The organism is Actinoplanes xinjiangensis (genome assembly GCF_003148685.1).
Taxonomy (GTDB): domain Bacteria; phylum Actinomycetota; class Actinomycetes; order Mycobacteriales; family Micromonosporaceae; genus Actinoplanes; species Actinoplanes xinjiangensis.
Genome location: NZ_QGGR01000005.1, coordinates 401,000 through 458,670 on the forward strand (window position 1 = coordinate 401,000; position 57,671 = coordinate 458,670).

Annotated in this window: 47 protein-coding genes and 1 pseudogene (2 of these 48 running past the window's edge); 28 read left to right on the forward strand and 20 right to left on the reverse strand. The window is 70.8% G+C overall.

Going from position 1 to position 57,671, the window contains the following annotated elements:
- Nucleotides 1-217 carry the 5' end (the start) of an O-antigen ligase family protein gene (locus BC793_RS14110; protein ID WP_203896187.1) on the reverse strand. The gene continues 848 nt to the left of window position 1, outside the view, so only the first 217 of its 1,065 coding nucleotides appear in the window; the start codon lies at nt 215-217; the stop codon falls past the left edge of the window.
- Nucleotides 218-518: 301 nt separating this feature from the next.
- Nucleotides 519-1,418: a hypothetical protein gene (locus BC793_RS14115; protein ID WP_146246270.1), complete on the reverse strand. Its 900-nt coding sequence runs from the start codon at nt 1,416-1,418 to the stop codon at nt 519-521.
- A 241-nt stretch (nt 1,419-1,659) separates the two neighbouring features.
- On the opposite strand from BC793_RS14115, the gene BC793_RS14120 reads away from it, so the two are divergent.
- From BC793_RS14120 to BC793_RS14135, 4 genes are all read left to right on the forward strand, one after another.
- On the forward strand, nt 1,660-2,343 hold the full coding sequence (locus tag BC793_RS14120) for a hypothetical protein (protein ID WP_109592940.1): 684 nt from the start codon (nt 1,660-1,662) through the stop codon (nt 2,341-2,343).
- Between the two features lie 83 nt (nt 2,344-2,426).
- On the forward strand, nt 2,427-3,707 hold the full coding sequence (locus BC793_RS14125) for a glycosyltransferase family 4 protein (RefSeq protein ID WP_109592941.1): 1,281 nt from the start codon (nt 2,427-2,429) through the stop codon (nt 3,705-3,707).
- Nucleotides 3,704-4,549, forward strand: a complete 846-nt coding sequence (locus tag BC793_RS14130) for a glycosyltransferase family 2 protein (protein ID WP_109592942.1) — start codon at nt 3,704-3,706, stop codon at nt 4,547-4,549. Before BC793_RS14125 ends, BC793_RS14130 begins: the two co-directional genes overlap by 4 nt.
- Nucleotides 4,542-5,204 carry a polysaccharide deacetylase family protein gene (locus tag BC793_RS14135; protein WP_109592943.1) on the forward strand — a complete coding sequence of 221 codons (663 nt, stop codon included), beginning with the start codon at nt 4,542-4,544 and terminating at the stop codon, nt 5,202-5,204. Before BC793_RS14130 ends, BC793_RS14135 begins: the two co-directional genes overlap by 8 nt.
- Nucleotides 5,205-5,216: 12 nt before the next feature.
- Here BC793_RS14135 and BC793_RS14140 read toward each other — a convergent pair whose 3' ends face one another.
- The 5 genes from BC793_RS14140 to rfbA all read right to left on the reverse strand — a co-directional run bounded on the left by BC793_RS14140 (nt 5,217) and on the right by rfbA (nt 10,556).
- Nucleotides 5,217-6,128: a glycosyltransferase gene (locus tag BC793_RS14140; protein WP_109592944.1), complete on the reverse strand. Its 912-nt coding sequence runs from the start codon at nt 6,126-6,128 to the stop codon at nt 5,217-5,219.
- Entirely contained in the window at nt 6,125-7,201 is a 1,077-nt protein-coding gene (locus BC793_RS14145) for a GNAT family N-acetyltransferase (protein WP_146246271.1), read from the reverse strand. The genes BC793_RS14140 and BC793_RS14145 overlap by 4 nt, the downstream gene beginning before the upstream one ends.
- Before the next feature lie 146 nt (nt 7,202-7,347).
- Nucleotides 7,348-8,826, reverse strand: a complete 1,479-nt coding sequence (locus BC793_RS14150) for a sugar transferase (RefSeq protein ID WP_239170000.1) — start codon at nt 8,824-8,826, stop codon at nt 7,348-7,350.
- A gap of 249 nt (nt 8,827-9,075) precedes the next feature.
- A complete protein-coding gene (locus tag BC793_RS14155; RefSeq protein WP_109592947.1) occupies nt 9,076-9,687 on the reverse strand; it encodes a dTDP-4-dehydrorhamnose 3,5-epimerase family protein in 612 nt (203 codons plus the stop codon).
- Complete coding sequence (rfbA, locus tag BC793_RS14160) at nt 9,684-10,556, reverse strand: glucose-1-phosphate thymidylyltransferase RfbA (RefSeq protein WP_109592948.1); 873 nt, start codon at nt 10,554-10,556, stop codon at nt 9,684-9,686. Before rfbA ends, BC793_RS14155 begins: the two co-directional genes overlap by 4 nt.
- A 45-nt stretch (nt 10,557-10,601) precedes the next feature.
- On the opposite strand from rfbA, the gene rfbB reads away from it, so the two are divergent.
- Both rfbB and rfbD read left to right on the forward strand, forming a co-directional pair.
- Nucleotides 10,602-11,579 carry a dTDP-glucose 4,6-dehydratase gene (gene rfbB, locus BC793_RS14165; protein ID WP_109592949.1) on the forward strand — a complete coding sequence of 326 codons (978 nt, stop codon included), beginning with the start codon at nt 10,602-10,604 and terminating at the stop codon, nt 11,577-11,579.
- Between the two features lie 86 nt (nt 11,580-11,665).
- Nucleotides 11,666-12,511, forward strand: coding sequence for a dTDP-4-dehydrorhamnose reductase (gene rfbD / locus BC793_RS14170; protein ID WP_275416178.1), 846 nt, complete (start codon nt 11,666-11,668; stop codon nt 12,509-12,511).
- A 427-nt stretch (nt 12,512-12,938) separates the two neighbouring features.
- Here the strand turns inward: rfbD and BC793_RS14175 are convergent, their stop codons facing one another.
- From BC793_RS14175 to BC793_RS14190, 4 genes are read right to left on the reverse strand one after another with little or no spacing between them, the layout of a single operon-like run.
- A complete protein-coding gene (locus tag BC793_RS14175) occupies nt 12,939-13,337 on the reverse strand; it encodes a universal stress protein (protein ID WP_109592951.1) in 399 nt (132 codons plus the stop codon).
- Nucleotides 13,334-15,280 carry a tripartite tricarboxylate transporter permease gene (locus BC793_RS14180; RefSeq protein WP_239170001.1) on the reverse strand — a complete coding sequence of 649 codons (1,947 nt, stop codon included), beginning with the start codon at nt 15,278-15,280 and terminating at the stop codon, nt 13,334-13,336. The genes BC793_RS14175 and BC793_RS14180 overlap by 4 nt, the downstream gene beginning before the upstream one ends.
- A 15-nt stretch (nt 15,281-15,295) precedes the next feature.
- Nucleotides 15,296-15,748, reverse strand: coding sequence for a tripartite tricarboxylate transporter TctB family protein (locus BC793_RS14185; RefSeq protein ID WP_203896188.1), 453 nt, complete (start codon nt 15,746-15,748; stop codon nt 15,296-15,298).
- A complete protein-coding gene (locus BC793_RS14190) occupies nt 15,745-16,734 on the reverse strand; it encodes a tripartite tricarboxylate transporter substrate binding protein (protein ID WP_109592953.1) in 990 nt (329 codons plus the stop codon). The genes BC793_RS14185 and BC793_RS14190 overlap by 4 nt, the downstream gene beginning before the upstream one ends.
- A 104-nt stretch (nt 16,735-16,838) precedes the next feature.
- Here BC793_RS14190 and BC793_RS14195 point away from each other — a divergent pair, with 104 nt between their 5' ends.
- From BC793_RS14195 to BC793_RS14235, 9 genes are all read left to right on the forward strand, one after another.
- A complete protein-coding gene (locus tag BC793_RS14195) occupies nt 16,839-17,726 on the forward strand; it encodes a LysR family transcriptional regulator (RefSeq protein WP_109592954.1) in 888 nt (295 codons plus the stop codon).
- 63 nt (nt 17,727-17,789) lie between these two features.
- The gene (gene kdgD / locus BC793_RS14200) at nt 17,790-18,707 is read left to right on the forward strand and encodes a 5-dehydro-4-deoxyglucarate dehydratase (protein ID WP_203896189.1); all 918 of its coding nucleotides are present in this window, start codon (nt 17,790-17,792) and stop codon (nt 18,705-18,707) included.
- A complete protein-coding gene (locus tag BC793_RS14205) occupies nt 18,704-20,026 on the forward strand; it encodes an enolase C-terminal domain-like protein (RefSeq protein WP_239170002.1) in 1,323 nt (440 codons plus the stop codon). Before kdgD ends, BC793_RS14205 begins: the two co-directional genes overlap by 4 nt.
- 4 nt (nt 20,027-20,030) lie before the next feature.
- Nucleotides 20,031-21,158, forward strand: a complete 1,128-nt coding sequence (locus BC793_RS14210) for an L-talarate/galactarate dehydratase (protein WP_275416177.1) — start codon at nt 20,031-20,033, stop codon at nt 21,156-21,158.
- 316 nt (nt 21,159-21,474) lie between these two features.
- Entirely contained in the window at nt 21,475-23,106 is a 1,632-nt protein-coding gene (locus BC793_RS14215) for an aldehyde dehydrogenase (NADP(+)) (protein WP_109592956.1), read from the forward strand.
- 2 nt (nt 23,107-23,108) lie between these two features.
- Nucleotides 23,109-23,864 (forward strand): sulfite exporter TauE/SafE family protein, encoded by a 756-nt coding sequence (locus tag BC793_RS14220; protein WP_109592957.1) that lies wholly within the window; start codon nt 23,109-23,111, stop codon nt 23,862-23,864.
- Between the two features lie 179 nt (nt 23,865-24,043).
- On the forward strand, nt 24,044-24,748 hold the full coding sequence (locus BC793_RS14225) for a sulfotransferase-like domain-containing protein (protein WP_109592958.1): 705 nt from the start codon (nt 24,044-24,046) through the stop codon (nt 24,746-24,748).
- Nucleotides 24,749-25,056: 308 nt separating this feature from the next.
- Nucleotides 25,057-25,512 carry a hypothetical protein gene (locus BC793_RS14230; RefSeq protein ID WP_109592959.1) on the forward strand — a complete coding sequence of 152 codons (456 nt, stop codon included), beginning with the start codon at nt 25,057-25,059 and terminating at the stop codon, nt 25,510-25,512.
- A gap of 227 nt (nt 25,513-25,739) precedes the next feature.
- Nucleotides 25,740-26,045: a hypothetical protein gene (locus tag BC793_RS14235; protein ID WP_146246272.1), complete on the forward strand. Its 306-nt coding sequence runs from the start codon at nt 25,740-25,742 to the stop codon at nt 26,043-26,045.
- A gap of 4 nt (nt 26,046-26,049) precedes the next feature.
- On the opposite strand, the gene BC793_RS14240 is transcribed toward BC793_RS14235, so the two are convergent.
- Nucleotides 26,050-26,955 carry an aminotransferase class IV gene (locus BC793_RS14240; RefSeq protein ID WP_109592961.1) on the reverse strand — a complete coding sequence of 302 codons (906 nt, stop codon included), beginning with the start codon at nt 26,953-26,955 and terminating at the stop codon, nt 26,050-26,052.
- A 51-nt stretch (nt 26,956-27,006) separates the two neighbouring features.
- The gene (gene deoC / locus BC793_RS14245; RefSeq protein ID WP_109592962.1) at nt 27,007-27,702 is read right to left on the reverse strand and encodes a deoxyribose-phosphate aldolase; all 696 of its coding nucleotides are present in this window, start codon (nt 27,700-27,702) and stop codon (nt 27,007-27,009) included.
- 70 nt (nt 27,703-27,772) lie between these two features.
- Here deoC and BC793_RS51280 point away from each other — a divergent pair, with 70 nt between their 5' ends.
- Nucleotides 27,773-28,495 (forward strand): GntR family transcriptional regulator, encoded by a 723-nt coding sequence (locus tag BC793_RS51280; protein ID WP_109592963.1) that lies wholly within the window; start codon nt 27,773-27,775, stop codon nt 28,493-28,495.
- 1,866 nt (nt 28,496-30,361) lie between these two features.
- Here BC793_RS51280 and BC793_RS50560 read toward each other — a convergent pair.
- Nucleotides 30,362-41,131 (reverse strand): annotated as a pseudogene (locus tag BC793_RS50560) (amino acid adenylation domain-containing protein); the annotation flags it as partial.
- Here BC793_RS50560 and BC793_RS14285 point away from each other — a divergent pair.
- Genes BC793_RS14285 through BC793_RS14305 form a run of 5 tightly spaced genes read left to right on the forward strand, consistent with a single transcriptional unit; the run spans nt 41,076 to nt 46,616 of the window.
- The gene (locus tag BC793_RS14285) at nt 41,076-43,043 is read left to right on the forward strand and encodes an ATP-binding protein (RefSeq protein WP_109592964.1); all 1,968 of its coding nucleotides are present in this window, start codon (nt 41,076-41,078) and stop codon (nt 43,041-43,043) included. The pseudogene BC793_RS50560 and the gene BC793_RS14285 overlap by 56 nt on opposite strands.
- A 55-nt stretch (nt 43,044-43,098) precedes the next feature.
- The gene (locus tag BC793_RS14290) at nt 43,099-44,031 is read left to right on the forward strand and encodes an ABC transporter ATP-binding protein (protein ID WP_109592965.1); all 933 of its coding nucleotides are present in this window, start codon (nt 43,099-43,101) and stop codon (nt 44,029-44,031) included.
- Nucleotides 44,028-44,765, forward strand: coding sequence for an ABC transporter permease (locus tag BC793_RS14295; RefSeq protein WP_158319250.1), 738 nt, complete (start codon nt 44,028-44,030; stop codon nt 44,763-44,765). Before BC793_RS14290 ends, BC793_RS14295 begins: the two co-directional genes overlap by 4 nt.
- 16 nt (nt 44,766-44,781) lie before the next feature.
- Nucleotides 44,782-46,026, forward strand: a complete 1,245-nt coding sequence (locus BC793_RS14300; protein WP_109592966.1) for a sensor histidine kinase — start codon at nt 44,782-44,784, stop codon at nt 46,024-46,026.
- Nucleotides 46,023-46,616: a response regulator transcription factor gene (locus BC793_RS14305; RefSeq protein ID WP_109592967.1), complete on the forward strand. Its 594-nt coding sequence runs from the start codon at nt 46,023-46,025 to the stop codon at nt 46,614-46,616. The genes BC793_RS14300 and BC793_RS14305 overlap by 4 nt, the downstream gene beginning before the upstream one ends.
- Nucleotides 46,617-46,621: 5 nt before the next feature.
- Here the strand turns inward: BC793_RS14305 and BC793_RS14310 are convergent, their stop codons facing one another.
- Nucleotides 46,622-47,281: an HAD family hydrolase gene (locus BC793_RS14310; protein ID WP_109592968.1), complete on the reverse strand. Its 660-nt coding sequence runs from the start codon at nt 47,279-47,281 to the stop codon at nt 46,622-46,624.
- Between the two features lie 50 nt (nt 47,282-47,331).
- Nucleotides 47,332-49,497, reverse strand: a complete 2,166-nt coding sequence (locus tag BC793_RS14315; RefSeq protein WP_239170004.1) for a molybdopterin oxidoreductase family protein — start codon at nt 49,495-49,497, stop codon at nt 47,332-47,334.
- Between the two features lie 92 nt (nt 49,498-49,589).
- Between BC793_RS14315 and BC793_RS14320 the strand changes: the two genes are divergently transcribed.
- Entirely contained in the window at nt 49,590-50,111 is a 522-nt protein-coding gene (locus BC793_RS14320) for an RNA polymerase sigma factor (protein WP_109593058.1), read from the forward strand.
- A complete protein-coding gene (locus BC793_RS14325) occupies nt 50,108-50,692 on the forward strand; it encodes a hypothetical protein (protein WP_109592970.1) in 585 nt (194 codons plus the stop codon). Before BC793_RS14320 ends, BC793_RS14325 begins: the two co-directional genes overlap by 4 nt.
- On the opposite strand, the gene BC793_RS14330 is transcribed toward BC793_RS14325, so the two are convergent.
- Nucleotides 50,674-51,327 (reverse strand): DUF3159 domain-containing protein, encoded by a 654-nt coding sequence (locus BC793_RS14330; RefSeq protein ID WP_109593059.1) that lies wholly within the window; start codon nt 51,325-51,327, stop codon nt 50,674-50,676. The genes BC793_RS14325 and BC793_RS14330 overlap by 19 nt on opposite strands.
- An 84-nt stretch (nt 51,328-51,411) precedes the next feature.
- On the reverse strand, nt 51,412-52,017 hold the full coding sequence (locus tag BC793_RS14335; protein WP_109592971.1) for an MBL fold metallo-hydrolase: 606 nt from the start codon (nt 52,015-52,017) through the stop codon (nt 51,412-51,414).
- 97 nt (nt 52,018-52,114) lie between these two features.
- On the opposite strand from BC793_RS14335, the gene BC793_RS14340 reads away from it, so the two are divergent.
- Both BC793_RS14340 and BC793_RS14345 read left to right on the forward strand, forming a co-directional pair.
- Complete coding sequence (locus BC793_RS14340) at nt 52,115-52,636, forward strand: sigma-70 family RNA polymerase sigma factor (RefSeq protein ID WP_239170005.1); 522 nt, start codon at nt 52,115-52,117, stop codon at nt 52,634-52,636.
- A complete protein-coding gene (locus BC793_RS14345; RefSeq protein ID WP_109592973.1) occupies nt 52,633-53,664 on the forward strand; it encodes a hypothetical protein in 1,032 nt (343 codons plus the stop codon). The genes BC793_RS14340 and BC793_RS14345 overlap by 4 nt, the downstream gene beginning before the upstream one ends.
- Here BC793_RS14345 and BC793_RS14350 read toward each other — a convergent pair whose 3' ends face one another.
- On the reverse strand, nt 53,665-54,135 hold the full coding sequence (locus BC793_RS14350; protein WP_109592974.1) for a hypothetical protein: 471 nt from the start codon (nt 54,133-54,135) through the stop codon (nt 53,665-53,667). It abuts the gene before it with no gap.
- Nucleotides 54,136-54,236: 101 nt separating this feature from the next.
- On the opposite strand from BC793_RS14350, the gene BC793_RS14355 reads away from it, so the two are divergent.
- Nucleotides 54,237-54,920: a response regulator transcription factor gene (locus tag BC793_RS14355; RefSeq protein ID WP_109592975.1), complete on the forward strand. Its 684-nt coding sequence runs from the start codon at nt 54,237-54,239 to the stop codon at nt 54,918-54,920.
- Nucleotides 54,917-56,356: a sensor histidine kinase gene (locus BC793_RS14360; protein ID WP_109592976.1), complete on the forward strand. Its 1,440-nt coding sequence runs from the start codon at nt 54,917-54,919 to the stop codon at nt 56,354-56,356. The genes BC793_RS14355 and BC793_RS14360 overlap by 4 nt, the downstream gene beginning before the upstream one ends.
- Before the next feature lie 883 nt (nt 56,357-57,239).
- Here the strand turns inward: BC793_RS14360 and BC793_RS49560 are convergent.
- Entirely contained in the window at nt 57,240-57,524 is a 285-nt protein-coding gene (locus BC793_RS49560; RefSeq protein WP_158319251.1) for a PepSY domain-containing protein, read from the reverse strand.
- On the opposite strand from BC793_RS49560, the gene BC793_RS49565 reads away from it, so the two are divergent.
- On the forward strand, nt 57,514-57,671 hold the start of the coding sequence (locus tag BC793_RS49565; RefSeq protein ID WP_158319252.1) for a hypothetical protein. Its footprint extends 274 nt past the window's final position; 158 of the gene's 432 nt are visible here — the first part of the coding sequence; the start codon lies at nt 57,514-57,516; its stop codon lies beyond the right edge, outside the window. The two genes, BC793_RS49560 and BC793_RS49565, sit on opposite strands and share 11 nt — an antisense overlap.

Genomic DNA, 57,671 nt, shown 5'->3' on the forward strand with positions numbered 1-57,671 from the left:
AAAGGAACTCGAGCATCGCCACCGCCGCCACCCAGGCGCAGCACCGGACGAACAACCGCAGCAGCCGGTCGATCTGCCGGTACTCCGTCAGCGACGTGGTCAGCAGGATCAACGGTAGCCAGATGAGGAGCTGAAGCAGCGCCCGGTCGGCGGCGCTGTACTCCATCACGTCGGCATCCCGGCGGCCGACCGCAACGTACGCCAGCAGCACCGCCACGCAGTACCCGAAGAGTGCCAACCGTGGCAGGCGGGTGTGCTCGGCCGGCCTCACCCGGCGCATCAGCCAGCTGATCGCGTACCAGAGCAGCGCCACCAGCAGGAAGAGGTTCGCCACGGTGCCGGTCGCGCCGATGCTCGCGACCACGAGCCGGGCGGGGACCAGTAGCAGGAGCACGATGTAGACGGCCAGCACCGAATCCGGTCCGAGCTGGCGTAGCCGTTGCTGGGAGCGATAGAGACGACCCTGGCCACGACGCGCCGGGGCAGCAGTCCGATTCCGCGGTGCTGGGCGGCGCGTGTCAGCTTCCGTTGATCCGGTTGACATTCTGGCCCCTGCGGTCAATGCCGTTCGACTGATAGGTCCGGGCCATCCCGGAGCGGCCGGTCTGCGGGCCCTCGCCGGGCCCGCCGTGCGGCGGCTTCGGCTTCTCGGCGGGTGCCGCGCCGGCGGCGGTGCGCGGCGGTACGACGATGCGCTGGGTCTTCTCCGCCTCGATGGACGACGGCTTGGATCGCGCGACCGGAGCCGACGAACGCTGGACCGGCGCCGGCGGAATCGGGATGACCATCGTGCCCTCGATGTCGGGTGTCACGGACGCCGCACCGGCAGCGACGGGCTTCTCCGAAGGACCGGCGGCGCGGCGGCGACGGGCCCGGCTGATGCTCTCCACGATGAAGACCAGGATGAACGCGAGCGCCGCGGTGCCGCCGCCGACCACGATGACCGGCTGGAGCTTCTCCTTGGTCTCGGCCTTCGGCTTCTGCGGCGGGATGACCTGGGTCAGCTTGATCCGGTCGCGCTCCGCGACGCCGTTCTCCAGCTGGATGTCCCGGAGCGTCTTCTCCGCGTACTCGGCGAGCTGTGTCGCGGAAGCGAGCAGGTGCGCACGGTCGTCTCCGGTGAGCGTGAGGGTCAGGAAGGGTCCCTGTGCGTTCTCCGCGAGGGCGACCTCGTACTCCTCGGTCAGCCCGGCGCTCTTCAACTGGAGAACCGTGTCCGTCGACTGGAGCCGGCGCCCGAGGAAGTCGGCCGTGGCCACGAGCGAGCCGTTGAAGTTGAGGAACGGATTGTCCTGCCCCTGGGTGGCGGTCTGGGTGGCCGCCGGCGCGCTGAGGAGACTGACCATGGTGTAGGTCGAGTAGGTGGTCGGCACCACGGCATACGTGGCGCCGCCGAGGCCCAACGCCAGCACCAGCATGGGTACGACGATGTACCACCGAGAGCGCAGAATGCTCAGGATCTCGCCGAGGTCCACGGACGCCTCTCCAAAATCTCCGCCAGGACGTCGTCAGCCGCCACTGAGTTTCGCATCAGAATGCCACCTCGTGGCCACCCCGACATACGCTCGACAAGCTATACGACGATCCTATCGGTGGCTATCAGGCATCCGCTCCGGATCGAAGTTGACAAGACTCCGCCAGGGCGGCTAAGCAGGGCCGATGTATCTGCCCGACATCGCGGGGGTCCTCAGGCGCCGGTGGTATGTGATCCTCGCCGGAGCACTGATCACCATGGCCGTGGCCGTCCCCGCGATCCGCACCCAGGACCGTTTTCTGGCCTCCGAGGTGCTGATGACCCAGCCGCCCGTTTCGCAATATGCACCAAACCCGGTCACCGGGCTGTATCCGTCCATTGCGATCACGGCTGCGGCAGTGGCCAGCCGGCTCAACACGGCTGACGCCCAGGACGATTTCTTCTCTAAAGGTGTGACCGGGACATATCGGTTCGAGCCCCGCAACACGGGCACCCGGCAGGAACCCCGCTACGTGATCGGGTCCATGTCCATCACGTACATCACCACCGACGAGGAGGAGAGCCTGCGCGGGCTCCAGGTGCTGCGCGTCACCTTCGAAGAGGAACTGAAGGCCATGCAGGACGAATGGAACGTGAAGAAGGACCTGCGGATCACGGTGGTGTCGCTCGTCCCGCCGACGTCCAGCCTGCTCACCCACTCGTCGATCCGGTCCGCGATGGGCGTGGGGATTCTGGGTGTGTTGCTCAGCACGGCTGTCGCATTATGGACAGACGACTTCATTTCGCGGCGCCGCTGGCGTGCCGCCAGGCGCCTGTCCACGGCCGATTCGCCGAATCGGCCCGGCACCCTGGCCCGTTCAGCCCTTTAGCTTTGGACGACGCGGCATGTCTACGCGAAGATTTCTCTGGAAGGTTATTCGCGTCGACAGGTTCCGAAGCAGGGGGAAGAAACTTGAAGAACCGGCGACCCAGTGTCGCGATCCTGGTGGCGAACCTGCCCGCCGAGAAGGATCGCCGGGTCATTCGTGAATGCCTGAGCTTGGAGGCAGCCGGATTCGACGTGACGGTGATCGCCCCGCGGGGTGATCGCAGCCTCACCGTGCTTCCCGGAAGTGAGCGCACCCGTCTGCGGCCGTACCCGGTGGTCGTCTACGGCAGCGGCGTGCTGTCCTTCGCGCTCGAGTTCGTCTGGTCCTTCCTGTGGATCGCCATCCGCCTCGCGGGTGAACTGATCCGCGGTCGCGCGCAGGCCGTTCAGGTGTGCAATCCTCCCGACGTCTACTTCCCCCTGGCATGGGTGCTGCGTGCGCTGGGCCGACCGTGGGTCTTCGACCACCACGACCTGTCCCCCGAGGTCTACATCTCCCGCGGCGGCGACCCGAACCCGCTGGTCTCCCGGCTGCTGGTCGCCTTCGAGTGGCTGACGCTGCGCAGCGCCACCGAGGTGTTCGCGACCAACGAGTCGTTCAAGGAGAACGCCGTACGCCGTGGGGTGCGCCCGGAGAAGGTGACGGTGGTCCGCAACGGCCCCGCCCACGCCGAGATCGCCAACAAGGTCGAGGCTGTCGCCGAGGTCCGGGCCGAAGGGCCGCTTCGTGTCGTCTACCTGGGCGTCTTCGGGCCGCAGGACAACGTCGAGGGCGCGGTCCTGGCAGCCGAGGAGCTGATCCGTCTGCGGGGGCGCAACGGCTGGCGGATGGTGCTGGCCGGCGACGGCGAGACCGCCTCCGCACTGCGCAAACTGACGGTCGACCGCGGACTCACCGACGTCGTGGAGTTCACCGGCTGGCTCAACGGCCCCGAGGTGGACGCGCTGCTGCGCGACGCCACCGTCGCCATCCAGCCCGACCTGCCGACCCGGATGAACCAGCTCTCCACCATGGCGAAGACCGTGGAATACCTGGGGCGCGGCGTGCCGGTCGTGGCAGCCGACCTGATCGAGACGCGGGCCACCGTCGGTGACGCCGGGCTCTACGTGCCCCGTGGCGAGCCGGCCGAGTTCGCCGCCGCGATCGACAGGCTTCTCGACGACCCCGAACTACGGGCGCGGATGCACCAGATCGGTCGTGAGCGGTTCCGTGACTTCCTGTCCTGGGAGCACCAGGCCGAGAAGTACGTCGCGGTCTGGCAGCGGCTCCTGGCCAAGCACCTGCCGCGGGCCGCGGGCGTGCACATCCCGGCACAGCGCAGGCCCGCCGACGAGACCTCGCCGACCCGTACGGACGCGCCGTGACCAGTGTGGTCATCGCCGCTCACAACGAGGCCACGGTGATCGGCCGCTGTCTGGACGGTCTCCTGGCCGAGGCCGCGCCGGGCGAGTTCGACGTGGTCGTCGCCGCGAACGGCTGCACCGACGACACCGTGAAGGTGGCCGCGGCCCGGGGCGTACGCGTAATAGATCTTCCGGAACCCGGCAAGCCCGGCGCCCTCAATGCCGGCGATGCCATCGCCGTCGGTTTTCCCCGGGTCTATCTGGACGCCGACATCATGCTGTCCACCGCGGGCCTGCGCGCCCTGGCCGCCGCGGTCACCGGTCCGGTGCTGGCCTCCACCGCCCGCCGTGAGCTCGACCTGGGCCGGCGGCCACTGCTCGTGCGGGCGTACTTCGGCGTGCACCGGCATCTGCCGGCCCTGCGCAGCGGATTGTTCGGCCGCGGTGTGATCGTTCTGTCCGAGGCCGGCCGGGCCCGCTTCGACACCTTCCCGGACATGGTCGCCGACGACCTGTTCATCGACTCGCTGTTCGCCCCCGACGAGAAGCGGCAGGTGGAATCGGTCCCGTCGGTAGTGGCCACACCGCGAACGACCAAAGACCTGATCCGCCGTCTGATCCGGGTTCGGGCGGGTAACGCGGCGATGCGCGCCGCGGCCGCGCGAGGTGAGATCACCGCTGCGGTACGACCGGCCGGCCGATCCTCGTGGCTCAAGGACGTCGTGCTGCGCCGTCCGTGGCTGGCACCCGCTGCTGTCGGCTACGTCGGCATCACCCTCTACGCGGCGGCGATTGCCAAACGGCGCCCCGACACCGGCTGGGGGCGCGACGAATCAACCCGCCAGGAAGAAGCGAATGCCTGAGTCCATCAACATCCTGTTTCACGGCATCGGCGAGCCGCAGCGCGAGCTGGAACCCGGGGAGGATCACTACTGGATCACCCGGGACAGGTTCGAGGCGATCCTTGACGAGGTCGCCTCCTGGCCGCATGTCTCCCTCAGCTTCGACGACAGCAACTCGTCGGACGTCGAGATCGCGCTCCCGGCACTGCTCGACAGGGGTCTGACCGCCGAGTTCTTCGTGCTGGCCGGCCGTCTCGACCAGTCGGGCAGCCTCGGCGAGTCCGACCTGCGCGAGCTGGCGAGAAACGGGATGGCGATCGGTAATCACGGGATGTGGCACCATCCGTGGCGTGGCATGTCCGCCGCCACCGCCCATGAGGAACTCGCCGAGGCGCGTGACCGGATCTCATCAGCTATCGGACAGCCGGTGACTCGGGCAGCATGCCCGTTGGGCCGCTACGAGCGCGCCACCCTGACCTCATTGCGCCGGCTCGGTTACACCTCCGTCTTCACCAGCGACCGGAGTCCCGCCCAACCGGGCCGCTGGCTCCAGCCGCGATTCAGCGTCTACCGCGACGACACACCGGAGACGGTCCGCGCAGCCGTGGACCGCTCCCGGCGGATTCCGGCCCGGCTGCGCGCGACCGCTGCGGGCGTGGTCAAGCGCTGGCGCTGACCACGCCCTTTCTCACCGCACCACGCTGGCCGGTCCCGGTGTCTCACGCAGCCGGGACGGGCTCAGCAGGTCCCGCGTTGCGGCCCGGCTCGGCGCCTTCCCGAGCAGAGCCCGGCTCGATTCCCGCAACAGCAGCGCGGCCCAGTACGCCCCGGCCCGAACCCGGCCGTGACGGCGCTTGAACAGCCGCACCTTGTTGAGGGTCAGCAACGCCCACAGCCCCGGCGACACCCGCGAGTCGCCCTCCAGATGGGTCGCATGGGCGTCGGGGACATACCGCGTGCGTAGTCCGGCATCCCGCGACCGCAACGCGAAGTCCGTCTCCTCCGAGTAGAGGAAGAAGGACTCGTCCCACGGTCCGCACCGCTGCCAGCACTCGGCGCTGACCAGCATGGTGGAACCCTCGGCCCAGTCGGTGAACTGCTCCACAGCGTACCGCCGCTCGTCCGCGACGACCTCGCCGACCAGCGGGAACCTCCCGGCTCGCCGGGCCCCTAGAAACGCGTCACCGAGGGTGCGCAGCACGGTGGGCTCGCGCCGCATCGTGTAGATCAGGTCCCCGGCGCCGTCGACGATGTTCGGCACCGCGATCCCGGTACCCGGTTCCTTCAGGGCTTCCTGCAGCCGCGCCACACAGCCCGGTGTCAACCGCACGTCCGGATTGAGCACGAGGACCGCATCGTGTGCCGGCGACGCCGCCACCGCCGCGTTGATCCCGGCGGCGTACCCGGCGTTGCGGCCCATCTCGACCACGGTGGCCTCCGGTGCGAGCCGGCGGACCGTCTCGACGCTGCCGTCCCGGGAATCATTGTCGGCGACCGTCAGGTGCCACTTCAGACCGCTCAAACCCACTTTGAGGCCGTCGATCAGGTCAGCCAGCAGGCGCTCGCTGTTGTAGGTGACGACCGCTACGAGAATGGTCATCGGGCGGCCAGCCTTGCTTTCAGTTCGCGGAGAACGACTCCGGTGCGGCCGCTTTTGAGCCTCGATCCGAGTGCGCCCTGCTTGATGGAACGGGACACTGCGGACTGGGTCCGGCGTACGGTCGTGATCGCCCACGACTGGCCGACCCGGCCGGCGGCGACCGGCGTGTCGGCGTTCATCAGCCGGGTCTTGTAGAGCGCCTCGGACTTTCCGAGATCGATGTGCTGGATACCGTCGGCAGCACCGGCCTCGGCCATGCGCAGGCACAGCAGGATCCCGGCGGAATACCGGGAGAGGTCGACATCGTAGGACGGGAACCAGTACGCGAGTACCGACCGGCTACGCAGCCCAAGGTGCGCGGCCACGGGGCGATCACCGGCGTACACCGTCGACACCACCGCCCGGCAGCCCTCGGAGCTCGACGCCAGCAATTCCTCCAGCACACCCTCGATCCACGGTGTAGTGAACCGGTCGTACTGCTGCGTGCGCCGATACTGCGCGCCCTTCCAAGAACGCAGCGCGGTCAGCCCGGCCGGGTCCGGATCGTTCCACTCGAAGCGCTCGGCGCCGACCTCGCGGACCATCTTCCGCTGTTTGCGCAGCGTCTGTTTGACGACGTCGCCGGCCTGATTGCGATCCTCGATGTATCGCGCGTAGCCCTCCCGGAGGTCCATCAACGGTGAGGACGCCCGCTCGGAGTGGAACCGCTCGAACGACTGCTGCCCGGCCATCAGGTGGTCGAACTCCCAGACCGGCAGCCGACAGGCCTTGAGCAGCCCGACGGCGTCCCACTCGAGCCCTTTCCGGTGAATGAGACCCTGACAGTCGGTGATCCCAGCGCCGATCGGCACGCCGACCACACGGTTGCGCACCTCATACGGGAAGAACCCGGCCACACCGCTGGAATCCTCCAGGACAGCGACCCGGGAGTGGGGCCGCTGGCGGGCGACGGCGAGGGTGAACTCAGGCGCCAGGAACGGGTTCTGCAAGGGCGACTGGTCCTTCTGGAACTGACGCCAGACGTCCAACTCGCCCGGGCCCAGCTCGTCTGGCCGGACCACCGAAATTCTCACTGTTGTTTCGCTCCTTGTACTACGGGACGCCCGAGAGCTTCGGTGGTCCCGGTCTGTGGCCCGCCGGCCGGCTGGATCCAGGCATGGCGACGATCGGCGCCGGTCACGCGCCGTCGTCCAAGAGGTGAGCGGGGTGGACGGGTGGGTCAGTAGGCCCCGGAGCTGCGGGCCACCGCGCTGACCGTGCGGAACAGGATGGCCAGGTCCATGGCGAGTGACCAGTTCTCGACATAGGTGAGGTCGAGGCGGATCGACTCCTCCCAGGACAGGTCGGAGCGGCCGGAGACCTGCCACAGGCCGGTCAGGCCGGGCTTGACGACCAGGCGCCGCAGCATGTCGGCCGGGTAGTCGGCGACTTCCCTGGCCAGCGGTGGGCGCGGGCCGACCAGCGACATGTCGCCCTTGACCACGTTGATCAACTGGGGCAGCTCGTCGATGCTCAGGCGGCGCAGCCACTTGCCGACCGGGGTGATCCGCGGGTCCGAGCGCATCTTGAACAGCGCGCCGTCGGTGTCGTTGAGGGTGCCGAGTTCGAAGAGGCGGGCTTCGGCGTCGACCGTCATCGTCCGGAACTTGTACAGCGTGAACGGCTTGCCGTCGCGACCGACCCGCTCCTGCGTGAAGATCGCCGGACCGCGACCACCCTTGCCGAACTTGACCAGCAGTGCGACCACCGCCAGCGCCGGCGACATGAACATGATCAGCAGGATCGCGCCGACCCGGTCGAAGATCTCCTTGACCACGCGGGCGCTGCCCTTGAGCTTCGGATGCTCGACGTGCAGCATCGGCAGGCCGTCGACCGGGCGGATGGTCGTGCGGTCACCGGCCACGTCGACCAGGGTGCTGGCCACGATCAGGTCGATGTCGTCGCGTTCCAGCTGCCAGGCCAGGCGGCGCACGGCCGGGCCGTCGATCTCCGGGCAGGAGAGCACGATCACGGTGTCGGCATCGGACCGGGCGACCGCGGTGGCCACGTCGTCGAACGTGCCGTAGATCGGCGGCATGCCGGTGACCGCGTGGCTGCGGACCATGCCCGGCGGCAGGCACGCGCCGATGACCCCGAGGCCGTGGTATCGCTCACGGCTGAGCCGGCGCGTCATGTCGAGGACGGCCCGCTCGTGACCGACCAGGACCACCCGGTGCAGGCGCTGTCCGCGCGCCCAGGCCCGGTGCAGGCGCTGCCGGTAGAAGAAGCGCGCGCCGAGGTCGACGGCGATCGCCAACGGCATCGCGATGCTGACATAACCACGGGCCAAACGCAGGTCGAAAGCGAACGAGACAATGGCGATGGCGGCGGTCAGCGCCAATCCGGCACGGAATACCCGCGCATACTCCTCAGTACCCACAAAAAGGTGGCGGGGCTCATACGCCCGGTTGAACGCAAGGCAGGCGATCCAGGCGACGGGCAGCAGCAGGGTGAGCAGGAGGTAGTCACGCTGATACGGCGCGATGCCCTCACTGCCGAACCGGATCAACAGCGCCCACGAGGCGGCGCTGAGAGCGACCACGAAGTCTAGGAGATAGAGCGTCAGCGCATAACGGCTCTGCCAGCCCGCTCGCGCCTTCGTCGCCCGGGAGCGCGCCTTGAGCTGTGCGGCCGTCGCCGCCAGGTCAACGGTCTCCACGGATTCAATTGTCTGCACGCCAGGCCCCCAACATCGGCTGCGACCGACTCATGATGATCCAGATCTGTGGTGTGCTCGGACACACCCGACCACGAACGCCCCATGCCGGAAACCACCGAGACACAAGAGACAGACTCTCAATGCGGCCACGATCGCGCTACATCTTTCCGTTCGACAGCCATGGCGATTCGGATGATGCAGGAACCGAAGTGGCGGAGGTGTCCAAGTAGGACCGACGCGTCATAACTGTTATCGACTGTCGTCAATCCGACGCAATGATTCGACATAGCTGCGACACGCGTCGTAACGCGGCAGCAATCCGCTCACGCCGGCCTCGGCCAGACTGGGAGCCTCGGCATCCTTGCCGGACAGTACGGGGTCGGCCACCGGCCAGGCAATCCCGAGTTCGGGGTCGAGCGGATGCACTCCGTGTTCATGACCGGGGCGATACGTCGAGGAACACAGGTACGCCACGGTCGCGCCCTCGGTCAGAGCACAGAATCCGTGCCCCAGTCCTTCGCCGAGATAGACGGCCCGGCGGTCCTCATCGTCCAGGCGCACCGTCTCCCACGTGCCGAACGTGGGCGACCCGACCCGGAGGTCCACGATCACGTCGAGTACCGCGCCGGACACACAGGTCACATACTTGGCCTGCCCCGGCGGGACGTCGGCGAAGTGAATGCCGCGCACCACGCCGGCGGCCGACGTCGACAGGTTGGCCTGCGCCAGGTCGAGCCGGTGCCCGACCGCCTCCTCCAGCGCGTCGAACCGGTACCACTCGAGGAACCGGCCCCGGCTGTCACCGTGCTGCACCGGGGTCACCTCGAAGGCGCCCTCGATGCCCAGCGGGCGGATCTTCACCGGAGACCACCGTCCAGTAGCCGGACCAGATACTGCCCGTAACCGCTCTTCAGCAACGGCTGCGCGACCTCACGCAACTCGTCGTCGGAGATGAAGCCGAGCCGCCAGGCCGCTTCCTCCACACAACCGATCTTCAAACCCTGCCGCTCCTCGATCACCCGGACGTACTCCGAGGCCTGGACCATGGACTGGAACGTACCGGTGTCCAGCCAGACGGTTCCCCGGTCGAGAACCGTCACCTCGAGCCGCCCCTGGCGTCGATACTCCTCGTTCACCGCGGTGATCTCCAGTTCGCCCCGGGCACTGGGCTCGAGATTCTCGGCGATCTTCACCACGTCGGCATCATAGAAGTACAGGCCGGGGACCACGTACGTCGACTTGGGATGCTCCGGCTTCTCCTCGATCGAGAGCACTTTGCCCGATTCGTCGAATTCGACGACGCCGTACCGCTCGGGGTCGGCCACCGGGTACGCGAACACGCGCCCCCCGTTGAGGTCGCCGAACCGCGCCAGCTGCCGGCCCAGGCCGACGCCGTGGAAGATGTTGTCACCGAGAATCAGGGCAACCGGGTCGTTACCGATGAAGTCGGCACCGATCCGGAAAGCCTGGGCAATCCCGTCAGGCTTCGGCTGCACCGCGTACTGAAGGTCGAGCCCGAACCGACTTCCGTCACCGAGCAGTCGCTCAAAGTGAGGCTGATCCTCCAGAGTGGTGATCACCAGGATCTCGCTGATCCCGGCGGACACCAGCGTGGTCAACGGGTAGTAGACCATCGGCTTGTCGAAGATGGGCATGAGCTGTTTGGACATGGCCATGGTGATCGGCCAGAGTCGTGAACCGGTACCACCGGCGAGAAGAATTCCGCGCACCGGATGACCCTAAACAGTCGCCGCCTACGTCTACACTCGCCACCCGTGCAGATTTTCGTAACCGGTGGTGCCGGCTTCATCGGATCGGCCTACGTCAGGGCCCTCTTGCAGGACGAGTACGCAGGTGCGGTCGGTGCATCGGTGACCGTTCTGGATCTGTTGTCCTATTCGGGGAATCGTGACAACCTCCCCGTGTCCGATCCCCGACTGCGATTCGTGCAGGGCGACATTTCCGATTCCCACCTGTTGCGGGAACTACTTCCCGGACACGACGCCGTGGTGCATTTCGCCGCCGAATCACACGTGGACCGGTCCATCTCGGGCGCTATGCCGTTCGTCACAACGAATGTTCTGGGCACCCAGACCCTCCTCGACGCGGCCCGTTCCACCGGCGTCGGGCGATTCGTGCACGTCTCCACCGACGAGGTGTACGGCTCCATCGACGAGGGCTCGTGGACCGAGACGTGGCCGCTCGCGCCGAACTCGCCGTACGCCGCCTCCAAGGCCGGCTCCGACCTGATGGCCCTGGCCGCACACCGCACCCACGGCATGGACGTCGTCGTCACACGGTGCTCCAACAACTACGGTGAGTACCAGTTCCCGGAGAAGGTCATCCCCCTCTTCGTGACGAACCTGATGGACGGCAAACAGATCCCCCTCTACGGCGACGGCGGCAACGTCCGTGACTGGCTGCACGTGACCGATCACTGCCGCGGCATCCAGGCGGTTCTGGAGAAGGGCCGGGCCGGGGAGGTCTACAACATCGGCGGCGGCACCGAACTCACCAACCGCGAACTCACCGAGCGCCTGCTCGACGCGTGCGGTGCCGGCTGGGACATGGTCCGCCCGGTCACCGACCGCAAGGGCCACGATCGCCGCTACTCGCTCGACATCACCAAGATCAGCGAGGAGCTCGGGTACGCCCCGCAGGTCACCCTCGAGGAGGGACTCGCCTCGACCGTCGCGTGGTACCGCGACAATCGGGCCTGGTGGGAGCCGCTCAAGTCCCGGGCCGGTCTCTGATGCCGCCCACTTCTGCGCCGGCCCCGGACAGCGGCGCGGCCCAGCCGGCTCCCGGTGGCGGCGCCGCTCTGCCGGACTCCGGGCAGTTGCGCTGGCTCATCACCGGCGCCGGCGGCATGCTGGGCCGGGACCTGCAGAGGGTCCTCGCCGAACACGGTGAGACCACCGTGGTCGCCGCCACCCGCAGTGACCTCGACATCACCTCCGCGTCACAGGTCCGTGACGCGGTGGCCGGCGCCGACGTGGTGCTCAACGCCGCCGCCTGGACGAACGTCGACGGCGCCGAGTCCGATGAGGAAGCGGCCACCGCCATCAACGGCCACGGCGTCAGCGTCCTCGCGGCCGAGGCCGGCAGCCGGCTCATCCACGTCTCCACCGACTACGTCTTCGACGGCAACGCCACCACGCCGTACCGCGAAGACACCCCGCACGCGCCGCTGAACGCCTACGGCCGCGGCAAGGCGATCGGCGAAAAGGCGGTCCTGGCCACCGGTGGCTACATCGTCCGGACCGCCTGGCTCTACGGCGAACACGGCCCCAACTTCGTGCGCACCATGCTGCGCCTCGCCGCCGACCGCGACACCCTCGACGTCGTCGACGACCAGATCGGCCCACCCACCTGGTCGTATGCCCTCGCCCAACTACTGGTCGACCTGTCCCACGCCGCGGTTGCCGGCCGGGCCGGCCCCGGCGCCTATCACGGCACCGCGGCCGGCTCCACCAGCTGGTTCGGACTGGCACGCGCCGTCTTCATCGAGGCGGGCCTGGACCCGGACCGGATCCGCCCCACCACTAGCGACCGTTTCCCCCGGCCCGCCCGGCGCCCCGCCTACAGCGTCCTCGGCCATGACCGCTGGGCCGGCACCGGCGTCGCCCCACTCCCGGAGTGGCGCGGCATGCTCGCCAAGGCGATGCCTCTCTTCCTGCCATAACTGCCCTGCGCTCAACGGCCTCACTGAAAGCCCGCCCGTCACCGTCGGGCGGGCTTTCGCCAACCCGCCATCCGGTACGCCTCCCGCTCCCTTGGGCTCGGCGCTGCCGTCTCACGGTCCGATGTGGGTGTGCGCTCGGAACCTGGCGTACCTCAAACCGTTAATCAACACCCCCGATCGCGGGTCAATCATGAACATCGAGAACTCGTCTCCATGTTCCCGCTGAGCACACGAATCGAATCCGGCCGCCGCAACCCATCATTCGGCTTCCATTGCGAAGCCGAATCGTCATAAGAGCGCAGCCATTCCGCCCGCGATACAGGACGGCTGGCTGTGGTCGAGGTACTCCGGTCGTACCGAATAAAAGGCCGGAAGAACCGCGATCCGGCACCGAAAGGCGGCCTCCTCGATCTTGATCGGTACTCGGTCAGCGATGCGGTGGTTTGACCGCGAGGATCGGGCGATCAGCGTTGAGCAGGATCTGTTGCGCGGTGCTGCCGAGGAACAGCTTGCCTACCGGGCTTCGACGGCGGAGACCGATGACGATCACCGAGGCGCCGGCTTCGTCAGCGGTGGCCAGCAGAATGTCGGAGAACTCACCGGCATGCGAGTTCTGGCGGATCTCCAAGGCCACGCCGGCATCGGCCGCCTTGGCGAGAAGAGCGGCAAGGTGGTCCGGCGCGGCGACGTCGGTGCTGACGGGTGCGCCGCCGCGTGGTGAGTTGATGAGCAGGAGTGGCTCGCACCGGCGTGCCGCCTCGTCCAGCGCGGCAGCGAAGGCCGCCTCGCCCTCCGGCGTAGGGAGATACCCCACCAATACCGTCATTCCGCCTCCTCGGCTTTGTTGTCACGTCGTGGGGACTCCGTCACCCGATCGCTGGCGGCCCCGGATGGGGTCCCTGCTGGGTCAACTGCCTCCGGGTCTCCGATGGCGGCCCTCTGCCGGGAGGCGCGGCCGCCGAACCCGCCGCCCGACGACGCCCCAACGGCCGAATCCGAACCGTCTTGCCGGACGGCGGCCGATACAGACGACTCGGCTTCGCCACCAGCCGAGTCGAACGGGTAGGCATGTCCGGCGGCCGGCACAGAGGAATCGGCTCCGCCGCCCGCCGGCACAGAAGAGTCGGCGCCGCCCACTGGCGCAGAAGAGTCGGCGCCGCCCGCCGGCACAGAAGAGTCGGCGCCGCCCGCCGGCACAGAAGAGTCGGCGCCGCCCACTGGCGCAGAAGAGTCGGCGCCGCCCGCCGGCACAGACGACTCAGTTCCGCCACCCGCTGGTACAGAAGGCTCGCTCGGGTGGCGTCGGTGGAGGAGCGTCCGGGCCAGGGGCAGCAGGATCACGGCGAGGAAGGCCACCGCGAGGGTGCCCGAGATCGGGCGGGTCAGGAATCCGGTCAGGTCGTCGTCGAAGAGGAGCAGCGAGCGCCTCAGGGACGTCTCCAGCAGAGTGCCCAGGACGAACGCGAGAACCATCGGGCCGGGGTCGAACCCGGCCTTCTTCATCAGGTAGCCGAGGACACCGAATCCGATCACCAGGCCGATGTCGAAGACGCTGTTGTTGACCGTGTACGCGCCGACCAGCGTGATCAGCACGGTGATCGGTGCCAGCACGGCGGCGCGGACCCGCAGGATCCGGACGAAGACGCCGAGCAGCGGGATGCTCATGATCAGCAGAAGCACGTTGCCGAGGTACATCGAGTTGACGACGCCCCAGAACAGTTCCGGATGCTCGGTGACCAACTGTGGTCCCGGCGTGACGCCCTGGATGAGCAGTGCCCCGAAGATCACCGCCATCGTCGCGTTGGCCGGAATGCCCAGCGAGAGCAGCGGGATGAACGACGAGGTCGCGGCCGCGTTGTTGGCGGTTTCCGGCGCGGCGACGCCCTCGATGGCGCCCCGCCCGAACCGCTCGGGATGTTTGGAGCGGCGTTTCTCCAGCGCGTAGGCGGCCATCGAGGACAGGACCGCGCCGCCGCCGGGCAGGATGCCGAGGACGAAGCCGATGACCGAGCCGCGGCCGATCGCACCGGACGACTGCCTGAGGTCGGCGCGGCTCGGCCAGACGTTGGTGACCCTGGTGGGCGCCTGCACGGCGCGGTGGCGTTCTTCCAGGTTGTAGAGGATCTCGCCGAGACCGAAGAGGCCCATCGCGATGGGCACGAAGTCGATGCCGTCGGCCAAGGACAGGTTGCCGAAGGTGAAGCGTTCGGCGCTGGTGAAGTCGTCGCGGCCGACGGTGGCGAGCAGTAGGCCGACCGCGGCGGCGGTGAGCGCGCGGATCCGGCCGCCGCTGCTGATCGTGCTGACCAGCATGATGCCGAGCAGCGCGAGGACGGTGTACTCGGGTGGGCCGAAGTCGAGGGCGAACCCGGCGACGATCGGGGCGACGAGGGTGAGCGCGACGATCGAGAGGGTGCCGCCGACGAAGGAGCCGATGGCGGCGATACCGAGGGCGGCGCCGGCTCTGCCCTGTCGGGCGAGCGCGTGGCCGTCGAAGACGGTGACCACGGAGGATGCCTCGCCGGGCAGGCGCAACAGGACCGACGTGACGGTGCCGCCGTACTGGGCGCCGTAGAAGATGCCGGCCAGCATGATGACCGCGGTGACCGGTTCCAGGCCGAAGGTGAGGGGCAGCAGGATCGCGATGGTGGCGGCCGGGCCGAGGCCGGGGAGAACGCCGATGAGCATGCCGATGACGACGCCGACGAGGCAGTAGAGCAGGTTCGCCGGTTCGAGGACGACCGCGAAGCCGTCGATGACCGAGGACAACGGTCCTCCAGAGGATCAGAACAGGTGGGGGATGGTGACGTCGAGCGCGCCGACGAACAGCGCGTAGAAGACCACGACGATGCCGAGGCTGACGGCGATGGACGTCCGCAGGCTCTCCCGGCCGAGGAAGCGCAGCCAGACGAAGGCGAGCAGCGCGGTCGGGATCTCGAAGCCGATGGTGGCGATCACCGCGACATAGGCGATCATGCTGGCGACGGCGGCGACGACCAGCAGGCTGCTGCGGGTGAACCGCTCCGGTGGCTCGGCCCGGCGGGCCTGTAGGGCGAGGATCAGGCCGAGGAGAACGAGAGCGACACCGACGATCATCGGCCAGGTGCCGGGGCCCGAACCGAGGGCGGCGGCGCCGGCGACCGCCGCGCCGCCGAGGGCGATCACGACGACGGCGGCGATCAGGTTGGTGGACGGGCCGGCCGCGGGCGGCCGGTCGTCAACGGGTTCGGTGGTCACTTGGCACTCAGATCGATCTTGTGCTGGGCCACGAGGTCGCGGTACGTCTGGAGCGATCCGTTCCACTGCTGGAGCAACGCGGTCCCGTCCACCTCGTTCGCGGTCAGCAGTCGTTTGGTGTTGAAGTCCTTGTAGGCCTGCTCCGCGAATCCCTTCTGGAAGGCCGTCCGCAGGCGGTCCACGACCTCCGCGGGTGTGCCCTTCGGTGCGACGATCGCCCGGGACTGCTGGACCGGCACGTTGAACCCGGCTTCGGTGGCGGTCGGGACGTCCGGCATATAGCTGGGGCGCTGGGTCGCGAAGGTGACGAGCGGAACCGCCTTGCCCGCCTCGATCTGTTCCTTGGCCTCGCCGAGCTGGACCGCCGCCACGTCGACCTGCCCGCCGAGGACCGCGGTCAGTGCCGGGGCGCCGCCGTTGAACGGCACGGCGGTGGCTTCCACTCCGGCCTGGGCGAACAGCAGGGTCTGGGTGAGCTGGCTGCCGGTGCCGACGCCGGTGGTGGCGAACTTGACCGGCCGCTTGGCGGCGACGATGTCCTGGACGGTCTTGAACCCGGTCTGCGGGTGGGCGATGAGGACGAAGTCGTCCTGCGAGATCCCGGTGACGACCTCGTAGTCGTTGACGTCGACGGCCTGGTCGGCGGGCACGGCCAGCGGCGTGATGTAGGCGAGCGAGCCGACGAACACCATGACCGTGTAGCCGTCGGGTGCGGCGGCGGCCAGTTCCTTGGCCGCGACCGCCCCGTTGGCGCCCGGCCGGTTCTGCACGGTGATCGGCTGTCCGAGGTCCTTGCTCGCGGGATCGGCCAGGGCGCGGCCGATGAGGTCGGTGCTGCCGCCGGCGTCCTGGCCGATCAGCAGGGTGACGGCGCGTTCGGGGTAGGCGGCGGTGGAGCCGCTGTCGCCGTCGGAGCCGAGGTTGCCGCCGCAGCCGGCGAGGACGAGCAGGCCGGCGAGGCCGAGTGCGGGGAGCGTCAGTTTCATCGGGAGTCTCCCGCTTGTGAGGGGGGTCACTGGTGCCGCGAGCCTATGACCGTGCAGTAATGCATGTCCAAGCCAATTAGTGCATCGATTGATACCTTGACGGTATGACGTACTCCCTCGAGCAACTCCGGGGTTTCGTCGCGGTCGCCGAGGAACTGCACTTCGGGCGCGCGGCGGTTCGGCTGCGGATGACTCAACCCCCGCTGAGCAGGCAGATCCAGAAACTGGAGGCGGCCGTCGGGGTGCAACTACTGGAGCGGGACAACCGGCGGGTACGGCTCACGCCCGCCGGTTACGCGTTCCTCAACGAGGCGCGGCGCATCCTGGCGATCGCCGAGGCCGCGCCGGCCCTGGCGAAGCGGGTCTCGTCCGGCATGCGCGGCGTGATCAAACTGGCGTTCACCTCGGCCTCCACCTTCGGCATCCTGGGCCGGATCCTCGACCACCTGGACCTCGACCTTCCCGAGGTGCACATCGAGCTGTTCGAGATGGTCACCCGCGAGCAGCTCGATGCGCTGACCGCTGGTGACATCGACCTGGGGCTGGCCCGGCCGCCGTTCGACCCGGAGCTGTTCGAGTCCCGGCTGCTGCACCGGGAGGCACTGCTGCTGGCGGTGCACGAGGACCATCCCCTGTCCGAACTGCGCCGGCCGGTGGTGCCCGCAGACCTGACCCGCGAGCCGCTGATCTTCCACTCCCAGCAGAAGGCGCGGTACTTCTACGACCTCGTGGTGAGCATGGTGCCGCTCGCACAGGAGCGGGTGATCCACACCGTCAGCCAGGTGATCACCATGTTGTGGCTGGTCTCGGGCGGGCGCGGGGTGGCCTTCGTCCCCGAGTCGGCGCGCCTGATCGGCATCCCGCACGTCAACTACCTGCCGATCGCCACGCCGATCGTCGATCCGGTCGAGCTGCATCTGCTCTGGCCTCGACGGTCCGACAATCCGGCGCTGCCCCGGGCGATCTCCGCCCTCAGCTTCCTGATGCACTGACGGTATCAATCGATGCCGAAACACTCTTGGACAGGCATCGTCGTTGCTTCCTACGGTTGCTTCGTGAACGCGATTCCCCCTCTCGACCTGGCCGCCCGGCTGGCTTCGGGCCTGCTGTCGTTCCCCGTCACCCACTTCGACGACCGCCTCGCCTTCGACGAGACTCGCTACCGCGAACACCTGGCGTGGCAGGCCGGGTTCGGCGTCGCCGGCCTGTTCGCCGCCGGCGGCACCGGTGAGGGCTTCTCCCTCACCAGCGCCGAGATCGACACCGTGGTCCGGGCCGCGGTCGACGAGGTCGGGTCGCGGGTCCCGGTGATCGCCCCGGCCACCGGCAACACCGCGCAGGCGGTCGCCCAGGCACAGGCCGCCGAGGCCGCGGGCGCCGCCGGGCTGCTGCTCTTCCCGCCCTATCTGACCGAGGCCAGTCAGCCGGGCCTGATCACGCACGTCGAGGCGGTCTGCCGGGCGACCGGGTTGGGCGTGATCGTCTACAGCCGGGCCAATGCCGTCCTCGAGGACGTCACCGTCGCCGAGCTGGCCGACCGCAACCCCACCCTCATCGGCCTCAAGGACGGTGTCGGCGACATCGAGCGGATGACCCGCACCTATGCCAGGGTCGGCGACCGTCTGATCTACGTGGGTGGGCTGCCGACGGCCGAGACGTTCGCCCTGCCGTTGCTCCAACTCGGGGTCAACACCTACTCGTCGGCGCTCTACAACTTCGTGCCGGAGTTCGCGCTGCGCTTCTACGCGGCGGTGCGGGCCCAGGACCGGGTCGCCGTCTACGGCATGCTCAACGACTTCGTGATCCCCTACCTCGACATCCGCGACCGGGCCCGCGGCTACGCCGTGTCGATCATCAAGGCCGGTCTGACGGCGGTCGGGCGTGACGGTGGCCGGGTGCGGCCACCCCTCACCGACCTCACCGGGGACGAGCGGGACGCCCTGGCAGAACTGATCGAGAAGGTACGGTCGTGAAACCCACGATCGAGCGCATCGAAGTCGTGCCGGTCGCCGGTCACGACAGCATGCTGCTCAACCTCAGCGGTGCTCATGGGCCGTTCTTCACCCGTACCGTCGTGATCCTCACCGACAGCGAGGGCCGCACCGGCCTGGGTGAGGCTCCGGGCGGCACCGCGATCCGGAGCACCCTGGAGACCGCCGGTGAGCTGCTCCTCGGCAGGCCCGTCGCGGAGTTCGCCTCGCTCCTGCGCACCTTCGCCGAGATGCACGCCGGCCAGGATGCCGGGGGCCGGGGCCTTCAGACGTACGACCTGCGCGTCACGGTCCACGCCGTGACAGCTCTGGAGTCGGCGCTGCTCGACCTGCTCGGCCGGCATCTCGGGGTGCCGGTCGCCGAGTTGCTCGGTGACGGCAGGCAGCGCGACAGCGTGCCGGTGCTCGGCTATCTGTTCTACATCGGCGACACGTCGCGCACCGACCTCCCCTACCGGCACGAGACCGGCCCGGTCGACGGCTGGGAGCGGTTACGCCGCAGTCCCGCCCTGACCCCGTCGTCGATCGTCGCGCTGGCCGAGGCCGCCCAGGCCCGGTATGGCTTCAGCGACTTCAAGCTCAAGGGCGGAGTGTTCGCCGGCGAGATGGAGGTCGAGGCGGTGCACGCCCTGGCCGAGCGTTTCCCCGACGCCCGGATCACCCTCGACCCGAACGGCGGCTGGCTGCTGAAGGACGCCATCGCGCTCTGCCGTGACCTGCACGGTGTGCTCGCCTACGCCGAGGATCCGGTCGGCGCCGAGGGTGACCTGTCCGGGCGGGAGACGATGGCGGAGTTCCGGCGGGCCACCGGGCTGCGCACGGCCACCAACATGATCGCCACCGATTGGCGGCAGATGGCCCATGCGGTACGCGCCCAGGCCGTCGACATCCCCCTCGCCGATCCGCATTTCTGGACCATGCGGGGTTCGGTCCGGGTCGCCCAGCTCTGCCACGACTTCGGGCTCACCTGGGGCTCGCACTCCAACAACCACTTCGACATCTCGCTGGCGATGTTCACGCACGTCGGGGCAGCCGCACCCGGTGAGATCACCGCCCTCGACACGCACTGGATCTGGCAGGACGGTCAGCGGCTCACCCGTGAGCCGTTCCCGATCCGCGACGGTGCCATCGCCGTTCCATCCACTCCGGGTCTCGGTGTCGACCTCGACCGCGACGCCCTCGCCGCCGCCCACGAGCTCTACCGGGAACACGGGCTCGGCGGGCGCGACGACGCCACGGCCATGCAGTACCTCCTACCCGGTTGGCGCTTCGATCCCAAGCGCCCCTGTCTGGTGCGGTGACCTCGTGACTGATCGAATCGTGGGTATCACGCTCTCCTCCGTCACGTTGCCGCTGAAACACGCGATCAGCGACGCCAAGGTGTTCACCGGGCGGCAGCGGCCGATGACCGAGGTCGTGTTCCTGTTCGCCGAGGTCCGCACCGGGTCCGGTCTGGAGGGAGTGGGCTTCAGCTACAGCAAGCGGGCCGGTGGGCCGGCCCAGTTCGCGCACGCCCGTGAGGTCGCGCCGGACCTGATCGGCGAGGACCCCAACGACATCCAGCGACTCTGGACCAAACTCGTGTGGGCCGGCGCCTCGGTCGGCCGCAGTGGAGCGTCGACGCAGGCGATCGCGGCGCTCGACGTGGCCCTGTGGGACCTCAAGGCGAAACGGGCCGGCTTGCCGCTGGCCAAGCTGCTCGGCGCCCACCGCGATGCGGTGCGCTGCTACGACACATCCGGCGGGTTCCTGCACGAGCCGATCGAGCAGGTGCTGGCCAACGCCACCGCATCACTGGCGTCCGGGATCGGCGGCATCAAGATCAAGGTGGGTCATCCGGCGGCGGCTGTCGACCTTGCCCGGGTGCGGGCGGTTCGCGAGCACATCGGGGACGAGACGCCACTCATGGTCGACGCCAACCAGCAGTGGGACCGCCCGACGGCACAGCGGATCGGGCGGGCGCTGGAGGAGTTCGGGCTCGTGTGGATCGAGGAGCCGCTGGATGCGTACGACGCCGAGGGTCATGCGGCCCTCGCCCGCAGCCTGGACACAGCGATCGCCTCCGGTGAGATGCTGACCAGCGTGGCCGAGCACCACGAACTCATCCGCCGCAACGCCGTCGACATCATCCAGCCGGACGCGCCCCGGATCGGTGGCATCACCCAGTTCCTGCGGCTGGCCGGCCTCGCCGAACACGCCAACCTGATCATGGCACCGCACTTCGCCATGGAGATCCACGTTCACCTGGCGGCCGCTTATCCCCACGAGCCGTGGATCGAGCACTTCGACTGGCTGCACCCCCTCTTCGACGAGCGCCTGGAGATCCGCGACGGCCGCATCCACCTGTCCGACCGTCCCGGCCTCGGCGTGAGCATCAGCGACCAGGCCCGCAAGTGGACCGTCGACCGGGCCGACCTCGGAGCCCCCGCATGACCTCGGCACTGTCGCCCACCACCGCGCGGGCCGATGCAGCCGGAACCGCTCCCCTGGCGCGGCCCTTCGACACCGAGGCCGTCACTGAGGGGACGGCGGGGCATCGCTGCACCACAGCGGTCTCGGCCATGGAGCGCTCCCGCACCACGCGCGATAATGCAGAACCCGGGTACCACCGCCACCGCCAGTGGGGGACGGTGCGGCGGTCCCGTGCCGCACGGCCGAGTCTGCGGAACCGGCCGGGTTGCGCGAGAGTGATTCCGATGCGTCCGGGCACCGGGCCCGGCCTCAACTTCGATCTCGTGGAGGGCACAGCATGACCGGTGTTCCCAGCATCGACCCTCGCAGTGGCGCAACCGTGGAGATCGTCGCCGAGGAGACCACGACAGAGCAGGTGGACGCGATCTGCACCGCCGCACTCACCGCCGCCGGACCACTCGAGGATCTCGGCCGCGACGGTCGGGCGGCCCTGCTCGACGACCTGGCGGCAGCACTCGAAGCACACCGGGACCGCATCGTCGAGGTCGCCGACCGGGAGACCGCACTCGGGACCGTGCGGCTCAACGGGGAATTGAGCCGCACGTGCTACCAGTTGCGGCTCTTCGGTGAGGTGCTGCGCGACGGCGGCTACCTGGAGGCCACCGTCGACCATCCCGGGGAGACCCCGATGGGCCCACGACCGGACCTGCGGCGAATGCTCGTGCCGATCGGGCCGGTGGCCGTGTTCGGCGCCAGCAACTTCCCGCTGGCCTTCTCGGTCCCCGGCGGCGACACCGCGTCAGCCATCGCCGCGGGCAGCCCGGTCGTCCTGAAGGCACACCATTCACACCCGGCGACCTCGCAGCTCTGCTACGAGATCCTCGCCGAGGCCGCCCGGAAGGCCGGCGCCCCGGACGGCACGTTCGGCATCGTGCACGGCATGCAGGCCGGCGCCGACCTCGTCGCCCATCCGGCGATCCGCGCGGTCGGTTTCACCGGCTCGGTCACCGGCGGCCGGGCCCTGCTCGCCATCATCGAACAGCGTCCCGAACCGATCCCGTTCTACGGCGAGTTGAGCAGCCTCAACCCGGTCGTCGTCACTCCGGAGGCCGCCACCGACCGGGCCGAGAAGATCGGCGCCGAGTTCGCGGCCTCGTTCACCCTGGGCGCCGGTCAGTTCTGCACCAAGCCCGGCCTGATCTTCGTCCCCCACGGTCCCGACGGCGACCGTCTGGTCACCGCCATCCGGGAGACGATCACCGGGCTGGATCCGATGGTGATGCTCAACGCCGGCATCGCCACCGCCTACCAACGAGGCACAGCCGCTCTCGCCAGCGCGACCGGCGAATCCGGCGCGCCTGGCGCGACCGGCGCGACCGGTGTTGCTGAAGCGACCGCCGAGGCTCGCACGACCGGCGAGAATGGCACGGCCAACGCGATCCGCAAGACCGGCGCGACGAGCCTGGACGAGCCCGCTTCCGCCTCCTCCGGAGAGCGGGCCCCGGCGCGGGCCACACCGCTGCTATTCGCAGCCTCCGCGGCTGCGCTGCCACCGGAGGCGACCGAGGAGTGCTTCGGGCCGGTCACCATCGTGGCCCGATGGGCCGATGAGGCCGAACTGTTCGCGGCTGTCGATGGGCTGCCGCCATCGCTGACCGCGACCGTGCACCGGGGACCCGGCGAGACGGAACTGCCGGCCGAACTGACCCGGCGGTTCCGGTCGCGGACCGGGAGACTCGTCTACGACGGCTATCCCACCGGTGTCGCGGTCTCCTGGGCCCAGCACCACGGTGGGCCGTGGCCCGCCACCAACACGCAGCACACATCAGTCGGCGCTACCGCCATCCGCCGGTTCCTGCGGCCGGTGACCTGGCAGAACGCGCCGGCCGACCTGCTCCCACCGGAGCTGCGTGACGAATATGACAGCGTCCCGCGGCGGGTCGACGGGGTGTTGCGCACGAGACTCTGAGGGTGCAACTCGACCATGCGGTGCTGCTCGTGGCCGGAGGCGTCGGGTCGGGGCTGACCGGCTCGATGGCGGGGCTGGCGTCGCTCATCAGCTACCCGACGTTGCTGGCTGTCGGTCTTCCGCCGATCGCAGCCAACGTGACCAACTCGGTCGGCCTCCTGGCCAGCGGTGCCGGGTCGGCCGCCGGGTCGCGGCAGGAGCTACGTGGTCAGGGCCCGCGCATCCTCCGGCTCAGCGTGTTCGCGCTGCTGGGCGGCACCACCGGTGCCGTTCTGCTGCTGAACACCACGTCAGCGGTGTTCGAGCGGATCGTGCCGCTGCTGATCGTGCTGGCGGCGGTTGTCCTGCTGCTGCGCGATCAGCTTCGAGACTGGTATACGCGGCCCAGGTCCCGGTTCGCGCAGCCGCCGCTCGGGTTGGCGATCTTCCTGATCGGCATCTACGGCGGCTACTTCGGGGCGGCCGCGGGCGTGCTGATGCTGGCCGTCATGTCGATGTCGATGGTCGAACCACTGGCAGTGACCAATGCCGTGAAAAGCGTCGTCCTGGCCGCATCGAATGCCGCCGCCGCAGTCCTCTACGCCTTCATCGCCCCGGTCAACTGGACTGCCGCGGCACTGCTCGGCGTCGGCTGCCTGATCGGCAGCTGGATCGGCCCGGCCCTGGTCCGCCGCACCCCGGAACGCCCGCTCCGCATCGTGATCGCCGTGGCCGCGCTCGGTTTGGCCGCCTACCTCTGGCACGACGCCCACACCTGATAGCCGAGGAATCGCCTGCTCCCGCCGGAGACGACCACACGGATATGGTTCCGGGCGGAGCTACCTGACGTGGGTGGCCCGTGGCGCTCGGTTCCGAAGACTGAGCCGTCGTAGAGACGACGACGGGAACCAGCCGGGGTTCACCCCGTAACAGCTGTGACAAGTGTGACCATGGGGGCATGACGATCCGGGTCGCGATGTGGTCAGGTCCCCGCAACATCTCCACGGCGATGATGCGCAGCTTCGGCTCGCGCGCCGACACGGTCGTGTCCGACGAGCCGCTCTACGCCCACTACCTCGCTGCCACCGGCCTCGACCATCCCGGCCGTGACGAGATCCTGGCCTCCCAGCCGCAGCGCTGGGAGGACGTCGCCGAGGCACTGACCGGCCCGGTCCCCGGCGACCCGGCGGTCTTCTACCAGAAACACATGACCCACCACCTGCTCCCCGCCATCGGCCGCGACTGGCTGGGCAAACTCGCCCACGCATTCCTGATCCGCGACCCGGGGCACGTGGTGGCGTCGTATGCGAAGGTGCGCGGCGAGCCGACCCTGGAGGACCTCGGCTACCCGCAGCAGGTGGAGATCTTCCGCACCTTCGGTGGCCCGGTCGTCGACTCCGCCGACGTGCTGCGCGACCCGGCCGGCACCCTGCGGCGGCTCTGCGCGGATCTCGGTCTCACCTTCGACCCGGCGATGCTCTCCTGGGCGCCGGGCCCGCGACCGGAGGACGGCGCGTGGGCGCCGCACTGGTACGCCAACGTGCACGCCTCCACCGGCTTCGCCGCCTACGACCCCTCCCCCGCCGACATTCCCGACCGCCTCCGCCCGCTGGTCGAGGCGGCCCGCCCGTACTACGAGGAACTGGCCGCCCATCGCCGCTGACCTCGGCCTTCACCCAACAGCCCTGCGCACCCCGCATCACCCGCCGCAACGACAACCGACCGTCACCCAGCACCCCGACGCACCCCGCATCCACCCGCCGCAACGACAACCGACCACCACCCAACAGCCGGACGCACCCCCGCATCACGCGCCAACGACAACCGACCACCACCCAGCACCCCGCATCACGCCCCAACCACAACCGACCACCACCCAACAGCCCGACGCACCCCGCATCACCGGGCGCAACGGCGGTCGGCGGGCTCAGCCGTGCGATGATTCGCCTCCATCGATCGGGGAGTGCGGGCATGGGTTACAGCGGGGGCATCTTCGTGGTGAAGGCCGAGCGGCCGGCACCACTCGGCGAACTGGGCGTGCTCGGGGAGAAGAGCTTCCCCGGCGGTTGGCACGAGCTTCAACTCGACGGCTTCCCCGAGGGTTCCGCGCTCCGCGAGGTGGTGGTCGCCACCGGAGCCCCGGCCCTGATGGCCGTGGTGCTCGACAGCGACATGGCGCACGTCCAGGCGCTCAGCCCGGCCGGGGTCGGCTGGGCCGCCTACCTGCATCCCGGCAATGCGGAGGCCTTCGGCGCCCCGCCGCTGCCGCACTCGCCGGACGAGATCGTCGAACTGGCCGCGACCTGGTCCGCCGAAGCAGGCCTGCACGCTGACCGGGACGCCGTCCGGGCCGCGCTGACCGCGCAGAACACCTTCGCCGAGGAGACCCTCACCGACCTGCTGACCGGGCTCGGTGTCACCGGTTGATCCCCCACTGATGTGACGATCTTGCATGCATGCATGGCTGCTGGTCTCCACCGCTGTCTCAAGTGCCTTGAGACAGCGGTGGAGACCAGCCGGACCATTTCTACGTACAACGTGGAGCACGCGCACGACCGGATCGACATGTACAGCACGCATGGGACGGCCCTCGTCGCCGACGACTTCAATGCCAGCCCCACTACACGAGACTCAACGGCTGGTACAGCCCGTCGGTGAACACTGCGGCCAACCGGGGAACACCGGCGCCTACTCGGGAACTCGACGACACCGACGCGATCTGCCCCGGGTACGGCGAGTTGACCGCGGTGGAGACGCCGAAGAACCAGAACGCCGAGGTGGCCCTCATGTTCGTCCGCGAGGACCGGCTGACCGGGGACTACACCGCCGACTCGATCGGCATCCCCCGGTCCTGCTCCGGCATCGGCGCGGCGCAGTACTACCCGTCGTCGTCCTGTTCCGGTCACCGCATCCTTCTCGGGCGCGTGACCGTGGACCCCTCCGACACGTCCTTCCGGTGACCGGTCAGGCGTCGATCAGGCGTACGCCGTTCGCGGCGGCGTGCTCCTGGTAGATCTTCGCGACGCGGCTGGTCAGCGGGCCGACCTTGCCGTCCCCGATGCGGCGGCCGTCGATCGTGGTGACCGCGGCGATCTCACCCATCGTGCCGGTGCAGAAGACCTCGTCGGCGGTATACATCTCGGTGAGTGACACGTCGCGGACCACGGCCGGGATGTCGTGGCGGGCGGCCAAATCCAGGACCGTCTGGCGGGTGATGCCCTCCGGGCAGGCGGCCGTCGTCGGGGTGACCAGGCGGCCGCCCAGCACCGCGAACAGGTGGGTGGCGTTGGTCTCGGCGACGAAACCCCGCTGGTCGAGCATGAGGGCGTCGTCGGCGCCGGCCGCGTTCGCCTCGATCTTCGCGAGGATCGAGTTGATCAGGTTGTTGTGGTGGATCTTGGGGTCCAGCACGTCCGGCGACGGACGGCGGATGCTCGACGTGGCCAGGGTGAGGCCGCCGGTGTCGTAGACCGGGGGCTTGTGCTCGGCCAGCACGATCAGGGTCGGCCCGGCCCGGTTGAGCCGCGGGTCCATGCCGCTGGTCACCTTGACCCCGCGGGTCAGGGTGAGCCGGATGTGCACCCCGTCGACCATCTCGTTGGCCCGCAGCGTGGCGGTGATCGCCTCGATGATCGTGTCGTCGGACGGGATGTCGGCGAACCCGAGGGCCAGCGCCGACCGCCGCAGCCGGGCCAGATGCGGGTGGAGCCCGAAGATCGCGCCACGGTAGAGACGCAGGCCCTCCCAGACCGCGTCACCGCCCTGGACCACCGAGTCGAACGGGGACAGACCGGGCTGGTCACGGTGCAGCAGGGTCCCGTTGACCCAGTACTGGATGCCGGCGTTGCGCTCGTCGTACCGCTGAAGCATCGGCTCAGCATAGAGGCGCCGGAGCGCTCGACCGGCGTACCCCGGAATGATCTAGGCGCGGCCACCGGGGACCGAGACCTGGCGACGGGCCAGGTCCTGAAGGATCTCGCTCGTGGCGGACGTGCCGAAACGCGTCACGCCGACGCCGGCCATCGCGATCATCGCGTCCAGGGTCCGCACCCCACCGGAGGCCTTGACCTGCACCTTCGGGGAGACGGCCGAGCGCATCAGCGCGAGGTCGTCGATGGTGGCGCCCTTCGGCGCGAAGCCGGTGGAGGTCTTCACGAACGCCGCACCGGCCCGCTCGGCGGCCCAGCAGGCGGCGAGTTTCTGCTCGTCGGTGAGGTACGCCGTCTCGAGGATGACCTTGACGTGCGCGCTGCCCGCGGCCTTCACGATCATGCCGATCTCGTGCTCGACGGCGGCGATGTCGCCGGAGCGCAGCCAGCCGACGTTGAGCACCATGTCGATCTCCTTGGCGCCCTGGTGCACGGCCAGTTCGGTCTCGGAGATCTTGATCGAGGTGGCGGTGTCACCGTGCGGGAAGCCGACCACCGTGCCGACCGCGACGTTGGTCCCGCGCAGCAGGTCGACCGCGACGGTCACGTCGCAGGGCCGGACACAGACCGAGGCCACGTCGTACTTCCTGGCGATCGCGCAGCCTTCGCGCAGGTCTTCCAGGGTGAACTCGGGCCGGAGGATGGAGTGGTCGATCATCTTCGCGATCTGCGGCACGGTGAAGTTCATGGAACCGGACAGTAGCTGTCTAGACAGGTGGTTGTCTAGACAGTCTGACGGTATCGGTAAGGTGTGCGTCATGTCCGGGGATCCCGATTTCTCGCCGCGCTACTTCCGCATCGAGCAGACGCTGCGCGCACAGATCGCGAAGTCCCGGCCACACGACCCGCTGCCCTCCGAACCGGAGCTGGCCCGCGAACACGGCGTCAGCCGGATGACCGCCCGGGCCGCGGTGACACAGCTGGTCAACGACGGTCTCGTCTACCGGGCGCCGGGCCGCGGCACGTTCGTCGCCGTGCCCAGCGGGCCCCGCCGCGCCGACCACCTGATCCGGCTCAGCGAGGAGATCCGCAAACAGGGCAAACGACCATGGGCCAAAGTGGTCGTCGCCGAGCTGCGCCCACCCACCACCATCGAGGCCACCCGGCTGCGCCTGCGCAAGGGCGACGTGTTCGCGATCCACCGGGTCCGGTTCGCCGACGACGAGCCGATCGCCTTCGAGCGCGCCATGTATCCGGGGACCGTCGGCGATCTGCTCGCCGCCGACCTGTCCCGCTCGGTGCACGAGGCGCTCGTCAAACTCGGGCACACCCCGGTGCACGGGACGTCGACCATCCGCGCCGAGGCCGCCACCGAGGAGGACGCCCGGGAGCTGGGCGTCCCCGCCGGCTCGGCGCTACTGATCGAGGAACGGCTCATCCTCGACCAGAACGAGCGGCCCCTCGAACTCAGCGAGTCCCGCTACGCCGGCGACCGCTACCGGCTGGACGTCGCGTTCGGGGTCGAGCCGCTCGTTCAGTAGGTGCAGGGGCGCCGCCTCGATCCCCGCGGCATCCAGTGCGGCCCAGTAGGCGGCCGCCTGCTCCGGCGTCACCGGACCGTTCACCAGCGGCAGGCCGGGCACAGCGGCGTGCAGCAGGGACTCCAGCCGGCACGAGGCGATCGACCCCGGCAGATGAGGCTCGATCGCGGGCAGGCCGGGCGCCGCCTTTCGTACCGTCTCACCGCAGTCCAGCAGACCGCCGCCGACGATCAGGACGTCACCGCGGGTCCGCATCCGCGCCAGAGCCCGGGACGTGTCGAAACAGTGCGGGAACGAGTCGTCGACCAGGATCGTGCCGGGCCGCAGACGGTCCACGTCCACAGTGCGCGGGCCGCTGCTGGTCGCGGCCACGATAACGTCGGCACGGTAGACCGCCTCCGGGCTCGTCGCCACCTCGACCGGGATGTCGAGGGACGCGGCCAGCTCCGCCAGCCGGGGTGCGGCGGCCGGCAGATCACACAGGATCAGGCTCGCCGGTGACTCGGCACGGGCCAGCAGCAGACTCAGCGACGACGTACCGATCGAACCCATGCCGAGCACCGCGACGACGCAGTCCTGAAGCTTGCGGTCGCGGGCGGCCACGGCCGCGAGAACGGTGCGGACCACCGCGGCGGCGGTCACCGCATGGCCGGTGGTGAGGTTCACGTCGCTTCTCCGGTACGGGACGACGGCCGCCCCGTAACCGGTGTTCGCCGGGATCATTCCCGCGAGGGAGACCGTGCCCGCACCGTGTTCCGCCGCCAGGTCGACGGCCGCCGCCACCAGTTCCGCCAGGCTGCCGGGCGCTGCCCCAGAGCCGGTCCCCATCGGCCTCGTTCCCACCGAGCTGGTTCCCGCGCTGGTTCCTGCCGAGCTCGTTCCCGCGCTGGTTCCTGCCGCGCTCGTTCCCGCGCTCGTTCCGGCCGGACCGGCCGGGCTCGTTCCAGCAGGGCCGCCCGGGCTCAGTTCGTCGGCGAAGCGGGGGACGGCGATGAATCCGGATCGGCCGAGCGGAGTGTCCACCGTCTCCAGCAGCCGCGGCCGCCCGTCCGGGAAGACCAGCCGGCGAATCGTCTCCCGGTCGAGTCCGGGCAACAGCTGCCGTACCTCCTCCGGCAGCGCACCGGCGAGGGCGGTCAACTGCTCGGGCGCCGGAAGATAGCCGATGAGTCCGGCATCCAGTTCGCCCCGCCGCGGCCTCTGCTCGGCCTCGGACCCTTCGGCGCCGGTCGCGGTGGTCGAGCCGGCAAGATCGCCGGAGAGAGCGACCGCCAGGCGGGCGGTGGTCGCATGCGGCAGGCGGGCGCGGAGTGTGAGGCGGAGACCGCCGTCGAACGGGCGGACCGCCAGCAGCACGTCGGTGCCCGGCGGAACGGCGAGTTCGGCGTCCGTGTCGTCCCAGGACAGCCGCAACGTCGCGCCCTTCAGTACCCCGAGCGCGCCGAAATCCAGCCAGGTGAAGAAGTGCTGCCAGCCCTGCGGGGCCGTGAACGTCCTGGTCCGTGCCTCGATGACGGCGGCCGCCACCTCGGCGGGGCCGGCACCGGCGCCGGGGCGGACGGCGACCGCGGTCGCGCACGGTCCGAAGATCCGGCCCAGGTCGGGCATGGCGTGATCACGGCCGGTGACCGCGACGCCGATCACCGGGTCGGGGCGGCCGGTCACCGACGCGAGCGCCCGGTGGTAGGCGGCCAGGACCGGGGCGAACGGGGTCGTACCGGCGGCCGCGGCGCGCTCTCGCAGTGCCGCGGTCCCGGCCGCGTCCACCGTGAAGCCGGCCGTGGTGATCTCCCCGCCGGCGCGCATCGGGCCACCGTCATGCGGGGCGGTCTCCGGGATCATGCCCGCCACCAGGGAGGCATACTCCCGGAAGGTCGCCCGGAGCGGTTCCGGCCGGGCACCGTCGTAGACGGCCAGTAGCTCCCGCATCAGCAGCGCCACGCTGTAGCCGTCTCCGACCAGATGGTGCGCGTAAACCAGCAGGACGTGTTCCTCCGGCCCATAGCGGAGCAGGCGCAACCGCACCAGCGGCCACTCGGCGGGGTCGAACCGGTGTTCCCGCTCCGCCGCCAGTTCCTCGTCGAGCAGCCGCGGCGCGGGCTCGTAGCCGACCACCGGTGTCACCGAGGGGATCTCCCGCTGCACCGGTGGGCGCGCACCCCGGGGGAAGACGGTTCGCAGCATCGGATGCCGGTCGACGAGCGTCCTGACCGCGCGGCGGAACCGTTCCACGTCCAGCGGGCCGTGCAGGCGTGGCGCCGCCAGCCAGGTCGACGGCACGCCGACCGCGTCCGCCAGCAGAAACCCGCGCTGGGTGGGAGTCACCGGAAAGTCGCCCGCTGCCATCGGGGCGCCGGCCGGGTCCGCGCGCTCCGGCGACACGTCCATCATGGCCGCCGATTCGGCGCGCTCCGACGGCTCGACCACGGCCGCCGATTCGGCGGGCTCCGGCGCGTCGATCATGGCCCCGGGTTCGGCAGGCTCCGGCGTCGCGTCGTTCACCGTGGCGAATGCGGTCGGCTCCGGTGATGCGTCGATCACGGCGGCGTCGATCACGGCGGCGTCGATCACGGCGGCGAGTTCGGCGAGGGTGCGATGCCGGTAGAGAACCGTCGGCCGGGGCAGTACCGCCCGGTACCGGGCGAGACTCGCGAAGAGTTCCAGTACCCCGATGGAATCTCCGCCGAGGGCGAAGAAGTCGTCGTCGGGCCGGACCGGGTCCACCCCGAGTTGCCGGGACCACAGCTCTGCGAGCAGGCGCTCCGTGTCGCCGGCCGCGGTCAGCGCCGGCCGGTCGAGCTTCCCGGTCACGGTCAGCGGCAGCTCCCCCACCACGTCGAACCGGGCCGGTATCAGGTGGTCCGGCAGCCGGTCACGCAGGTGGACGCGCAGCGCCGGTCCGTCCACTCCGGACGCCTGCACCCGGGCGACCAGCCGCCCGCCGTCGAGTGCCACGGCCGCCCGCTGCACCGCCGGGTGCTGCCGCAGGACGGCCTCGATCTCGCCCGGCTCGATCCGGTATCCGTGCAGTTTCACCTGGTCGTCGACGCGCCCGCGAAACCACAGGACCCCGTCGGCGTCCCGCGTCGCCAGGTCACCGCTGCGGTACCAGCGCCGCCCGTCCCGTTCCACGAACACCGCCGCGGTCTGCTCCGGATCGTCGAGGTAACCCTCGGCCAGGCCGGTGCCGCCGATCCAGATCTCCCCCTCTGGGCTTTTCCGGTCAGAGCTCACTATGTCGACGACCGCGCCGCCGACCGGCCGGCCGATCGGCAGGCGGGTCACGTCGTCGGCCGGGCGTTCGGTGATCAGGTGCCAGGTCGCGTTGATCGTGGTCTCGGTCGGCCCGTACAGGTTGGTGATCCGCTGGCCCGGGCCGAACAGGTCGAACCAGCGCCGCACGGGCACGGGCGACAGCTCCTCCCCGCCGACGTGTACCCAGCGCAACCGGGACAGGTCGGGGCGGGTCTTCTCAGCGGCCGTCAGCAGCCGCTCCCACAGCGTCGGCACCGAACTCCACACCGTCACCCGGTCCCGGACCAGGCGCTCGACCAGTAACTCCGGATCGCGGACCGTGTCCCGATCCCACGCCACGACAGTCGCCCCCACCAGCAGCGGGGCCAGGATCTGGCGTACCGATGCATCGAAACAGACCGACGCGGTCTGCGCGAGTCGATCGCCTGCGCGGTAACCGAAGGTGGTGATCGCCCAGTCGAGGTAGCCGACCATCGCACGGTGACCCACCGCGACGCCCTTCGGCCGCCCGGTCGATCCGGACGTGAAGATGATGTACGCCGTCCCGTCCGCCCCCGTGCCACCCGGCGCCGTCGCGGCCCCGCCCGTCACGGGTTCGCCTGTCAGGTGCCGCTCCGGCGCACCCTCGCCCGGCGCGTCCGCGTTCACCGGCGTGAACGTCGATCCGAGCGCCTCCACGGCCGCACGCGTCCCGTCGTCGTGAACAATCTCGGTCACGCCGGCCCGGGTGAGCAGGCTCGCCAGCCGGGCCGGCGGGTGCGCGGCGTCCATCGGTACCCACGCCGCTCCGGCCTTCAGGATCCCGACGACCCCGATCACGGTGCCGGCTCCCGGGCTGGTCAGCAGGCCGATCCGGCGGCCGCCGCCGACCACGAGCCGGGCGGCGAGACGGTCCGACGCAGTGTCCATCCCGCGATACGTGAGCGGCACGCCGTCGCTCAGAACGGCAACCCCGTCCGGGGTACGGCGGCACTGCTCCCGGATCCGCTCGACCACCCCGCCGCCCGGCCCCGCCACGACGGCGACCCCGTCGGGGGTACGTCGGCGCTGCTCCCCGACCCGCTCGATCACCCCGCCGCCCGGCCCGGCCAGAGTCGTCAGCTCGGCCAGGTGCTCGTCGGCGAAGCGTTCGACGGTCGCCGCGGTGAACAGGGCCGCCGGATGGTTCCACGAGAAGTGCAGCGTGCCGTGCGCCTCGAAACACACCAGCCCGAGCCGGGTGGCCGCCGACGCCGTGCCCGCGATGGTGGCGAGCACGCCCGCCGCGGTCGCCCCGGCATGCGGGAACCGGGCGAAACTGAAGCTCGCCGGACTCGCCGTGCGGGGCCCGGCGCCGTCCGCAGCCAGCAGACGCGCCAGATCAACAGTGGACACCGAACCGTGTCTCTCCGCCGTCAGCCACCGCTCACGGATCCGGCCGGCCAACGCGGTCACGGTCTCCGCGGGCCGGGTATCGACCAGCACCGGCAGCGTGTCCGCGAACGGCCCGACCATCCGGTCGACATCCGGCAACCGGGCTTCCCGGCCCGCCCGCGCCACCGACACGGGCACGTCACTCTGCCCGCTCCACCGCGCCAGACTGCGCACATATCCGGCAAGCAGCAGGTGGAAGAGCGAAACCCCGGCGTCCCTCGCGACCACCGTCAGCCTCCGGGCGGCTTCCGGGTCAAGAGCCCGCTGATGTACGGCGTACGGCCCGCGAGGCTCGTCCATGGCATCACCGTCGAACGGCAGGGCCAGGTGCGGATACCCCTGAAGCACCGTCCGCCAATGATCGATATCGGTCGCCAGCGGGGCGGTGCGTCCCGCCTCGTGATCCGCGAACGTGGTCGTCGGCGCCGGATCCGGCTCGCGGCCACCGTACAGCGCCCACAACTCGTCACCGAGGATCGCGAGGCTGTAGCCGTCGGCCGCCGCGTGATGCACGACCACGATCAGATGCGCCTGTTCGGTCCCCAGCGCGAGCACCGCCCGGACCGGCCCCTCCCGCCCCAGGTCGAACGGCCGGTTCCGCAGCTCCACCTCCCAGGCCGGCTCCGTACCCCCGTCCCCACCCGGTACCGGCTCGCCGGGCAGGTCGACGACGGTGAACCATCCGGGCCGGCCGGCTGCCGGGGCTACGACGTGCTGTCCATCCGGGCCGAACCGGACCCGCAGCATCGGGTGACGACGTTCCAGCTCGGCGAACGCCCACGCGAGCCGGTCCACGTCGACCGGGACGGCCAGTGTCTGCCGCACATAGGCGTAGGCCGGCACCTGCGGGTAGAGGCGCCCGGTCGTCACGAACGCGCGCTGCACCGGGCTGAACGGGAACTCCGCCGGGCCCGCGAGATGCGCGGTCAGTTCGCCGATCGTCCGGTGCTCGAAGAACAGCGTCGTCGACAGCGTCCGGCCGAGCCGTTTCTCCAGCTCCTTGACCAGGTCGACGGCCGTGAGGGAGTCGAGTCCCAGCGCCAGGAACGGCTCGTCGAGACCGATCCCGCCCGGTTCCCGTTCCAGTGGCCCGGCCAGCAGCTCCCGCACCAGCGACACCATCTCGGCCCGTCCCGGTCCCGGCACCGCGACCCGTTCCGTCCCTCGCGCCTCTTCCCGGCCCGCTCGGCGCGCCTCGTCTCCCGCCGGTACTCGTGCTCCGGCCCCCGCCGGGCTCCGCGACGTTTCTCGCGCTGTTCCGCGCGGCGCGGCGGGTGCGCCGAAACCCGCGCGGGCTGCACGGGGTGGCGCTCCTGCCGGAGTGACGAGCACCTGCGGGACGTTCAGGCCGGCCGCTGCCCACAACGTCTCCGGCACCTGTTCGATCGGGAGCACACCACCGACCGGGGTCAGTCCATGCGCTGCGGCGAGGCCACCGCCGGTGATCGCGGGCAGGTTGACCGCTACGAACGGGCGGCCGGCGGCCCGTTCGCCGGCCGCGAACGTGTCCAGGAAGGCATTGCCGGCAACGTAGTCACCTACCGCGCCGGCCAGGCCGGGCAGTACCGACGAGACCGAGGACAGCGCGATCACCAGCGGACGCCGGTCGCCGAGCGCCCGCGCCAGCAGGATCGTTCCCCGTGTCTTCGCGGCCAGGCCGGCGGTGATCTCCTCCGCGGACTTGGCGCGCAGACTGCCCGGCCGGGCCACACCGGCCGCCTGGATCACGATGTCGAAGTCACGGCCCGCCACCAGGGCGACGACGTCCTCCTCGACGGTCACGTCGGTCACCCGGTAGTCCACGGTCGCACCGAGTTCGCGCAGTTCGGCCAGGAGAGCGGCCGGTTCGGCGGAGCGCCCGGCGAGCAGTAGCCGGGGCCGGCCGCGGCGGGCCAGGTGCCGGGCGATCTCCGCACCGATCGCGCCGGCACCGCCGACGATCAGATAGCTGCCGTCCGACGGCGGGACCAGCGGGTCACCGGGCGCCGCACCCGCCGCCCGCCTTCCGACACCGGCGGCCGGGGTGAACGAGCGGATCAGGCGGTGGCCGTTGCGCCGGACGATGATCTCGGCGGGGCCGGGGGCCGGCGGGCTGATGCCCTCCTGTTCCAGGGCGGTCCGCCGTGCCTCTTGCGAGTCGGCGGAGCTGAGGTCGAGGATCCGTACCGATGCATGGGGGTTCTCGTCGGCGAAAGCCATCGCCAGGCCGGACCAGACCGCGTGCCGGGGGTCCGGCTGGTTGTCGCCCGTGGCGAACAGATCGCGGGTGACCAGCAGCAGGAACCCGTTGCGGGGTGCGGCGGTGACGGCCGCGAGCGCGTCTTCGGCCTCGGTGGAACCGGCGATCACCACCGTCGCGCCGGCCGCCGGTTCGGACTCGGGCAGCGGGCACCGGATCCAGGTGGGAACCGTCAGCGCCGGCCCGGGCCGATCGGTGACCCAGAAGCGGCGGCGCTGGAAGGGGTACGTCGGCAGGTCCACGCGACTGGTGCCGGCGTCCAGGTGGGCGCGGTTCAGGGCGGCGCCGCGCAGCCACAGAGCGCCGGCCGTCTCCAGGATCGCGGTGGCGTCATGGCCTGCCGGGAGAACGGTCGTCTCGCGTACCAGAGGAGAAAGGGTGACCGACGCGCCCACCTCGACCATCGTGTCGAAACCGGCCGCGCGCAGCCGGTCGGTGGCCTCCGCGAAACGGACCGGGCGCACCGCGTGCGCCGCCAGATAGGCGCCGTCCCACGCCGCGTCCCACTCCCCCGTCACCGTGCTGAGCTGCGGGATCGTGGCCGGGCGTATGGGCGGCGACAGGCGCGCGAGGACCTCGGCAACCGGGCCCATCGCCGGTGAGTGGAAGGCGTGCGAGACCGCGAGCCGGCGGGTCGTGACGCCGTGCGCCGTCAGGCGGGCCGCGACGCTGTCGACCGCGTCGCGCGGACCGGCGAGAACCACCCGGTGCGGTGCGTTCACCGCGGCGACGACGATGCCCGTCGGCAGGGTCCCGAGCAGTCCGGTGATGTCGGTGGTGGAGGCGGCCACCGCGAGCATGGCACCCGGCTCGGCCAGCGCGGCGGTGAGGCGGCCCCGTTCCGCGGCGAGCAGCACGGCCTCGATCGCGGTCAGCCGCCCGGCGGTGACGGCGGCCGCCAGTTCGCCGAGGCTGTGCCCGGTGACCGCGTCCGGCCGGATGCCGTAGGCGGCCAACTGCGCGGCCTGCGCCACCCCGAAGGCGACCACCAGCGGCTGGGCGACCTCGGTGCGGGCCAGATCGGACATCGGGACGGTCGGGTCGATGCACCATTCGACCAGCGAACGGCCCGCCACCGGGCCGGCCGCCGCGGACACGTCGTCCAGGACGGCGCGGAAGACGGGAGCGGTGGCGTACAGGTCGGCGCCCTGGCCGGGACGCTGCGTACCCTGCCCGCCGAAGAGGAACACCACCCGGGCGGTACGGGCGGGCAGCGGCGCGGGTTCCGCTGAGGCGAGCCGCTCCAGCAGATCATTCCCGGTCACCAGGGCCATTCGGTACGGGCCGTCGTCGCGCGCGGTGGACGCGGTCGCGCACACGTCCGCCATCGGCTGCCCGGGATGCCCGCGCAGGTGGTCCGCCAGTTGCGCGGCCACCGTCCGGAGCCCGGCCGCGGACCGTGCCGACAGGGTCAGCAGATGTGGCCCGCCGGAACTCACCCGCCGGGTGGCCGTCTCCTCCGCCGCTGCCAGGATCACGTGGGCGTTCGTTCCCCCGAACCCGAAGCCGTTGACGCCCGCGACGAGCGGCCCCACCCAGGGGCGCCGTTCGGTGACCACCTCGAACCCGGCCCCCGCCAGGTCGAACCGCGGCGACGGACGGTCGTGATGCAGCGACGGCGGCAACTCCCGGTGCTGAAGGGCCAGGATGACCTTCACCAGCGCGGGCATACCGGCCACGTTGAGCAGGTGACCGATGTTCGTCTTCACCGAACCGAGCAGCCGGGGACGGCCGTCCGGGCGAGGTGGGAACGCGTACGCCAGGGACCGCGCCTCGATCGGATCACCGACCGCCGTGCCGGTGCCGTGCGCCTCCACATAGGTGACATCGGCCGGATCGACACCGCACTCCCGGTACGCGTCCGCGATCACCTCACGCTGCAGCAGCGGATTCGGCGCCATCAGGCTCAGCGAACGGCCGTCGTTGTTGACGGCGCTGCCCCGTACCACCGCGAGCACCCGATCGTCACCGGCATCGGCCAGCCGGGTCAGAACCAGCGCCGCCCCGCCCTCACCGGGCACGAACCCGTCGGCATCCGCCGCGAACGCCCGGCACCGGCCGGTCGGCGACAGCGCCTGCGCGGCGGTCAGCAGCGCTTCACCGGTGGCGGTCAGGTTCAGGTTCACCCCGCCCACGATGGCTACGTCACAGTCGCCGGCGGCCAGGCTGCGCCGTGCCAGATGAAGCGCGACCAGTGCTGATGAGCAGGCGGTGTCGACCGCGATGGCGGGGCCGCGCAGGTCCAGCAGATGCGCCACCCGTGCCGCGATCAGGTTCCGCAGGACGCCGGTCAGCGCGAACGACCCCTTACCCCCGAGCGCGCTCCCGGCTCCAGCCGCCGCTCCGGCTTCGGCTTCGGCTTCGGCTTCGGCTTCGGCTTCGGCTTCGGCTTCGGCTTCGGCTTCGGCTTCGGCGATGATCTCCGGGTAGCTGCTCTCGCCTACTGCGGCGAACACGCCGATCTTGCGGGTTTTTCGGCGCGGGCCGGCGTATCCGGCTCGTTCCAAGGCCTCGTGCGCGACCTCCAGGAAGATCCGCGCATGAGGGTCGAGAAGCCGCGCCTCATCATCCTCGATCCCGAAATATCCGGCATCGAACGACGCGGGATCCGTCAGAAACGCCCCGTGCCCGCCCCCAGCCCACCGGGTCACGGGAGTGACGCTGTCCCGTCCGGCGACGAGGTTCGCCCAGAACTCCTCCGGTGTGTCCGCCCCCGGGAACCGGCACGCCATCCCGACAACCGCCAACGCTCCCTCCCCGCGGCCGCCGGCCACCTCAGCGCCCTGCCCGCGGGTCCCGGCCACCTCGGCGTCCTGCTCGCGGGCTCCGGTCACCTCGGCGCCCTCCCCGCGGGTGCCGGTCACGACCGTCGTCGATTCCTCCCGCTGAGCCGCCTCCGAAAGGCAGCAGACGTTCCCGCAACGTCCGGCCTCAGGTTCGCCGGGACCGTTCCGCACCTCGTCATCGGCCCCTCCCCGCCCGGATGACTCAGCACCGTCACCTTGCCTGGCCCCCCGCACTGAAGCGCCGTCACCTTGCCCGGCTGCCCGCACGGACCCGGCGGCACCGCGGGCCTCACCATCGCCTCCCGGACCGACGACTGCGGCCACTCCGTCGGCCAGCAACCGATCGGCGAGAGCCGGAACGGTTGCACAATCCCGGAGCAACACCGGATCGAAGGTACGGCCGAACGCGTCCTCCAGCCCCGCCAGCACCTCCATCGCCCGCAACGAGGAACCACCGATCGCCAGGAACCGATCGTCCGGCCCGATCGTGTCCGCAGGCACCCCGAGCACCCGCGCCCAGATCTCCCGAACGGCCCGCTCCACGTCAGCCCGCCCCAGCGGGACCACGTTCCCGCCCGGGTTCTCCCGCACAGCCGACAGTCCGTAACCCGCCGCCGCCCCAAGACCCAGCTGGCCCCCACCGCTGTCTCCGGCCGCTTGAGACAACGGTGACAACCAGCCAGAACCAGCCAGCTGGCCCTCACCGCTGTCTCCGGCCGCTTGAGACAACGGTGACAACCAGCCAGAACCAACCGGCTGGCCGTCACCGTCGCCTCCGGCGGCCTGAGACAGCGGTGGGAACCAGCCAGAACCAACCGGCTGGCCCTCACCGTCGCCTCCGGCGGCCTGAGACAGCGGTGAGGGCCAGCCGGTGCCAGCCGGCTGGCTGTCAGCGTTGTCTTCGGCGGCCTGAGACAGCGGTGAGGGCCAGCTGGGGAGATTTGGATCGCGGCGGGCGGTGAGGGGCGGGGGACCCGCGGAGGGGGGCGCGGGAGGAGAAGTGCTGACAGCAGGTGGGGTGGCGGGCGTGGGCGTATTGGCGGGCGTGGGTGGGGTGAGGGCTGCGGCGAGGCGGTCGCGTAGGGGGTGGCGGCGGAGTTTGCCGCTGGTGGTCCGGGTGAAAGCGCCGTTGGGGAGGACCTCGACGCGGACGTCGTCGTGGGCCAGAGCCTCGGCGACCCGGGATCGGACGAGGGCGGGCAGGCCGGTCGGGTCGGGGCGGACGGTGGGGGTGGCGAGGAAGACCGCCACACGTTCGTGGCCGGAGACGGGGTCGGTGGCTCCGACGACGGCTATCGGGCCGGGCGCCAGACCGGGCGTTGCGGCGGCCACCTCCTCCAGGTCGGCGGCGTGGAAGTTGCGGCCGTTGATGAAGAGGACGTCCTTGTGCCGGCCGGTGATCACCAGACGGCCCTCACGGAGGAAGCCGGTGTCTCCGGTGCGGAGCCATTCACCGTCGAAGGCGGCGGCCGTCGCGGTGGGATCCCGGTGATAGCCGCGGGTGACGTTCGGGCCCCGCACCTGGACGTGCCCGACGAGGCTGTCCTCCAGTACCGCTCCCTCGTCGTCCACGATGCGCAGCTCGCAGCCGGGCACCGGATGGCCGACGTCCATCAGCAGTACCACCCCGGAGTGATCCGCGGCGTCAGGTGAAGGGGCGGCGGGCCCGGAGAACGCGAGGGCGGACGACGCGGCAGCGGACGACGCCGGGGCCGGCGACGTCCCGAGGGCGGGAGCGGCAATGCCTCGCGAGAGGGCGGAGAAGGTCACCTCGGGGGAGACGGCCGGGAAGGTCTCCTCCGGCGAGACGGCCGGGGCGGCCACCCCCGGGGAGAGGGCGGGGAAGGCCTCGCCTCGGGAGGGGGCGGGGAGGGCGACTCCTCGGGAGAGGGCGGCTCGGCTGAGTGCGACCGGGGTGGCCGGTTCGCCGAGCGGGGGGCAGGCCACCGCAACGGTCGCCTCGGCCAGGCCGTAGACCGGCTGCATCGCTCCGGGCCGCAGGCCGGTGGGCGCGAGGCGGGTGGCGAACGTCTGCCAGACCGACGGGGAGATGGGTTCGGCGCCGACCATCAGGAGGCGGACGCTGGTCAGGTCCAGGGAGTCGAGTACCGGCTGGGGGACCCGGCGGTTGACCAGGGACAGGGCGAAGTTGGCGGCGGACAGGACGGTGGCCCGATGGTCGGCGGCGGTGCGCAGCCACAGTTCGGGGCGTTTGGCGAAGGCCAGCGGGGTGATGCGGACCTGGCGGCACCGGGCGTACAGGGGGGCCAGGTGGGTGCCGATCAGGCCCATGTCGTGGAAGTACGGCATCCAGGTCACGAACACGTCGTCGCTGGTGAGGGCTCCGGCTCGGGTGGCCTGGGCCAGGTTGGCGAGCACGTTGGCGTGGGTGAGTTCCACGCCTTTGGGTGCGCCGGTGCTTCCCGAGGAGAACTGGAGGAAGGCGAGGTCGTCCGGCCGTACCGGATGAGGGGTCGGCAACGGCAACGCGGAGCGGAGGTCGCGGGCGGACAGCAGGGTGCCGCCGGGGGTCGCGGTGTCGCCCGCCAGGGGCGGGCCGTCGAGGTGGCGCCAGACGGCGGCGAGGCGGTGCGGCTCCGGTGGGAGAGGCACGGGTACGGCACCCGCGACGATCGCGCCCCAGAAGAGGCCGAGGAAGTCCACCCCGTCTTCGGTGACCACCGGGAGGGGGTCGCCGGGCGCGACGCCCGCCTCGCGCAGGCCGCCGCCGATGCGCAGCGCGTCGGCGAAAAGCTCGGCGTAACTGACGAAACGGTCCGCGTGAACCATGCCTTGACCTGGTGCGATGGTCGCGGCTCGGGTCAGCACATCGGTCAGCGTCATGATCATGAGCCTATCGACGGATGCAACCCTCAGTGTCCGCCGGATGTCCGATCGTGAGGACGTGCCGCATCTGTTCCTGCTGGCCAACCTCGTCATCATGGTCGCCTACGCGGCGATCATGGTGTCGATCGTGGTGCCCGTGCACCGGGCCGGACAGCTGGGGTCGAACAAGCTGGCCACCGCGACCGCGATCATCTTCTTCAGTTGCGCGGTCGGGCACGGTCTGCATGCGGCGATGGCCTGGCAGGCGCTGATGGTGCTGAACGGGGCGCACCCGCACGGTGCCGATCCGGGCTGGTCGTCGGCGTCGGCGATCTGGGACGCGGGCACGGCGGCGGCCGGCGTCTACTACTGGACGCTGCGGCGCGGGTACGGGGTGCTGCTCCAGAAGGGTGCGATCTACGTCGACCCGTGGGGGCAGTGGCGGCTGGACGAGGCGGACGCGCGGGAGCGGGCGGCGCGGGATCTGGCCGCCGCGAACCAGGCGACGCTCGCGACGATCGTCGAGGACAGCGCCGACGCGATCATCGGGCTCACCCCGAACGGGACGATCAACGCGTGGAACGGCGGGGCGGAACGGATCTTCGGCTGGACGGCGCGGGAGGTGCTCGCCCAGCCGGCCACCATCTTCGCCGACGCGGCCGGGATCGGGCAGCAGGCGGACATGCTGGCGCGGATGCGGGCCGGGGAGGGCAGTTTCTCGTACGAGGGACGCCGGATCCGCAAGGACGGCAGCCCGGTCGACGTGGCGTTCACGGTCACCCCGGTCACCGACCCGGCAGGCGGGGTGATCGGGGTGTCGGTGATCGCCCGGGACGTGTCCGCCGAGAAGGAGGCCGCCGAACGTCAACGGGCCGTGCAGGAACGCAGTGACCAGGCGAAACGGATGGAGAGTCTGGGAAACCTGGCCGGCGGGGTGGCACACGACTTCAACAACATCCTGGCGATCATCGCGAACTACACGGACTTCGTGATCGACGAGACCCGGGAGCTGCCGCACGTGCAGGCCGATCTCGCCCACGTGCGGACCGCGGTGGACCGGGCCACCAGCCTGACCCGGCAGTTGCTCACGTTCACCCGCGGCGATGCCATCCAGTTGCGCGACGTCGACCTGAACGCCTCGATCGCCGAGGTGCACGCGGTGCTGGAACGCACGATCGGCGAGCACATCACGCTGATCGCGGTGCCGGCGCCGGCGCCGCTGTACGTGCACGCCGACCCCGGCCAGGTGCACCAGATCCTGCTGAACCTGGCGATCAACGCGCGGGACGCGATGCCGGACGGCGGCACCGTGGTGCTGGAGGCGAACGTGGCGGCCCTGGACGGCGAGGAGCTGAACATGCAGCCGCCGCTGCCGGCCGGGACGTACGCCCGGCTGCTGGTCAGCGACACCGGTGAGGGCATGGCACCGGAGACGGCGGCGCGGATCTTCGAGCCGTTCTTCACCACGAAACCGCGGGGCCGCGGGACCGGGCTGGGGCTGGCCACCGTCTACGGGATCGTCGCCGAGGCGGGCGGCAGCATCAACGTCTACTCCGAACCGGGGGTGGGCACCACGTTCCGGATCTATCTGCCGATCTCGACCGCGACCGGGCCGGCACCGGAGCCGGCCCACACCGACAGCCCGCCGCAGGGGGACGGGCGGACCGTGCTCGTGGTCGAGGACGAGGTGCCGCTGGCCCGGATCATCACGCGGATCCTGACGAACGGCGGCTACCGGGTCCGGACCGCGGTCAACGGCGCCGAGGGGCTGCGGGTCTTCCAGGAGCACGGCTGCGACCTGCTGCTCACCGACGTGATCATGCCGGAGATCACCGGGCCGAAGCTCGCCGAACTGGTCCGTCGCGAGCGGCCGGACCTGCCGGTGCTGTTCATGTCCGGCTACAGCAACGGGCTGCTCGGCACGACGCATGTGCTCGACGAGGGGATCGCCTTCATCGAGAAGCCGTTCACCAGCGGGGATCTGCTGCACAGGGTATTCGCCACGATGTCACATGACATCTGTCATTGAGGATCGCTGACAGCGGCGACTGCCCCTCGCGCTCCGGAACACCAACCATGAACACATGAGCACACAGACGATCGAGGTGGATGGCCTCCGCCAGCGGTACGGGGACTTCGAAGCCGTCCGGGGTATCGACTTCAGCGTCGCGAGCGGGCAGCTGTTCGCCCTGCTCGGCACGAACGGGGCCGGCAAGACGACCACCATGGAGGTGCTCGAGGGATTCCGGCCGGCCGCTTCGGGGAGTGTGCGCCTGCTGGACGCCGATCCCTATCGGCACCGGCGGGCGCTGCGGCCACGGGTCGGGATCATGTTGCAGGAGAGCGGACTGATCGGCGATCTCACCGTGGCCGAGACCGTCTCGCTCTGGCGTGACCTGCATGCGCGGCCGCTTCCCGCCTCCTCGGTGCTGGACCAGGTCGACCTGACCGAGAAGTCCGGCACCGCGGTACGGCAGCTGTCCGGTGGGCAGAAACGCCGCCTCGACCTGGCGCTGGCCATCGTCGGCCGGCCCGAGGTCCTCTTCCTCGACGAGCCCACCACCGGCATGGACCCGGAGGCGCGGATCGGCACGTGGCGGCTCATCCAGGAGCTGGTCGCCGGCGGTACGACCGTGCTGCTCACCACCCACTACCTCGAGGAGGCCGAGCGCCTCGCCGACCGGATCGCGATCATGCACCGGGGCGAGATCCGGATCGCGGGGACGGTGCCCGAGGTGGTGTCCGGCCACGGTGACCGGATCGCCTTCCGTGTCCCGGCGCACATCCCGATCGACGCCCTGCCGCTCCTCGACGGCCTGCCACCGGAGATCACCGTCGCCGACGGCCTGCCCACCGCCCGGTGGACGGTGACCGGCGGCGACCCGGACGGGCGTGCGCACCGCGCGGTGGCGGCGCTGCTGGCCTGGGCGGTCGAGCAGAGCGTCACGCTGGACCGGCTGTCGGTCCGTCCCGCCTCCCTCGAAGACGTGTTCCTGAGCATCGTGGAGAACCAGTGAAAACCGACCTCGCGCACATCTACCGGCTGGCCCGGCTCGACCTGACGCTGATCTTCCGGAACCGGTCGGCGCTCACCAACGCCGTCCTCATGCCGCTCGCCGTCGCCGCGTTCCTGGTGTTCACCGCCGATCAGGCGGGCCGGGACAGCGTCGAGTACATCCTGACCGGGCAGATCGCCGGGCTGCTGATGTTCGCGCCCCTGGTCAACCTGGCCGGCTTCTACACCAGCCGCCGCGAGGAACTGGTCCTCAAACGGCTGCTCGGCGGTCCCGCGTCGGCGACCGCCATCCTCGGCGGCAGCGCGGCCGGTGCCACCGCGGTCTACCTGCTCCAGGCTCTCGCCGTCGTGATCGCGGCCGTGGTGATGGGCTTCGGGCTGCCCGGCAACCCGCTGCTCGTGCTGGTCGCCGCGCTCGGCGGGGCGGCGGTGTTCGCGCTGCTGTCGATGGCGATCTCCGGGTTGAGCTCGTCCGGTGAGCTGGCGCAGCTGGCGACCGTACCGGTGATGCTGGTCTGTCTGGTCCTCTCCCCCGTCATCGTGCCGGCCGAAGCCTTCCCGGAGCGGCTCCGGCAGGTCGCCGAATACCTGCCGCTGACCCCGGTCGCCGACCTGGTACGGGCCGGTTACGGTGCCGGCTTCGCGTGGTCGTCGCTGGGTCTGCTGGCCGCGTGGGTGGCCGTCGCCGCGCTGTTGGCCCGGCGGTTCTTCCGCTGGGACCCGCGGCGCGGCTGAAAGTTAGGGTGTCGACATGACCGGCGCTATCCAGCGGGCCCAGCGGATCACCATGTGGAGCCTCGGCTTCAGCATGCTCCTGGCATGGTTCGGCGCGGCGTCCGGTGTCGCCCTGTCGGCCGGCGCGGGCCAGGTGTCACCGCCGCGGATCGCCGTCGCCCTGGCGGCGCTGCTGGTCTTCACCTGGTCCGGCACGCGGCTGGTCCGCGCGGTGTCCATCTTCTGGCCTCGGCAGGCCCGCCGCAGCCGCATCGACACCGCGGTCTCCGGGGCGGCCGCCCTGACGGTGCTGGTCGTGCAGGACGCCCACCCGGCCGGCTGGGGCATGGTCGCGATCGCCTGGATCAGCCTGGTCACGGTCCGCACCTCCCGGGTCATGACGGTCGTGCTGGCGCTCGGCACCGTCGCCGTCACCGTCACCGTCAGCGCGGTCAACCCCGGTCCGGAGCCGGTGCCGGTCCTCGCGTCCCTGGCGATCTACGGTGCCCTGTCGCTGACCCTGCCGTGGGCGAACAAACTGTGGATCTGGATCCTCGACCTCACCGAGCAGGCGCACCACACCAAGGACGCCGAGGCGCGGCTCGCCGTCACCGAGGAACGTCTCCGGTTCGCCCGCGACCTGCACGACCTGGTCGGCCACAGCCTGTCGGTGATCGCCGTGAAGAGCGAGCTGGCCGGCAAACTCACCGCCATCGACACCGACCGGGCCGCCGAGCAGATGGCCGAGGTGCGCGCCCTCGCCCAGGACGGTCTGCGCCAGATCCGTTCCGCGGTGCGCGGTTACCGGATTCTCGACCTGGCCTCCGAGGTCGCCAGTGTGCGGGCCATTCTCGAAGCCGACGGCATCCGCTGCAAGGTCGACCTGCCGGACGGTGCCGTCGATCCGGAGGCGGCCGGTCCGTTCGCCTGGGTGGTCCGGGAGAGCGCCACGAACATCCTGCGGCACAGCACCGCCACCTGGTGCACGGTCACCCTGTGGGCCGCCGACGGATCCGCGGTCCTCGAGGTCGTCAACGACGGTGTCACGGCCGTCACCGCCGACCAGGCCGGCACCGGTCTCGCCGGCCTCGCCGAACGCCTCGTCGCCGTCGGTGGCACGCTGACCGCCCAGCCCACCGGCGACGGACGCTTCGTGGTCCGGGCCACCGCCCCGGCGGTTCCGGCTCCCGCGGCTCCGCGGTCCACGGCTCCCTCGCCCCCGGTTCCGCCACCCGGTCCGGCGTCGGCCGTCCTGTCCATCGCGCCCGGGGAGACCGCATGATCCGCGTTCTGCTCGCCGACGACCAGCACCTCATCCGGGAGGCGCTGGCCATGATGCTGGACTTCGAGGACGATCTGACGGTGGTGGCCCAGTGTGGCCGCGGTGACGACGTGCTGCCGGCCGTCGCCGCCCACGACCCGGACGTGATCGTCCTGGACATCGAGATGCCCGGCCTCGACGGCCTCACCGTCGCCGAACGGCTCCCGGGCCGCGCCATGCTCATCCTCAGCACGTTCGCCCGGCCCGGGTATCTGCGCCGCGCCATCGCCGCCGGCGTGCGCGGGTTCATCCCGAAGGACGCCTCCAGCGCCGAACTCGCCGAGGCCATCCGCCGGATCCACGCCGGTGGCCGCTATCTCGACCCGGAGCTGGCGGCGTCCGCCATGATGGCCGGCGAGAGCCCGCTCACCGACCGCGAACGCGACACCCTGACCCTGGCCGCGTCCGGCGCCTCGGTCGCCGACATCGCGGCCCGGCTGCACCTGAGTGAGGGTACGGTCCGCAACTACCTGTCGAACGCGATGACCAAACTCGGCGCCCCCAACCGGCTGACCGCGATCCACCAGGCCCAGCGGATGGGATGGATCTGACCGCCTCAGTCTGCCGCCGCGTTGAAGGCCTTGATCCGCTCGGGAAGGTCGGTCAGCGTGTCGATTCGCATCGTGGTCTCCAGTTCCACGCGGGGATCACCCTGGTGGATGTAGGCCCACGGCCCCCGCCGGATCAGCGCCGTCCGGAAGCCGGCGGCCGCGGCGGGCAGCACGTCGTTCTCCAGGCGGTCGCCCACGTAGAGGGTCTCCTTCGCATCGAACGGCACCCGCGACGCGACGGCGTGGAAGAACGCGATGTCCGGTTTCGACACGCCCCAGTCGTCGGACGTCCCGATCAGATCGATGGGCAGGTTCAGGGCCCGCAGATCACCGCCGGCGCGTACCGGCTGGTTGCCGGCGATCCCGACCCAGAGCCCGGCCGCCCGCAGAGCGGTCAGCGCCGGCCGCGCGTCCGGGTAGAGGTCGTCCTCCCCGAATCCCTCGGCCTGCCCCGCCGCCGTCCGTCTCGCCCGCTCCGCGGCCAGGTCGAACCCCGGCCGCAGCAGCTCGAACGTCTGCCGATGATCGAGCCCGGCGGCGATCACCGACCCGAACACCGCCGAGAAGGTGTGCCGCGGGACCCCGATCCAGTCGGCCCACTCCCCGAAGATCCGGGTCTCGTCCACCAGGCACTCGCCGACATCGAAGACCACCGCTCGGATCATGCCGTCAGCTTAGGCGGACGGTGCCGGGCGGCCGGGACGCGCCGTGGCGGTCAGGCGGGTTTGAGTTCGACGGGGATGCCGTTCAGGACGCTGTTGCCGGAGAGCGGGTCGATGACCAGCTCGTCGGTGAGGATGTTGGAGTTGACACCGGGGGCGGTGGCGGCGACGGACAGGCGGGTTCCGGGGGCGTCGTGTCCCCAGCCGTGCGGGAGGCTGACGACGCCCGGCATGACGCGATCGGTGATCTCCACGCGGACGGTGACGGTTCCGGCCCGCGAGGTGACCTGGGCGGGTTCGCCGTCGGTGAGCGACAGGCGGTCGGCGTCGGCGGGGCTGACCTGGAGGGTGCAGCGGTCGCGGCCCTTGATCAGGGCGGGCACGTTGTGCATCCAGCTGTTGTTCGACCGCAGGTGACGGCGGCCCACGAGGACCAGGTCGTCGTGGCGGCGGGTGAGGGCGGCGCGCAGGCGGGCCGTCTCCAAGACGAGTGGGGGCACGACGAGTTCCACCGTTCCGGACGGGGTGCGCAGCACCGACGGGATGCGCGGGCGCAGCGGGCCGAGGTCGATGCCGTGCGGGTTGTCGATGAGCTTGCGCAGGTTGAGCCCGTCCGGGTCGGCGCCGAAACGGTCGCCGTAGGCGCCCGACCGCAACGCCACGTCGAGGAGCCGCTCGGCGGGGTGGTCGCCGGTGACCCGGTCGTGCAGCTCGGCGGGGACCTTCTGGAGAGCCTGCTGGAGCAGCAGGTCGTGCAGCGGAGCGGCGTCGGTGTCGGGTTGCCCGGAGATCATCAGGGTGAGGCGGGCGAGGATGTCGCATTCATCGGGTACGGACTCCTCCGGCGGCAGGACCGGCGGGGAGTACGCCGCGAAGTTGCGCACCGCCAGGGCCAGGAACGAGAAGTCGTAGTGGCCCTTGCGGGCGGCGTCGGTCGGCGGCAGCACCACGTCGGCGTGCCGGGTGGTCTCGTTCAGGTACGGGTCGACGCTGACCATGAAGTCCAGTCCGGCCACGGCACGGTCCAGGCGGCCACTGTTCGGCGTGGACAGGACCGGGTTGCCGGCGATCGTGATCAGGGCGCGGACCTGCTCCTCCCCGGGCGTCTCGATCTCGTCGGCGAGGGTGGCGACGGGCAGTTCACCCTTGACCTCGGGCAGGTGGCGGACCCGGCTGTGCCACCGGCCGGTACGGAAGCCCCGGCCACGTTTCGCCTCGTCGGTGAGGTGCGGGGCGAGCGGGAACATCACGCCGCCCGGCCGGTCGAGATTGCCGGTCAGGATGTTGACCACGTCGACGAGCCAGCTGGTGATGGTGCCGAACTCGACGGTGCACGTGCCGATCCGGCCGTAGACGGCGGCGGCCGGAGCGGCGGCCAGCTCCCGGGCGAGACCGCGGATCCGGTCGGCGGGGACACCGCAGGCGTCGGCGACGAGTTCCGGCGCGAAGTCGGCGGCCAGGTCCCGTACCGACGACACCCCGGACACCTGTCCCGCGATGTCGCCCAGATCGACCAGGTCCTCACCGAACAGCGTGTGCACGATGCCGAACAGCAGGAACGCGTCGGTGCCGGGCCGGATGAACAGATGCTCGTCGGCGTGGGAGGCGGTCACCGTACGGCGCGGGTCGACGACCACGAAACGGCCACCGCGCGCCTGTAGCGCCTTGAGCCGGCCGGGGAAGTCCGCGGCGGTGGCGAGGCTGCCGTTCGACTCCCACGGGTTGGCGCCGAGGATCAGCATGAAGTCGGTACGGTCCACGTCGGGCACCGGAATGATCAGCGGATTGCCGAACAGGTAACCGCACGAGACGTGTTTCGGCATCTGGTCGACGGTGCTCGCCGAGTAGACGTTGCGGCTGCCGAGCGCGCGGAGCAGCGGGGAGATGTAGAGCCCGCCCGACATGGTGTGCGTGTTCGGGTTGCCGAGGTAGATCGCGAGGGCGTGTGGCCCGTACCTCTCGAGGACCGGGCGCAGACCGGCCCGGACCGCGTCGAAGGCCTCGTCCCAGGAGGCCTCGCGGCCGTCGACCAGCGGCTGCCGCAACCGGTCCGGATCGTGGGTGAGCTGCCCGAACATCGCACCCTTGGGGCAGATGAAGCCGTGGCTGAAGACGTGCTCGCGGTCGCCGCGGGCGCCGGTCACCCGGTCACCGTCGACGGTCAACTCGAGACCGCAGGCGGCCTCACAGAACGGGCATGTTCGGTACGCGGTCCGCACGGCAGCCTCCCGACGCTGGGTTACTCGCCAGTATCCTGCCATGCGTCGTGAAAGAACACCTCCACTGCCGGACATGAGACAGGGTGGACCTCGTGAACGTCGATTCGCGCCGGGCGCGGTTCGAGACCCTGGCACCGGCGGTGATCGACGCCGTCCGGCGCTATCTGGCACGGCGTACCGACCCGGCGACCGCCGACGACGTGCTCTCCGAGACGCTGCTGATCTGCTGGCGCCGCCTCGACGAGATGCCGGCGGAGCACCTGCCGTGGGCGTACGGGGTGGCCCGTCTCTGCCTGGCCAACGCCGAACGCGGACAGCGCCGCCAGTTCCGCCTGCTGGCCCGGATCTCCCGGCTCGACCCGCCGCCGCAGACCGTGGACGGCCCGGCGCCGGCCGACGACGACCTGGCCGCGGCACTGTGCCGGCTGCGGCCGGAGGAGGCCGAGATCCTGCGGCTGTGGGCGTGGGAGGACCTGGCGCCGGCCGGGATCGCCGTGGTTCTCGGGATCAGCGCGAACGCGGCGTCGATCCGGCTGCACCGGGCGAAGGAGAAACTGCGAAAGACCATGACCGCTTCCGGACATGAAGAGTCGACAGAGGGGAGCCGGCCGTGACCGACGACGACGATCTGCGTGCCCGACTGCGGCGTGCCGACCCGGCCGCGTCGCTGGAGCCGGCGTCCCCCGCCCAGGTCGCGCATCTTGTGGAGGAAGCCATGTCCAGCAGCACGAAGAAGTGGGCGCTGCCCGTCGCCGCGGCCCTGGTGCTGATCGCCGGTGGAGCCGCGTGGGCGGTGACCAGGCCTTCCGCGCCGGAGCCGACACCGGCGGTCGCGGTCTCCTCGCTGCCGGCCAGGGTCGTCGAACTCACCACCACCGGGGTCCAGGCGAAGTGCCGGGAACCGCAGCCCGAGCAGCTCGCCTCCTCCGCCGACTTCGCTTTCGAGGGCACCGTGCTGATGATCGACAACGGCCGGGTCACCCTGACGGTGTCGCGCGTCTACCGCGGGGAGGCGGCCGACGAGGTGGCCGTCGCCCAGGCGGGGGACAGCTCCGAGACCATGCTCGGCAGCGGAAAGTTCGAGAAAGGCAGGAACTACCTGGTGTCCTCGGCCGACGGCAGCGTCCTGATCTGCGGATACAGCGGCGAGGCCGACGCGATCGGTTTGCGGGACCTTTACGAAGCGGCTTTCTGAACCGGCTCCTCGACGACCGGGTGACGCAGGCCCGGGTGGTCCGCCGGCAGATTACGGCGGATCACCCACCAGCTCACCGCCAGGCATCCGGCGACCAGCGGACCGGACAGCACGACCCGGGCGGTGCCCAGGGCGGCCAGCTGTCCGGCCTGGTAGAGCGGCAGGAACACGGCCACCCGGATCACATACTGCACGACCCACACCCAGCTGCCCCGCGAATACGCCCGCAGCAGCGCGGGGTCACGCCGCCACCGGGTCCGCTGCCCCAGCACCGTGCCGACGACGATGCCGAGCAGCGGCCACCGGACGACGATGCTGATGATCCAGGCGAGGGCACTGGCCGCGTTGCTGAGCAGCTGCAACAGGAAGAAATTCTCCGCCTTGCCGGTGTACAGGGCGATCAGGGCGGCCACGCAGACCACGAACAGGCCGATCAGTACGGCCCGCGGTTTATCCCCTTTACGTAGTCGCCAGACGGACAGCCCGATCGCGACGATCACGGCGGCACCGGCCCCGGCCCAGATCGACTCACCGAAGGCCAGCCAGCCGGCCACGAACCCGACAGCGGGCAGCGACGCGTCCACCGCGGCCCGCCGCCCGTTCAGCAACTCCGCCAGCGATTCCGGCTGCGCCATGTCCACCCGCCCCTTATGAGGTTAGGGCAGCCTAACCCGCGCTCCCGCCACCGTCGACGTCAGGTGCCCTCCTGTCCGGCCCGACTAGAGCCGGGCCGCCTCCGCCTCGATCGTCGTGTCGTCGCCGTGGCCGGTGTGCACCACGGTCGACGGCGGCAGCGCGAACAACCGCTTACGGATCGAGTCGACGATCAGATCGCCGTCCGAGTAGGACCGGCCGGTCGCACCCGGCCCGCCGTTGAACAGGGTGTCGCCGGTGAAGACCGCACCCAGCTCCGCCGAGTACAGGCAGACGGCGCCCGGCGCGTGACCCGGCGTGTGCAGCACCTCCAGGACCGAACCGCCGACCTCGATGCGGGCACCGTCGGCCAGATCGATGTTCCACCACACGCCCGAGCCGTGGGTCAGCTCCCACAGCGGCCACTCCGCCGGGTGCAGCAGGATCGGCGCGCCGGTCCGGTCCCGCAGCGCAGGGGCGACCCGGACGTGGTCGTCGTGGGCGTGGGTGCAGACGATCGCCACCAGCCGGCGCCCGCCCACCACCGCGAGGATCGCGTCCGCGTCGTGCGGAGCGTCGATCACCACACATTCCTCGTCGTCGCCGACCACCCAGATGTTGTTGTCGACGTCGAAGGTCTGACCGTCCAGGCTGAAGGTGCCGGAGACGACACCATGATCCACACGCAGCATTCTCCGATTGTCCGCTAAGCACTTCGAGAAGCGGGAGCGTTACAGGGGCATGGCAGCGAACCGTTTCCAACCTGGCATCGAATCCGATGGCGGGAGGTTGCCGGCATCCGAACTCCGGACCGGGCCGCACCACGGTGAGAACAGTTCGTTCGAGGAGTTCGTCGCGGCACGGCTGGGCGCGCTGCTGCGCTACGCGACCGTGCTGACCTGCGACCCGCATCAGGCCGACGACATCGTCGGCGAGGTGATGGTCCGGGTCTCCGCACGGTGGCGGCGGATCGCCGTGATGGACCAACCCGAGGCGTACGTCAAACGCATGGTCCTCAACGAGTTCCTGTCCCTGCGCCGCCGGTGGGGGCGGGTCGTCCCGATGTCGCACGAACAGCTGGACACCCGGGCCGGCGCCGTCGACCCGCTCACCGAACGGCAGGAACGCGACGAGCTGATCCGCCGGGTCGGTGCGCTGCCGGCCCGCCAGCGCGCGGTGATCGTGCTGCGCTACTTCGAGGGCCACACGTTCGACGAGATCGCCGAACTGATGGGAAGCCGGGCGTCGACCGTACGGGCACAGGCGTCGACCGCCCTGGCCAAGCTCCGACTGGAGGTCACCGTCCGATGAGAGACGAAGAGAAGCTGCGCGACGCGCTGTCCACGATCGCCGGCCGGGCACCCGACCCGGGGCCGGTGGCGGCCGGGATCACGGCGCGGACCCGGGCCCACCGGCAGCGCCGGGGACTGCTGGTGGCGTCCGCGGCCGCGGTCAGCGGAGTGGGCGTGGCGGTGGCGGCCTGGCCGCGTACCCCCGCGCCGGTTCCCGCCCCGCAACCCGGCGTCCCGGCCGTCAGCGGTCCGCCGGCCGGCACCCGCGCCCCGATCGGCTACCGGCCGGCCTGGTTGCCCGCCGGATTCGCCGAGGTCAGCCGGATCGGCTCGGTGCCCGGCAGCGGCCCGGTGTCGCAGACCCGCTCCTGGCGGCGGGGCACCGGCCCGGACGACCAGATCCACCTGTTCCTGCTCCCCCGGTCGGCGTTCGACCCGGCCGGGTTCGACGCCGTCACCCTGGGCGGCCGCCGGGCGTGGGCGGCACCCGGCCCCGGCAAGGTCTGGGTCGAGGTGGACGACGGCCTGATGCTCAGCGTGTCGGTGGGCCGGTCGGACCGTACCGGGCAGGTGGCACGCCGGGTGGCGGCCTCGATCGAACCGGACCCGGGCGCGGTGGTGGCGGTGTCGCTGGCGTTCGGCTGGGTGCCGGACCGGTTCACCGGGACGGTGAGCGCCGGGCAGAGCGGCACGGCGGACCGCGCCGGCGAGATGCTCCGGCGCAACGGGAAGGACGGCGGGCGGGTCGCCGTCGAGGCGGAACTCGTCTGGGAGGTCTCCACGGCCAAGGGCGAACCGGTCACGCTGCGCGGCCTTCCCGGCGCGCTGTACCCGGGCGACCCGGACCGGGGCTGCCCCGACCTGCCCGCGGCCCACGTCACCTGCGGCGGGCTGCCGCCGTTCGCACGGGTCGAGGTGCAACCGGGCCGCCTGCTGCGGGTGACGATCGGACCGGGGTACGAGGTGGCCCGCGCCGAACTGACCCGGATCATCGAAGAGATCACCCTAGGCGCGGCGCCGGACACCTCCTGGCTGCCCCCGCGCTGATCAGTCGTCGTTCCGGACCCGCAGCCGGGGCGTTCCCCGGTCGCAGCCGGTCAGCTCGACCCTGACCCGGTCCCGTCCGCGGACCGACCGGAACTCACCCTCGTCGTCGTCCTGCTCGTGCACCTCGAACCCCTGGGCCGGCGACAGGGACAGGATCCGCCCGCACTCGGCGACCACGGTCCCGCCCGCCGTCGGGAAGGAACGGGCGGTGTTCCCCGCCGGCTGCGGGGACGGCTCCCCCGACGGGGTGGCCGAGGGTCCCACCGACGTCTGCGACGGTTCCGCGGACGTCTCCGCCAAGGCCCGCCGCACCTCGTCCTCACTGACCGGGGCACCCTGCCGCGACGTCAGCAGCCCCGACCCCACCAGGCCGATCCCGACCACACCGACCATCACCGCGAGGAACGCCGCGACGATCCAGCCGAGAGCGATGACCAGGGGTAGCCGGCCCAGCCGGTCGATGAGTCGCACCCGGCCACTATCCGTCGCCGGACACTAAGCCGGGCACCGGACACCGCTAAGGGAAGGTTAAGAACGGCCATTCCGTCGTGCCCGGCGGTTACCGTGCAGCCGTGGCGAGACTCCTGCTCATCGAGGACGACCCGGCGATCCGGACCACCCTGCTGCGTTCCCTGCGGGAGCGCGGGCACGCGGTGGCGGCGGCCGCCGCGGCCATGGAGGGGCTGCAGACCGCCCTCGCCGAGCGGCCCGACCTGATCGTGCTCGACCTGGGCCTGCCCGACCTCGACGGGCGGGAGCTGCTGCGCATGCTGCGCGCGGTCAGCCGCATCCCGGTGATCGTGGCGACCGCCCGCGACGAGGAGACCGAGATGGTCCGCCTCCTCGACGCCGGCGCCGACGACTACGTGGTGAAACCGTTCACCGCCGCCCAACTCGACGCGCGGGTCCGGGCGGTGCTGCGGCGCGGCTCCGGCGCCCCCGGGACCGCCCCGGTCCTGGAGGTGGGCGGTCTCCGCATCGACCAGTCGGCCCGCACCGTCACGCTGGACGGGGCGGGTGTCGAGCTGACCCCCCGCGAGTTCGATCTCCTGCATCATCTGGCGCTGCGGGCCGGGCAGGTGGTCACCAAACGGGAACTGCTCAGCGAGGTGTGGCAGGTGCCGTACGGCGGTGCGGACAAGACTGTCGACGTGCACCTGTCCTGGCTGCGCCGCAAACTCGGCGAGACCGCCCAGGAGCCGCGCTACCTGCACACCGTCCGCGGTGTCGGGGTCAAACTCAGCGGGCCGGCGTGAGAACCCGGCTGACGCTGCTGGTCGCGGCGACCACGGTGCTCGTGCTGCTGGCCTTCCTGGTGCCGCTGGCCGTGCTGGTCCGGCAGGTCGCCCAGGACCGGGCGCTGAGCCGGGCCGACGACGTGGTGCAGTCGATCGTCCCGCTGGCCGCCACCGGCGACACCACCGCGCTGCGGCTCACCGTCGAGGCGCAGACCGTCCCGGTCACCGTCTTCCTGCCGGACGGCGGCGTCCTCGGCACCCCGGCGGCACCCACCCCGGCGGTACACCTCGCCGCCGCCCGGCACGGCGCGCTGACCGTCACCACCGCCGCGGGCCAGGAACTGGTGGTACCCGTCGTCGGCGCCGGCGGTGCCACCGTCGTGATCCGCACCCTGGTCACCGACGCCGAACTCACCCGCGGCGTCACCCGCGCCTGGGCCACCCTCGCCGGTCTCGGCGTCACGCTCGTACTGCTCGGCCTGTTCGTCGCCGACCGCCTGGCCCGTACCATCACGCGCCCGATCAGCGAACTCTCCGCCGTCTCGCACCGGCTCGCCCGCGCCGAACTGACCGCCCGCGCCGACCCCTCCGGGCCCCCCGAGCTACGCGAGGTCGCCGGCGCCCTCAACCACCTGGCCGGCCGCATCCAGGACCTGCTCGCCGCCGAACGCGAACGTGTCGCCGACCTCTCACACCGCCTCCGCACCCCGTTGACCGCCCTGCGCCTGGAAGCCGAAGCCCTCCGCGACCCGGACGAGGCGGCCCGGGTCGCGGCCGCCGCCGACCAACTGGCCCGCGCGGTCACCGTCGTCATCGAACAGACCCGCCAGGCCGGCGCCCCCACTCCCACCGCCCCCGCCGGCTGCGACGCGACCACGGTGGTCGCGGCCCGCGTCGCCTTCTGGGCGGTCCTCGCCGAAGACACCGGCCGCCCCCTGCTCCAGCAACTGCCCCCGGGACCGGCGCCGGTCGCCGTCGCCGCCGACGACCTGGCGGCGGCCCTGGACGCCCTGCTCGGCAACGTGTTCGCCCACACCCCGGACGGCACGGCCCTCTCGGTGACCCTCACCGCCCATCCGGCCGGAGGCGCAACCCTGACCGTCGCCGACGACGGTCCCGGCTTCCCCGCCCCTGCGCCACCCCCTTCCTCCCCATCCCCTTCCGCGCCGTCCCCATCCCCTTCCGCGCCCTCCACCCCCTCGGCGCCGTCCGTTTCATCTGCTCCCTCGACGCTCGTCCCCTCATCGGCGCCCTCGGCGTCCTCCCGGCTCTCGGCGTCGTCCGCCTCGCTTACCGGAGGCGTCGCGCAGCGCGGCGCCTCCGGCGGCGGTTCGACCGGCCTGGGCTTGGACATCGCTCGCCAGGTGGCGAGCTCTTTCGAGATCAGTCCGCCGGGATCCGGCGGTGCGGTCGTCCGCCTGGAGCTTTCCGGTACGGAGAAACCGCCCAACTGACCGCCTGGACCGCGATCTGGTCGCACCCGCTGGAGTCGGTGCTGCCGCTCGAGCTGGTATTGGGTGCTGCCGGTCGACCTGGTAGCCGGTGCTGCCGACCGGGGTCGCCGATGACGCCGCTGAACTAACTCGAACTGCACAAAGCCGCAGGTAGGCGGGCACGGGCCCGTTCTCAACGGATTTCGTTCCTGCGTGTGGCGGGCCGGTGCGAGCGACGGCGAACTGCACCTGTGGCGTCTACCGCCCGCGGAGGGACGACCCGGCGCCGGTCTCAGCGGCACCGCCCGGGGGCGAATGGTCTGCGAGCGACGACCGGATCACACAAAACGCTTGTGTGGGCTGCTGTCGTCGCCATGACCCGGCTGAACGCACACGATCCCCGGATTGTGTGCGCCGGTGCGTGCCATGACGTATGGCCGAGCCCACGTTCAGCGATTGTGTTCGCTGACCAGCGTCGCCAACGGCCCCACCACTCGACCCTCGGGAGTTCGATCACCCCGGCCGAGATGGTCGGCGCTGCGGGAGCGGCAGCACGGCGGGAGGGTCATCACAGCGAGGGGGGACAACACGACGGGAAGGACGGAAGACTGGGGTACGCGGCTGGCATCACTGGCGCGGCGGCACGGCTCGCACGGTAGCGCCGCTCGCACGGCATCACCGCTGGCACGCGGGCATGGCGGGCACTGCGGGACCGCTTGCACGGGCGGCCCCGGTGGCACGGCCGGCACCGCGCACGGCAAGTACTGCTGGCACGGCAGACAGAGATTGTTCGTTAGCCACCGAATCGCCGCCAGGCCCGGACGGGCTGTTGCCGGGAGGCCCGCAACCAGCGAACCCGGCCTCGCGAGAGCGGAGCCGGATCAGTCCAGCCGGTTAACGGGAATCAGTCGTCGTCGCCCCCGCGGCGGCCGCCATTGTCATCGCCGCCGCGGCCGCGGTCGTCGCTACTGTGGCCACGGTCGTTGCGGTCGTGGGAGCCGTCGGTGCGGTGGCGGGTCACCTGGCCGGTGGCGGCGTCGACGTCGATGTCGTGCTCGACGCCGTTGACGATCACGTCGACGTCCCAGACGAGGCGCCCGTGCTCGGTCTCCCGTTCGATCGACGCGACCCGCCCGCCGCCGGCGGCCCGGACCGCGATCGCCGTCGCCTGCTCCGCCGTGACAGCCATCGCGCCTCCCGATGCCGAGGACGGACCCGGGCTCATCGAGTCGTCAGAACTCGACGGCGACGGGCCGACCGACGAGGACGAGTCGTCAGCCGAGGAAGGCGACGAGGAAGGCGACGAGGAAGGCGACGAGGACAGAGACGCCGAGGG

Coding starts and splice junctions, on each gene's coding strand:
- BC793_RS14240 (WP_109592961.1), bottom strand. CDS start 26,955: ATGCTTCAGCGGTACGACGAGCGCAACGCCGGCATCCAGTACTGGGTC.
- BC793_RS14115 (WP_146246270.1), bottom strand. CDS start 1,418: ATGCTGGTGCTGGCGTTGGGCCTCGGCGGCGCCACGTATGCCGTGGTG.
- BC793_RS14300 (WP_109592966.1), top strand. CDS start 44,782: ATGACCGGCGCTATCCAGCGGGCCCAGCGGATCACCATGTGGAGCCTC.
- BC793_RS49560 (WP_158319251.1), bottom strand. CDS start 57,524: ATGGCTGTCACGGCGGAGCAGGCGACGGCGATCGCGGTCCGGGCCGCC.
- BC793_RS14135 (WP_109592943.1), top strand. CDS start 4,542: ATGCCTGAGTCCATCAACATCCTGTTTCACGGCATCGGCGAGCCGCAG.
- deoC (WP_109592962.1), bottom strand. CDS start 27,702: ATGAACTTCACCGTGCCGCAGATCGCGAAGATGATCGACCACTCCATC.
- BC793_RS14230 (WP_109592959.1), top strand. CDS start 25,057: ATGGGTTACAGCGGGGGCATCTTCGTGGTGAAGGCCGAGCGGCCGGCA.
- BC793_RS14310 (WP_109592968.1), bottom strand. CDS start 47,281: ATGATCCGAGCGGTGGTCTTCGATGTCGGCGAGTGCCTGGTGGACGAG.
- BC793_RS14335 (WP_109592971.1), bottom strand. CDS start 52,017: ATGCTGCGTGTGGATCATGGTGTCGTCTCCGGCACCTTCAGCCTGGAC.
- BC793_RS14175 (WP_109592951.1), bottom strand. CDS start 13,337: ATGACGGTATTGGTGGGGTATCTCCCTACGCCGGAGGGCGAGGCGGCC.
- BC793_RS14305 (WP_109592967.1), top strand. CDS start 46,023: ATGATCCGCGTTCTGCTCGCCGACGACCAGCACCTCATCCGGGAGGCG.
- BC793_RS51280 (WP_109592963.1), top strand. CDS start 27,773: ATGTCCGGGGATCCCGATTTCTCGCCGCGCTACTTCCGCATCGAGCAG.
- BC793_RS14195 (WP_109592954.1), top strand. CDS start 16,839: ATGACGTACTCCCTCGAGCAACTCCGGGGTTTCGTCGCGGTCGCCGAG.
- BC793_RS14225 (WP_109592958.1), top strand. CDS start 24,044: ATGACGATCCGGGTCGCGATGTGGTCAGGTCCCCGCAACATCTCCACG.
- BC793_RS14120 (WP_109592940.1), top strand. CDS start 1,660: ATGTATCTGCCCGACATCGCGGGGGTCCTCAGGCGCCGGTGGTATGTG.
- BC793_RS14285 (WP_109592964.1), top strand. CDS start 41,076: ATGTCCGATCGTGAGGACGTGCCGCATCTGTTCCTGCTGGCCAACCTC.
- BC793_RS14330 (WP_109593059.1), bottom strand. CDS start 51,327: ATGGCGCAGCCGGAATCGCTGGCGGAGTTGCTGAACGGGCGGCGGGCC.
- BC793_RS14290 (WP_109592965.1), top strand. CDS start 43,099: ATGAGCACACAGACGATCGAGGTGGATGGCCTCCGCCAGCGGTACGGG.
- BC793_RS14345 (WP_109592973.1), top strand. CDS start 52,633: ATGAGAGACGAAGAGAAGCTGCGCGACGCGCTGTCCACGATCGCCGGC.
- BC793_RS14140 (WP_109592944.1), bottom strand. CDS start 6,128: ATGACCATTCTCGTAGCGGTCGTCACCTACAACAGCGAGCGCCTGCTG.
- BC793_RS14190 (WP_109592953.1), bottom strand. CDS start 16,734: ATGAAACTGACGCTCCCCGCACTCGGCCTCGCCGGCCTGCTCGTCCTC.
- BC793_RS14215 (WP_109592956.1), top strand. CDS start 21,475: ATGACCGGTGTTCCCAGCATCGACCCTCGCAGTGGCGCAACCGTGGAG.